This window comes from Armatimonadota bacterium, assembly GCA_018268395.1.
In the GTDB taxonomy this organism is placed as follows: domain Bacteria; phylum Armatimonadota; class Fimbriimonadia; order Fimbriimonadales; family Fimbriimonadaceae; genus JAEURO01.
Genome location: JAFDWQ010000003.1, coordinates 93,558 through 151,228, shown reverse-complemented (window position 1 = coordinate 151,228; position 57,671 = coordinate 93,558). Strand labels below are relative to the sequence as shown.

The window sequence follows — 57,671 nt, the reverse complement described above, 5'->3', positions numbered from 1 at the left end:
TGATGATCAGGCCGAGGAGGATGCCGTTCATCCCTTTGGGCACACCGAGCAAGTCGACGGACGACGTCCCGGCGCTGATGACGGCGAACAGGAACGAGGCCGGGACCAGCCCCCAAGGCGAACCTCCGGCCAAGAGAGCGACGCCAAGGCCGTCGAACCCGTATCCAGGCGAAAAGTCCGCGTAGAACCTGTGCTCGAAACCGAGAGAGAGGAACGCGCCCGCGAGTCCCGCCAGGCCGCCGCTGACCGCCATAGCCCAGACCGTGACGCGCCGGACGTCGACTCCGGCGGCTTTGGCCGCGGTCGGGTTCGCACCCGTGGCCGCGACCTCGAACCCCGATACCGTCTTCTTGAGGAAAACGGCGAGCAAGGCTACGACGATCAGCCCCATGATCAAAGCGAGGTTCATGCGGAACGGAGGCTGGTCGACGACCGAAGGGATGAACGACCCTTTGTCGATCAACTTCGTCGTCGGACTTTGTTGCGACGGGTCCTTCATCGGGCCGGTCACGAGCCAGACCGTCAAGAACCCGGCGATGTTGTTGAGCATGATCGTCGAGATGACTTCGTGCCCGCCTTTATAAGCCTTGATCCAGGCGGCGGGCGACGCCCAGACCGCTCCGGCCACGACGGCCGCGGCGCAACCCGCCACGATCCCGGCCAGACCTGGGACGCGCATCGCGACGGCCGTCGCGGTACAAGCCCCGACGACCAGTTGGCCGTCGGCACCAATATTGAAAAGGCCCGCACGAAGGGCCAGGAACACGGCCGTGCCTGTGACGAGGAGGGGCGTCATTTCCCGCAGCGTCTGACGCCATGCGGCCGGCCCGCCGACGCTGCCTTCCACGAAGCTCTTCAAGGCCAGGCCCGGAGCGACGCCCGTCGATTGGACAGCGATCCAGACGAGGACGAACGCACCGACCGTGAGCAGGCCGTGTTTCCATGTCAAGCCCTTCACCCGGCCTCCACCATCATGCGGCCGATTTCGGCACGGTCGAACGCGACGTCGGACGAAGGTTCGGACAAGCGCCCTTGCGATATGACAAGGACCCGGTCGCAATGCTCGATCAGCTCGTCGAGGTCGAAGCTGACGATCAAGGCACAAGCGCCTTCGCGGCACAGGTCGCGGATGGCGCTATAGACCTTGGCCGTCCCGTCGATGTCGAGCCCGCGCGTCGGTTGGAAGGCCAGGACGAGCCGTGCACCGTCGCTGAGGGCCCTACCGGCCACGAACCGTTGTTGGTTGCCACCCGACAGGCTCGACATCGGTCGGTCCAAGCCGTCGTGTTTCGTACGGAACCGGGCTGCCGCCTGTTCTGCGAACGCTCGGCGCCCTGCGGCATCGATCCACGGCCCTTTCGCAAACGGCCTTGCCCATTGACGTCCGAGCGAGGCGTTCTCGTCCAACGACCACTCATCGATTACGCCCTCGGCATGACGGTCTTCTGGGATCAGTCGCAGGCCGTCCGCGAGCCGTTGTCGGGTCGCCCGCCCGTTCCAGGGCCGACCGTCGAACTCTAAAGTCCCTTCGGCCGGGACATGACCGGTCACGGCTTGGAACAACTCCCGCTGCCCGTTACCGTCGACGCCCGCAAGTCCGACGACCTCGCCAGAACGGACCATAAACGTGGCCCCCTTGACGGCGTCGTCGCCGCGATAGCCTTTCACTGTCAGTCCCTTTGCGGCGAAGAGCGGCCCCTTGACCTGGGGTTCGGACTTCACGGTGGCGGCGACGCTGTGGCCGACGATCGACTCCGCCAATCGGGACGCGTCCGTGTCCGCCACCTTTGTACTGCCGACGAGACGGCCTCCACGCAGGACGGTCGCAGTCTCACAGTGGCGCATCACTTCGGGCAGGCGGTGAGTGACGACGATCACGCAAGCTCCCTTCTCGGCGAACGCGTGCAGACTCGCGAACAGGGCCTCCGAATCGTCGGGCGAGAGCATCGCGGTCGGTTCGTCGAGGATCATCACCTTCGACTCCCGCCACACGAGCTTCAGGATTTCCAGCTTTTGCTTTCCGGCCGGACTCAAGGTGTCGGCCCTCGCGTGCCAATCGAAGGCGTAACCCATCTTCGCCGCGAGCGACTCCGCCCTCGCCGTGCCGTCGGTCTTCGACAGCGCCCAGGACGGTTCGGCTCCGAGCATCAGGTTCTGAAGGCACGTGAGCTCTGGAATGACGCTGTAGTGTTGCGACACCATTCCGATTCCGGCCTCGATGGCCTCGGAGGAACGGGCGAACGTCCGGGTCGCTCCGTCGACTTCGATCGTTCCGGCGTCGGGCGCGAGGGCGCCGTAGAGGATCCGCATGAGCGTGGTCTTTCCGGCACCGTTCTCCCCGACGATCGCGTGGATCGCCCCCGCCCTTGCTTCGAACCCGACGTCGTCGAGCGCTTTCATGGCTCCGAACGACTTCGTGACGCCCGTCAGCTTTACGTCCACGACGCGGACTCCAGGCCGAGGATCACCTCGTAGAGCGCGGCGGTGGTCCGATCGTCAAGACCCTGTTCCGTAAGCTTGGACAACAGGAAATCGACAAGGACCGTGCCTGGGAGCGCCGCACCCATTTCCTTGGCCGCGTCGAAAGCGTAGGCAAAGTCCTTGCGCTGGTTTTTGACGCTGAAACCCGGAGTCCAATCGCCGTTCAGGATTTTCGGGCCGTAATGTTCGAAGGCCCAAGATCCTGCCGCGCCACCGGCCAACAGCTCGCGGGTCGTCGCAAGGTCGAGTCCGGCCTTACTGGCGAAAGCCAAGCTTTCGCAAAGGCCCAACAGCGCCCCTCCGACCGCGATCTGGTTCGCGACTTTCATCGTTTGTCCGGCGCCGCCCGGCCCGACGAGCCGAGTCCGCTTCGCGTAGGCTTCCATGACAGGGCGAGCCCGTTCATAGTCTTCGTCACGTCCTCCACAGAAGACCGTCAGCGTGCCGGCTTGGGCTCCCATCGACCCTCCGGTGACGGGCGCGTCCATAAACCGCAAGCCTCGCTCGGCGAGATCGGCCTGGAGGTCACGGGCCGTTTCCGGTGACGTCGTCGAGTGGTCGACGAACAACGTGTCCTCGGCGGCGTGGGGCATCATTGCGGCGACGACGCCGAAGACGTCTTCGTTCCGGCTGACGCACGTGAAGACGATGTCAGAAGCGACCGGAACCTCGCCGATCTCGTCAGCAACGCGTGCGCCGGCCTCTCCGAGCGGTGCACATTTGGCCGCGGTCCGGTTCCAAACGGTGACGTCGTGGCCGGCCCTGACCAAGTGCCCCGCCATGGGCGCGCCCATCACTCCGAGACCGACGAATCCGACCCTTGCCACGGGCCGACTTTTTACCCCGAGAGGGGCGGCTTCCGGCAGATCGGGCCGCACCGGTCCGCGTACAGTCGGCCAAAGAGTTTTTCACGGAAGTGGCGTGCCCGGGCAAACCGCCTCTATAATGCGGCTTGAGGCGCCCCAGAACCGGGTGCGGCAATCATCGTGAATAAACGGGCCTTTACCTTGATCGAACTTCTGGTCGTGATCGCCATCATCGCGATCTTGGCCGCGATCCTCTTCCCGGTCTTCGCCCAAGCGAAGACCGCCGCCAAGGGCACCATGTGGCTGTCGAACTGCCGACAGACGATGGTCGCCACCTTGATGTACACGACCGACAACGAGGACGGTATGCCCTTTGTGAACCAGGGCAACAACCCGATCGGATGGGGGTTCGGCCGGCCCGACTACATCTGGTTCGAGTTGGTCCAACCCTATGCCAAGAACTGGGACATCAGCGTGTGCCCCGTCGACCCGCTTCCCCTTAACCGCAGGCACTGTGACGCCAACGACAACGAGTGCACCGGTACTCCGCTCAAGGAGACGGACCCGAACTACTGGTACTCGGTCGCCTCGAGGGCGAACATGGGACTGAACTTCGAATTCGTCAGTCCGTGGGTCGTCCGAGGCCGTTACGTCGGGTCCGAGCCTCAGAACATGGGCCGCTTCGCCGCCCATGCCGACACGATCATGCAAGTCGATTCCGTGTGGTACCGGAACGCCCAAGGCACGCCCGTCGGCGGAGGGAACTGGGTCGTCGAGCCGCCCTGCGTCTATGACGACGCCGGACAACTGATGGAGCCCATGAAATCCCTGTCGGCCAAAGGCGAATGGCGCTACTACGGACCGGGAGGCTGGACGCTGGACACCAACTCCAAGAGCTGGCTCGTCTATGGCGGTTCATGGCCGTGGGTCAACGGTCGCTTCCGCGTCACGTTTATGGACGGACACTTGAAGACGATGGCGATCGGACAGCTCGCGCAGGGTTGCGACCTTCGGCCGCTCTGGCGCGGAAGGGTCTTCGATAAGACGCGCTATCTGTGGGACATGGAATGAAGAGGCTCGGAATCCTCGCCCTTGCCGTCTTTGCGGCCTCGTGCTCCTCGTCCGGCCCGGACGGGGCGTCGAGCGCGGCAGGGGACCAGGTCCTCAAAGACGCCCCGAAATCCAAAGGCAGCTATGAGGACATGCCCCAGCCTCCGGGCGGTATCGAAAAGGGTAAGTCGCCGAACGGAGGCTGACGCTATAGTGGCCGACAAAGGGCCGGTGCGCCAAGCCCGGTCTCCCTTTGTCGGCCGTTAGCGGTCTCCGATGGCGGACTGCAGTCGCTTGACGATCCGCTCTGGCCCCAGGACGGCCATGAGTTCGAAGAGACCAGGGCCGACGGTCGAACCCGTCAACGCGACGCGGACGGGATGGACGACGGGGCCTAGTTTTTCGATCCCCATCTCGGTCTGACACGCCTTCAACGCGACTTCGTAGTCCGTATGACCGTGAGCCGTCATGCCCGTCACCTTGTCCGATAACCGTCGGAACAGGTCGGGCACGTGCGGTTCGTGGAACCACTTTTCGACCGCTTTCGGATCGAAGTCGACGGTCTCGACGAACAAGAACCGGCAGGCCGGACCGAAGTCGGCCAAGTTCGTGACGCGCTCCTGGAGAAGTGCGACGGCGGCCTCGGCCGAACGAGGGTCTGCAGAGGCAAGCCTGCGGAGGCCGTCCAACCGCACGTGGGGATCGACTTCGTCCGAAGACGGGACACGGGCGGACCAATACCGCTCCGTTTCCTGGCGGCCGGCATAGTCCCGGACTTCATCGGCCAGCCGTTGCGGACCGGAGTTCCGTACGTGAACGCCGCTCATCCATTGCAGCTTGTCCGCGTCGAACACGCCGCTCGACGGCTGCACCCCCTTGAGGTCGAACGCCTCCGCCATTTCGTCCATCGACATGACCTCTCGGTCGCCTCCCGGCGACCAGCCGATCAAGGCGATGAAATTCGCCAAGGCACGGCCTAGGAACCCGGCCCGTCTGAAGTCCAGGCAAGCCGTATCGCCGTGCCGCTTGCTCAGTTTCGATCCGTCCTTGCCCTTGATCACGGGTAAGTGCACCATGACGGGTGGCGTCCATCCGAGCGCTCCGAACAGGACGACGTGCTTGGGCGCACTGCTGATCCATTCTTCGCCACGAAAGATGTGGGTGACCTCCATCAGGTGGTCGTCGACCATTGCGGCGAAGTGATAGGTCGGCATACCGTCGGCCTTGATGAGCACGGGGTCGTCGACCAGGTCGCTGTCGTGCTCGATCCGTCCCCGGACGGCGTCCTCCACGACGATCTTCAGCCCGCGGGGCACCTTAAGCCGGACCACCCCCGGCTTGCCCGCTGCCTGTGCCGCTTCGACTTTGGCCGTCGGTGCATCCCGCCACTCGCCGCCGAAATAGCCCGTGGACAACTTCTGGGCTTCGCGTTCCTTACGCATCGCCTCGAGCTCCTCCGAAGTGTCGAACGCCCAATACGCGTCTCCTTGCTCGATCAGCCGTCGCCAATGCGGCCCGTAGATTCCCGCGGCGTTCCGCTCGCTCTGCCGGTACGGCCCGAACGGCCCTTCAGACGGTTCTGGCCCGTCCGAGCCCACGCCTTCCTGCCACTCCACTCCGACGTAGCGAAGGCTCTCCAAAATCTCCGCTTCGCACCCTTCGACCGTCCGGGCCCGGTCCGTGTCCTCGATCCGGACGATGTTCACCCCGCCGTGGCGTTTGGCGAACAAGTGGTTGTAGAGCGCTGTGCGGATGTTCCCGACGTGCGGGCTTCCGGTCGGGCTCGGAGCATAGCGGACTCTGACGGTCATGTGGCCTGATTATGATGAGGCTCGTGCCGGGCCACGGTGCGGGCCTATCGTCGGGATCGCCGACGATAGGCCCGCCTTGCTCCACCGTGCCCTTACGGGTACAGCACCGCCAATCGGAGGTGGTCGGTCTTAGCCCTCCATCCGCGGGCGGCCAACACCCCGGATTTGGTCCACGACATTCGAAGCTTCACGGTCCGGGTTCCCGAATCCAGATATCGGGAAGCTCCGGTCATGACCGCGACCTCGTACGGTACGTCCGATTTCACGGAAGGCCGGTCGTCGAGAAGGTCCCACCGGCCGGTTTGGACGTTCCACGCGTACAGCTTCTGACGGACGTTGCCCGATGGGTTCGCCGTGACCGACGACTCGAACCGGACGACGAAGCCCTCGGCGGTCGACTGATCGACCACGAACCCCGCTTCGAACTGTGCGGCCGGTCCGTTGAGCGAGGCCGTGGCACCCTCCCTGATCTCGTATCCGACGTCGTTACTCGTCGCCAAGCTTGACGCGTCTCCGGACTGATAAAGACCGACCGTGGTCGAGACGTCGACAGGCGTCTCCAGGCTCGAGGGCCCGACCACGACGTGGAGGCGGTTCGTCGTTGTCGCCTGGTCGCTGTCCCATACGGTCAAGTCGACGGGCCAGATGCCGCGTTGGCCGAACGTGTGGTAGCCCGTCGCTCCCCAATAGTCGCTGTGGTCGTCGCCGAACGTCCAGCGGATGTTCCCGACCAGTCCGTCCGGGTCGTACGAACCTGTAGCGGTGAACACGGCGTCCAAGGACGGGTGTCCGTTTGCCGGCGTCGCGACTCCGACGGCGACAGGCGGCAGGTTCTTTTGTTTGGGCCAAACGAGGATCGCTTGCCTCGTCTTCAACCCACCGTTGTCGGTCACCGTCAGTTCGACCGTTCTCGGTACTCCTTCGACGTACGTGTGGGACGGATCGGGAAGCGTCGAGGTCGATCCGTCGCCGAAGTCCCAGAAGTAGGACACGATCGTGCCGTCTGGGTCGAGCGATCCGGCCGCGCTGAATGACACGGGCAATGGCACCGTCCCACTAGACGGAGTCGCCGTCGCGACGGCCACCGGGGCGACGTTGTCCTGTGAACCGAGTACGTCGTAGCCGATCCGGTAGTTCGTGAGACCCTGAGCGTTTTGCATCAGGGAACCGAAGTAGATCGTCCGGCCGGCGTTCGACACCACGGTCGGGTCGCTTTCGCCGATCGGGCTCCGATTGAACACGAACCCTTGCGGGTCGACGACGGTACCCTCAGGCGTGACGCGCATGCCGAACAGGTCGCCCCTGGCGTCGATCTGGTCAAGGGTCCAGTACGTCGTGCGGTTCTTCTGCTCTTGATAGGCGATCACGAAGTGCCGCCCGTCCCAATCCACGCGGGGTCGGTACTGGTTCCCCGACCAGGGAGTCAGGTTTTTGGCCGCAGAGACCGTCCCTGTCGAATCGATGAAACGGCACAGCATGTCGGTTTCGACCCCAGACGTCAGCTCTTGCGACTGGACCATGATGGCCCGCGATCCGTTTGACGCCAGTCCGATTTCAAAGATGCCGTTGCCACCGGCCGTCGAGTACGTCGTATGCACCGCGAAGGACGCACCCGGAGCACCGCTCGTCGGAACGAAAATCCCGGCGGTGTCGGCGATCGAATTATCGTGCGACCAATTGCTCATGAAGACGACGAGGAACCGGCCGCCGAGTGCGACGACCGAAGGCGGACGCGAGACGTACCCGCCGCCCAAGACAACGGGCGTCGCATCGAGCACGGCCATGTCCGTGGACCGGATCCTCGTCCCGTAAGCGGTGATCACTTGGCCGCCCTGGAACGACTTTCGACCGAGGACGAGGGCCGTATCGCCGATCGCACAGACGTCGGAGGGTCCGAAGATTCCGCTCATCACGGCCACAGGCCCCGGGTCGACCAACGAGCCGTCAGGACGGATCCTTTGGACGAAGATCGTGGCGCCGTTGCCCCATGCCACGATGTAGCCGGACGGCGTCCAGCAAACCTGTGGCGTGGTCGGACCATTGATCGCCGGGCCTGTCGTCAAGGTCACAGGTTCGGCTAGTAGAGGGTTTCCGAGCGCATCGAGCGGCACGGCCATGACCCTGGCGACCGCCGAATCCGTGCTTCGGTAGACCACCATGAATCCGGACCCGTTCGTCGCCGCGTCAGGCCGGACCTGTTGGGGTGCAGCGTTGGAAACGCCGTGTTCTCCCAGAGTCGTCCCTCCCGCCAGGATCCGTGTACCGAAAATGTTGTTCGAACTATTGTCATAGTCGGACCAAACGGTCTGGGCTCCGCCGTCTGGCAGGGCCGCGATCGGGCCGTATTGCGCACCTTGGACAGCCAGTCCGCCTGCGGCGACGACCGTCCCATCGGCTCGAACGGTCGCCATCCGGACGCCACCGAACACGGGCCATGTCACACGCCAATCCGAGCCGCTCCAGGACGCGAGAGGCCCGCTCTGCCCATAGGGTTGGAAGCTGCCTGAGACGTCACGACCGTCGCCGTCCAGCTTTTGGCCTTGTGCGTTCACCCGGTTCACCCAAATGTGGTTCGTGAAATCGGACAATTGCCGTTCCGAGGCGAGGAGGAAATTGGTGCCGTCCGAAGACAACGACTGGGTCCGCCAGCCTTGGACGATGACCGGAAGGGGGTCGAGGACCTTCAGGTTCGAATCGAACCGGACGTACTCTGTATCGTTGTTGACGTTGTCCATGACGAGCATGAAGACCCCGTCGGCATAGGCGAGACGAAGGTTGAAGCGTAAGAAGTACGCCTCGGGCACGACGAGCTTATCGGACGGGTCCAACACTTGGCCGTTCGGGCCGACGCGCACCGCGACCGTCCCGTTGCTCGTCGAGGTTCCTTGACAAGCGACCACCCAGTTCGACCCGTCGGTCGCCAGGTCCCATTGCACACCAGAGTTCGATCCGAGACCATAGAGCGTGATCGGACGCTGGTCGACGATTTGCCCGTCAGGAGCGACGCGTACGGCGGCGAGGGTCTTTTCGTAGTAAGAGCCCGTGCCCGAGAGACCCGTCGTTTCGAACACGACGAGCCAATGGTTGCCGTTCCAGCAGACTTTCGGGTTCTCCTGCGCCGCTGGAACCGTTGCGATCGGGAACGGGGTGGCCCCGATCGGAGCGCCGTCAGGTCCGAACCGAAGACCATAGATGTCCCTTCCGGTTTCATAGTCGAAGCTCCCGTAGGGGTTCGAGCGGTAATCCGACCAGACAGCGAGCGACCCGTTAGAGGACCTCGCGATCGCCGGTGCCGACTGGTCGGCGGCAGAGGGCGCGATCGTGAAGTCGCCGGGAAGGAACTTCATCTGCGCCGAGGACGCGAGGGAAAGGGTAAGCAGCGAAAGTACGGTCGTAAGCCGTAACCCTAGCGAAGCGGTCATAGGTTATCAATCTCCCATGGCTAGTCCGAAGCAGCCACGATAAGTAGAGCCTAAAGTTCGGCCCCGTGAGACAAGGCCGGGACCCGACCGGTGTCGGCCTTTTGGAGGACGGCACGGCCAGGACGATGCCCGTACCAGGGCGGTCTCATGGACCGGACAGGTAGAACCGCCCCCTTTCAAGGGGATCCGTCGCTTTCCTCGAAACAAGAACGTTCTGCGTTTCACGGTTCGGCCGAGGCTAAACTCAAGCCGTGCCGTTCGCACCTGTCCTCTTCACCATGGCCTTGCAACAGCGCGGGCTGACCTTTGAAACTTCTTTGAAGAGCGTCGCCGTGTTCCGCGACGGGTATGGCTACTACGTCCGAGAAGGGCAAGTCAAGCTCGAGAACGGCTGGGCGACGACGAACTTCGTCCCCAGCGCGATCCGTGGAACCGTCTACGTCTACGCGCTCGACAAGGGCGACCGGATCGACGAAGTCATTACGACCCGCGACAACCGCATCGAGTTCGGCAATCCGGCCGAGTTGAAGTCCAAGCTCGCCGACAAGACGGGGTTACGGCTGGTCGTCACCGCCAATAACGGACAACGGTTCGAGGGCGAACTCGCACGCCTTCTCGACGACATGTTGCTCCTCCAAGTCGGTGCGGGCTACAGCGCCGTGCCCTACAACCAGATCCAGGGAGTCAGCCTGCCGGGCTATCCGATCAGGGTCAAGGTCGACACCAAAGACCCGAACAAGACGACCAAGCTCGGGATCGCGTACCTCCAAGAAGGCATCCGATGGGAGCCGAGCTACGTGCTCGCGATCGACGGCGGCAAAGCCAACCTCCAGCTTCGGGCCTCGATGCAGAACACGACCGAGACCTTGAACAAGAGCGACGTCCTCTTCGTGGTCGGATCCCCGTTCGTCGCCAACCGGGGCGTCCAAGACATGGTCGGCGTGATCGCGCCGCAAGTCGCCACCGGTGCTCCGGCTCCTGAAAGCGACGCCAAGCGGTTGCCCGAAGCCCAGCCCGAAGAAGCGGCCCGCCTGAACGGCGGTAAAGCGACGATCGCGGCCGAGGAGTCAGGAGAGCTCTACTTCTATCGGAAGGCGGGACTGTCCCTTGCGACGAACGACATTGCGATGGTCTCGATCTTCCAGCAAGACGTCCCGGTCTCTCCCTCGTTCGAGTGGAACGCCGACGGTGAAGACGTGCTCTACATCTTGAACCTCGAGAACGTCACGAAGCAGCCTCTCACCACGGGCCCGGTCTTCGTGGTCGAAGACGGTCGTGCGGTCGGACAAGAGACGGTCAAATACACGCCGGCAGGCGGGACGGCCGAGATCCGTCTCTCGCGGGGCATCGGCATGCGGGTCGAAAAGACCGAATCGGAAGTCAAACGAGGGGCGCCCGTTCATATCGGAAAGTCCGACTTCATTCCGGTGACGCTCAGAGGCGAACTGAAGCTCTCGAACCTGCGAGGTTCCGACGCGACGGTCAAGATCAAGAAGACGGTGCGCGGCCGCATCGTCTCTCAAAGCGACGGTGGATCGGTCCGGCAGACGCAAGTCCTGACCGGGGAAGTCAACGCGATCAACGACCTGGAGTGGAAAGTGACCGCCAAGGCAGGTCAGACGTCGACCGTCTCCTACACGTTCGAAGCCATGGTCTTCGCCGACCGTTCCGGGACACCGCCCGTACCGGAGCGACCCGACGGACGGCCTTGAGCCGGCTCCTGCATCTTAGGGCGTGGCTCGGGATCGCGGTGGCGGCCGCGGCAGGAACGTCCGTCGCCCAGGACGACGACCGGTCCCGTGGAACGTTCGATTGGAAGCGTTTCTCGGAGCAACAGGCCGCGCTCGCCCCTCCTCCGTCGCCTGAGGCCTACCTCAGCGCGTTCGTCAAAGCCGAGCGGTTCCCTCTCTACCGCGACCGCCAAGGCGCCATCGGGCGATGGGAAGAGATCGGTCCTTCCGTCTTGATCGGGGGATGGGGCGGGATGGAGAACTGCGGCCGCACGACCGCACTGGTGGTCGATCACACGGACTCTCAGACCCTTTACGCCGGAGCGGCTTCGGGAGGGTTGTGGAAGAGCGTGGACGGTGGCGGCGACTGGAAGCCGCTCGCCGACCGCCAAGCGTCGCTCGCCTTCGGCGCCCTTGCGATCGACCCGATGGACCGCAACGTCGTCTACGCAGGGACGGGCGAACCGCACTACGCGTTCGACAGCTTCGCCGGAGTCGGCATGCTGAAGAGCCGCGACGGAGGGGCCCATTGGGAGCTTCTCGGTCCGGACGTCTTCGCCGGGCACTCGTTCACCAGGATCGTCTTAAACCCTGAACGATCCGGATTCCTCTACGCTTCGACGACAGGAGGCGTGTACCGCAGCACCGACGGAGGTTCGAGTTGGGTCCGCCTCCTCGGCGGTCCGGCCAGCGACCTCATGATCGATCCCCGGGACCCTGACACGTTGATCGCGGCCGTCGGCGCGCCTTGGGGAAACCCGTTCAACGGCCTCTACCGCACCCGCGACGCCGGCCAACACTGGGAACGTCTCGTCCAAGACCTGCCGTTCAACGGATGGGCGATCGGAAGGATCCAAATGGGAAGGTGCGACGCCTTTCCGAACGTCGTCTACGCCTCGTTCTACGGCTCGAACAACGCCCTTTACGGTGTGTACAAGAGCACAGATTCCGGTGACCGGTGGCTCCGGCTCCCCAACGTTCCGGACTATGGCGGCGGGCAAGGCTGGTACGACAACTACTTGACGGTCAGTCCGGCCAACCCGAACGTGGTCTTCGTGGGGGGGACGTCGACCTACCGGACGGTCGACGGCGGACAGAACTGGTCGGACAACACCCGCTCGTATGCCGGCGGCCCCGTCCATCCCGACCACCACTTTTTCACCTTTGACCCGAACCGGCCGGACACCGTCTACCTTTGTGGCGACGGAGGCGTGTTCCGGTCCGACGATCTGGGCGGCACATGGAGGTCCGCCTGCAACGGCATGGGCACCGTCCAGTTCCAGTCTGTCGACGTCCACCCGACGGACCCCGGGATCGCCTACGGCGGGACTCAAGACAACGGCACGAACAAGCGGGCGGGCAGTCAGGCCTGGCGTCACGTCTTCAGCGGTGACGGTGGCGTCACCCGTGTCGACTGGAGGAACCCGGACACGGTGTACACGGAATACGTGAACCTGATCATGTACAAGTCGACGGACGCCGGCAACAGTTGGACGGAAGCGTTCCACGGGATCGACCTCGGCGAAGGCGCCCTTTTCTACGCGCCGTTCAACTTGGACCCCAGCAATCCTGAAATCCTCGTGGCCGGGACACAGAGCGTTTGGCGTTCGACCGACGGCGCGGTCAGTTGGCGACGCATCAGCCCCCCGCTCGGTTGGCTCCTGTCAGCGGTTTCGATAGCGCCCAACAACGGATCGGTGATCTACGCGGGCAGTTCCGGTGGCGGGATCTGGGTCACGGCCGACACCGGGAAGTCTTGGTTCGACGTCACGAAAGGCCCGCCGCGAGCCTATGTCAGCGACCTGTGCATCGATCCTGCCAATGCCCGGCACGTCTATCTCGCACAGGCCGCGTGGGGCGGTAACCGCGTTTGGGAAAGCACGGACGCCGGGGCGTCTTGGACCGCGATCGGTGACGGGCTGCCCCAAGTTCCTGCACGATGCTTGACGCTCGACCCTCACGACCGCTCCACGCTGTACCTCGGCACGGAGGTCGGCGTGTTCGTGCTCAAGCCTGGAGGTCGATGGGAACGCTTGGGCCAGGGGCTGCCCAACTCTCCGGTCATGTCCATCGTCGCGAACCCGAGGACCGGCTTTCTAACGGTCGGTACGCACGGTCGCGGTGCTTGGCGCATCGCGCTGCCTTAGACACCGCGGGGCCATCGGCAACGGCGACGGAATGCTAACCTCCTAGCATGAAGACCGACGCCACCACCCTCTCCTTGATCGGTTCCAAGTATGGCGGCTACCTCGAAGGCGACGCGGTCGACGGCTTTCTGCGCGACTTCGGGATCAGGTTCGCCGCAGGCCATTGGTGCGCGGGAGAGTTCTTCGACCGCTTTGCCCCGGGCGGCTACAACGCCGACGACCCCACTTTCGACGGCAGCGAGGAAGCCCAGATCGCGCGGGTCGCAAAGGCGGGGATCAAGGGGATCGAGTGGCACGAGACGGTATTCCTCAACAAGGACGGCAGCCGCAACCAGTCCAGGATCGACGCCCTGACCGCCGCCATGGCGTCGCACGGTCTTGTGCCGACGAACATGAATTTCAACCTGTGGAGCGACCCGGTCTATAAGCGCGGCTCGGTCACGAACCCTGACCCTGGCATACGGGATCGGGCCAAAGCGCAGGTGCTCCTCGGGATCGCGATCGCGAAGGAACTCGGGTTCGAGAGTTGCGGGCTCTGGCCGGGCAGCGACGGTTGGGACTACCACTTCGAAGTCGACTATGGGCAGAGGCTGAGGTGGTTCATCGACGCCTGCACCGAGTTCGCCGAGACGTGCGACCAGCTCGGGCTCAAGTTCGGTACGGAGCCGAAGCAAAAGGAGCCCCGGGAGGGCAACATGATCACGAACACGGTCGCGAAGGCGGCGTGCGTGTGCGTCGAGGTCAACCGTAGCCTCGGCAAGACCGTCATGGGCGTTGCGATCGACTATGGCCACGAGCAGATGGTCGGCAACACCCCCGCCGACTCGCTCTACCTGCTCAAGACGATCGGCGTGCCCATCGCGAACTTCCACATCAACGGTGCCAAGTACAACTCGAACGACGAAGACCGGATCGCGGGGACCGACGACATTTGGCGGCTCGTGGAGTTCTGCTATGCGGCGGTTGACACGGGTTACGACGGCTGGTTCGGGGAAGACCAGTTCACGTACCGCACCGAGCAGACTGCAAGCATGCGGCTTTCCATGGAGTTCTTCGCGAACTGCATGAAGCGGGCTCTCACGATCTATGCCCAAAGGGACCAGTTGGTCGCGGCCCAATCGACGGGCGACGCGCTCCATACGATCCAGGTCGTCAAGCGGGCGATCTATGGGGGTTAGTCGCCGGAGTTCTTATTGATGAACACGAAAACGAGGCTCCAACATGCCGTCGCCAAGGCTGAGAGCGGATACTGCAAGACGGTCGGTAGGGCATAGACCGCGAACAGCACCGGGATCCAGTAGCAGACGTTGGGGATGTACGTCGGCAAGACGTTCGCCCGGTAGTTCCGCCACCCGAAAACGCTCGCCAACCCGCTCGGACGGTAGGCTGCATCGCGCCAACGGAACATCGCGACCGAATACGGCACGAACAAGAGTGGAGCGAAGACGACCATGTCCATCGCCGTTTTCTTGGCGACGGTCATCGGATCCGCCACGCCTCCGAACCATTGCTCTTGAAACCCGTAGAAGACGTCGACCATCAGCGCAAGTCCCGACCAAACCAGCCCCGTGAAGAGCGTGTCTCGGAGCCATGCGCCGTCGAACTTGCGGTTCAGACCGGTCAAGGCCTTGGCGATTTCCGGCAACACCCCTCCCGCAAGGAACCCCGCGACAGGAGCGAACAGCAGTCCCAATCCGGCCCTCCAAGCTGCGAACGTGTCCAGCGAGCTTCGGAACGACGGAGCGGCATAGTAGGCGACGACGAACGTCACCGCCACCGCTTGGATCAAGACCATGGCCGGCCAATTGCGTTTGACGCCCTCCCAACCGGGACGGATCAACTGCCCGAGCGGAGCTTCGGCGTCGGTCAGCGGCCCGCCTTCAGCTTCCAGAGCAGCTCCTGTCGATAGTGTTCGTCGGGCCGGCTGCGGATGCGCTCGACCTGTTCAGGTTCCAAAGGCACGAGCCGCTCGCGGCTCATAGCGATGATCCGGCACACCTTGTCGTTCATGACCAGGGCGCTCTCGACCTCGGACGTCGAGCCGCCCAGCGCAATGACGCCATGGTTCTGCAGCCACACGACTTTAGGAACGTCTCCCTGTCCGTCGATGAACGCCGTCACCGAGTCTCGGACGGCTTCCGCCAGCTTGAGCCCGGGATCGACATAGGGCACCCAAGCCGTCCGTGCGCCGCAGCAGACCACCTCGTCCGGAAAGAAGCGAAGCGCCGCATAGGAGGAAGCGGATTCCGTGCAAAGCACCGCCAAGGCAGCGGTCGGATGGACGTGCGCGACGAACTCGACGCCGTGCAGCCCAAGCAACCAGGCGTGCATGAACGCCTCGACCGAGGGCTTCGGCCCAGGTCGGGTCTGGCTCGCGAGCAAGACGTTCTTGACCTGTTCGTCCGAATGGGGACGGTCGAAGGCATCGATCAATTGCGACCGTCCGCAATGGACGAACCCTTCCGGCCCTATGCCGTCGAGTCCGAACCCGCTCGCCTTGACCCAGAAGCCCCCTTCGTCTTGGCACGACGTGTTCCCTTCCGCCAAGACGGCAAGGTCACGCTCCGGCCTCCCGAGGCGGCGCGTCAAGTCCACCAGTTCGTCAAGGCGGTCGGCCATGGCCGAAGTGTGCCACGAGTGATGCTGACGACAGGTTCCAGTCCCGCACGATCCGTGCAGACCGGCCCGGGCGCACGCAAATGAACCGGGTCTTGCGGGTGAACCCATATTATTAGAGAAAGAATAGTCATACTTCTCTCGTGGGTTCGAGGACGGTTTCCAAAGGTCCGCGTACCAGGATCGCGGAACTTTGTGCGGCGGTATGGATCGTCGTCGCCTGCCCGGCCCAGCAGTCTTTTCCCTCGGGAACCCCGCCCGCCCTGACCGAAGCCGGATTCCGGACATGGTGCGCACGTTACGTGGAAGACGGCGTCGCACGGTCTCCATTGACCCGATCGACGACCGTTTACGTCAGTCCGGACGGCAACGACGTGACGGGGTCAGGATCGATCGATCAGCCCTTTGCGACCGTAAACAAGGCGAACGCCCTGATCGCATCGACCGAAGGCCCGCTCCGGGTCCGGTTCCGACGCGGAGGTGTCTTCAGGTCCACGATCGGTCTTAAGGTCGGCGTCCCTCACGTCACGGTCGACTCGTATCTCGCTCCTGGCGACCAGACGGGCGCCCCAAGGCCCGTTTTGACGCGGTTCGAGCCTCCCGTACAGCCCGGGCAGTGGGCGGCCGACGGCGCCCCAGGGACCTACGTGACGAACGTCCCCGCCGACGTCGCTTGGATGAGGCTTGCGGGAGACGACACGTCGGTGTTCCGAAAAGCAACGGACGTGACCGGGTGCCGACGGTCGCCGGGCACGTGGTTCTGTTCGTCCGGGAAGCTGTACGTGCACATGAAGGACGACCTCGATCTGAGGGATACGGACTTAAGGGTCGATTACGTCTTAAAAAACCAAGAGACGGGCGCATGGGTCGGGGACGTCGACGACGTCAGGCTTCACGACCTGCGGATCGACGGGTTCGGTGCAGGGACGCCTGGAGACCACAGCTACACCGGCTACGGGATCCAAGCCGACCCGTCCGGAGCGAACCGGGTCGTTGTCACGGAATGTGAAACGTATTACAACGGCCGCCATTCGATCACCAAACTCAGTACCCAAGCGGGGGGCTCTCTGTTCGTCGTCGGGTGCCGGATGGGGCACTTGGTCAACGACGGCATCAACACGGTGGGCTATTCCTCGCTCGGTGGCCAGGAACTGGTCTCCGCCTACAACGAGTTCGTCGGTTCCGACCTTCCGGTCGGGGACGCGCCGTATCCATATGCCGGCTCGTCCGCGCCGCTCTACGCGCACACGTCCGACGACGCGGTCTACAAGCACGCTTTGTTCCTGTCTTACGCCGACCGGATCGTACCGGGGCAGTATCAGAACGCCGACTTGCCTGCCGCAGCGTCGGCGCCGGAGTTCACCGATCCTGCCGAATGTCGCACCTTCGTCGTCGGCCTTCAGGCCGAGTGCCGGAACGCCACGGCGTTGGATGCGACCTGCCCGTCCTCGAACGGCGGAAACGGCCTCGTGTACAAGAACCTCGGTAGCCAAGGCACGGCCTACGTCGACTGCCGCGTCGCGTGCGCCGTCTTGTGGACTCAGTCGAACGGGGACGTTTCGGCGTGCACGTCGTCTGCCGGCCTATGGGTCAATTCGGACGTCTCGTTCGATTTTTCGGCCTGCCGGTCGTCCCGATGGAACCGTGTCGTCGCGGTCACGCCGACGAACGCCGATATGACGGCGTACCGAAGCTCGTTCTACGGGTGCAGGATCACGTTCGTCGCGCCCGTCGGAGGGTACGTCATGGGCTTTTCCGGACCGATGGTCCATAAGTCGGGAGCACGGTACAACTCCCTCGACGCCAAGTGGGGCGGGCGGCTGGTCGGGTCGGTCGTCGACGTGAGGGGCGGCGGGCCCGGAGTCTTCTATCTCGCGTTCGGGAACGAGCCTGGACGGCTGGAAGCCAACGGGTACTTCTGCTTGTCGAGCGAAGGCGGCGCTTTCGGTTGCGACACGGACACGTTCCGGTGCCCTGGAACCAACGTTGCGGCACCGCCCCGGACGAGCACCCGTGCCCTCGAAATCGGGCCCGTTTCGATCGGCGGACGGACGCTCGAGGTCGACGCATGGGGACGGAGCCGTAGTCCGGTGAACCGGGCCGGCCCCCTTGTCGCCGAACCTTACACTTCGGTCAAGTTGGAGAAGCCCGGCCGATTCTGAAGTCACGGAGACCGTCCCGGGGTGGGCTACAATCTGTTTGGGACGAGTCCAGCCCATGCCGATTGCCCCCGAACGTGTCATCCCTACCGACTTGATGGACGTCTTCCGCAAGGTCGACGGCGGCGAACGGCTCAGCGTCGACGATGGCGTGCGGCTCTTCGAACACCCGAACCTGACGGCCGTCGGCGCGATGGCGAACCTTGTCCGCGAACGCCGGCACGGGGCGCGGACGTATTTCGTACGCAACCAGCACATCAACTACACGAACATCTGTAACAAGTTCTGTAAGTTCTGCTCGTTCTATGCCAAGAAGGGCGGGCCCGATCCCTACGAGTTTTCGATCGAAGAGGTCCGCAGGCGTCTGGAATGGCACAAAGACGTCGAGATCACCGAGGTCCACATGGTCGGCGGGATCAACCCCCGCCTTCCCTATCAGTACTATCTCGACCTCGTCCGGACGGTGAAAGAGGTCTTGCCCGGCGTCCACGTCAAGGCGTTCACCGCGATCGAGATCGAGCAGATCGCTCACAAGGGCGGCGTCAGCCACGAACAGGCGTTGCGGGACTTGATCGAAGCCGGCCTCGATTCCCTGCCAGGCGGCGGGATCGAGGTGCTGTCCGACCGCGTCCACCGCGAACTCTTCGGACGGAAAATGGACGGAGAAGGCTGGAAGTCCGTCGCACGGGCCGCGGCGAAGCTCGGCCTCAAGCAGTACGCGACGCTCCTGTACGGACACATCGAGACGGACTTCGAGCGGGCCGACCACCTTCGTCAACTCCGGGAGCTACAGGACGAGACGGGCCACTTCGTGTGCTACACGCCGCTCTCTTTCCACCCCGAAGCGACCGAACTGGAAGACATCAAGCCTTTGACAGGCTTCACCGACCTGCGCAACATAGCCGTCGCCCGCCTGATGCTGGACAACTTCGACCACGTCAAGTCCTTCTGGATCATGAACACTCCAGAAGTCACGCAGGCCGCCTTGTGGTACGGCGCCGACGATACCGACGGTCTCGTGCACGAGTACGAGATCACCTACAAGGAAGGCGAGTTCGGGAACAAGAAGCAGGCGCTGACCTTTGAGAACATGTCCTACATGATCCGCGAGGCGGGCCGAGAGCCGGTCGAACGGGACTCGCTGTATCGCCCGATCGCCCGGGAGCCGGTGCCGGACAAGTCGGGTCGCACTTTGACGCCGCTTTCGGTCAAGTGAGCGGCCGCCCGACCTGCGCCTAGGCCCTCGAGCTAAGGCTTCCGCCGCCCATTTCCGATAAGGTATCGTAGACCTTCGGTCGCGGGCCTATAGCTCAGTTGGTTAGAGCGCACCCCTGATAAGGGTGAGGTCACTAGTTCGAATCTAGTTAGGCCCACCAAACGGCTTCCCAGGTGGATCCGGAATTGCCGTCCTTCACGTTCGACCCGGACCAACACCCGCACAGACGGTTCGACCCGCTGTCGGGAGACTGGGTCTTGGTCTCCCCTCACCGGACGTCCCGGCCCTGGCTCGGCCAAACGGAACCGCGCGTCCACGACGACCTTCAGGCTTACGATCCCGTTTGCTACTTGTGCCCCGGAAACGTCCGGGCCAACGGCGATAGGAACCCGGACTATACGGGCCCCTACGTCTTCGCCAACGATTTCCCGGCCTTGGTGGCAGGCACGCCTCACTCGGCGCCCGAGCCAGGTCTTTTCCGGTCGGTCCCCGTTCGCGGAGAATGCCGTGTCGTCTGCTTTTCCCCTCGGCACGATTTGACGTTGGCGCAGATGCCTGTCGACGACGTCGTCGCGGTCGTGGCGACGCTGGCCGAACTGACGCGCGAGCTTGAGAGCCTCTATGCCTGGGTCCAGGTCTTCGAGAACAAGGGGGAATCGATGGGCTGTTCGAACCCCCATCCCCATGGCCAGGTCTGGGCCGGAGACGCGGTGCCGACGTTAGCCGAGAGGGAATGCGTCATGCAGCGGGCGTACTGGGACGCGAACGGCCGGCCCTTGCTCCTCGACGTCGCGTCCGCAGAGTCGGGCCGAGGGGAGCGGACGGTCTGCGAGAACTCGGAGTGGATCCTCGTCGTGCCCTTCTGGGCCGTCTGGCCGTTCGAAACCCTGTTGCTCCCCAAGCGCCCTGTCGGATCCCTGCCGGACCTTGACGGGCCGCAACGGCGCCGTCTCGCTGAAATCCTGGTCGATGGCCTTTCCCGGTACGACGCCCTGTTCGACGTCAGCTTTCCTTATTCCATGGGTTGGCACCAGGCGCCGTCCGACGGTCGACCGACGGGCCACTGGCAGCTCCACGCCCATTTCTATCCCCCGTTGCTCCGCTCCGCGAGCGTTCGCAAATTCATGGTCGGATACGAAATGCTGGCCGAGGCCCAAAGGGACCTGACCCCCGAGCAAGCGGCCGCGCGCCTACGGTCCGTGACGCCTCTCGGCCGTCAGATGTAGATCTCCCAAAGACCGCCGCGGAACAGGAAACTGACGAACAGCCGGTTCGTCACCCACCGCATGCCACTGAACGAATCGATGTCGGCCGCTTCTGAGCCAGGTTTGAGCTCGAGCCGGCCGAGTTCGCGGTGGCCCGTACCGTCGTTCTTCGTGATCCAGATCCGGATGTACTGAGGGTCCGTCGGCTTGTCGTTCGCGTTTTCTGGCGAACGTATCCAAGCGGTCGGTCCGGTGGGGCAGGTCGTCGTGGCCCACATGATGAAAAGTCCGTCTTCGGCGGGTTTCCAATCGTGCACGTACTGGTCGTCGAACGAAACGTCGAAGACTTTTTGCTTCGGGACGACCGATGCTTCCCACTGGACGATCTTGACGTTCGGCGACGCTTCGTTCGGCACGTCCGGCACGATCATGAAGAACTTGTTCCCACCTCGCGAGTACGGCACCGTCCCCACTTTGGGCAAGGCGTCGATCTCGACCGTCGGCAACGCCTCGGCCGTTTCATAGTCCTTGGCCTTGTAGATCCAAGTCTGGATCTTCGTCTTGCCCTTTTGGCCCGGACCGACGACGGTCTCCATCACGTGGCTCTCGGGCGTCCACGAGATACTGGCGTACGGAGCCTTTGTGCGGTCGGTCGGGCCGTGGAACTCCCATTGGCGGTATTCGTTCCCCTTGTCGTCGGCGATGTAGTACTTCGGCGGGGAACCGGGCCGCTCGCCCATGAACAAAAGCCGGTTCGTCGAGGGCGCCATCCGGCCTGGACCGAAGTTGCCTTCTGCCGAATAGACCTTTGTCAAAGGCTCGAGCACTTTCGATTTCGTCGTCTTCGTGTCCAACTCGATCAAGGAGTACGACTTCTTCGCATCGTCGGCCGCAAAGTGACAGACGGCGTCCCAAGACACCCATTCGTAATACGGCTTCCCGTCCGCACCTTTGAGCCACGAAGCGGTATCGGCGAGGCGAAAACCGATCTGGGTCAACTCTTCGTCGCCGGACTCGCCTTTAGTCAGATCGGCCAGTCGTTTCGGCTGAGGACGCAGGTTCCTCGGAAGAAGGGACGTGTCCGCGTCCTTCTTCTTGTCTTCCGTGCACCCCGGTAAGACTCCAGACACGACGACGAGCAAGGCGACAGCGATCCGACGGGACGCCTTGTCTGGGCTCCAGACCATGGGGCCTATTATCTCACTTGGCGACGCCCGGTGCGGCGGGCGCGCTCAAGACCGAGGAAAGTGCAAAGGCGACCGCGCTCAAGAACAGCCATTGGTAAAGGCCGAGCAATACGGGCTTCCATCCGGCTTTCTTCAGTTCTCGAAAGCCGGTTTTGAGGCCGACGCCCGCCATCCCGATGCTCAGGAGAACCACGTCGGCACGGACCAAAGCGTCGATCACGTTCTTCGGGATGCCGAGGTTTACCGCGAACGAATTGACCGTCGCGAAGACGAGAAAAGCGACCAAGAACCACGGCACCGGGGCGACTTGGGCTTCACCGGAAGCCCCGCGGTTCCGCTTGAACCACGCAGCGAGATAGAGGACGATGGGGGCTAAGAGGCAGATCCGGGCCAGCTTCACGACCGTCGCGACCTCGGCCGACCCGTCGCTGTACCCTTGCGCCGCCGCCACGACCTGGGCCATTTCTTGGAGGGAGGCTCCTGCGAAAACGCCGTACCGGAACTCGTGGAGGTGGAGCGTCGAAGCGATCAGGGGGAGCACGAAGATCCCGACCGTTCCCCAAAGGGTGATGACGCCAAGGCTGACCGCCGCGTCCTCACCCTCGGCCTGAACGACCGTGTCCGCAGCGACGACGGCCGACGCCCCGCAGACCGACGTACCGACCCCGAGCAAGATCGCCAGCTTCTCGTTCAAACCCATCCTGACGCCGATCCACCATCCCGCAGCAAGGGCTGCGACGGTGGAGACGAGGACGACGAACAGTGCGGGGCCGCCGATCCTGAGGATCTCCATAAGCGAGAGCTTGAAGCCGAGCCCCGCGACCGCCCAACGGAGGACAGGCTTTTGCGCGACCTTGATCCCGTCGTCCAAAGCCGCCGGAAGCCGCGTTAAGGACGCGATGACGATGCCGAGCAGGATGACGATCAGGAGTGGGCTGAACCGGAGGTTCTGTTTCGCCCAGGGCGATTCGGAAACGGCGACCGACGCCAGGGCCAGGAGCGTGCAAAGGCCCAATCCTGGCAACGACTTCGCGACAGACCGGAACACGAAGGCAGAGGATAGCCGATGCGGTCCGTGACCGGAAGCCTCGACGAACTTTCGGCCGGGAATCTTATCGACTTCTGATGCTCAGTCCGTATAGCAGAGGTCTTTCCGCACGCGCCGATACCCGCCCTCGACCGGCTCAAAGATATGGCACCACGTGAGTTCGTGACCATAGACGTGAATGGTCACCGACGGCTCGTCTGTCAGGGCGTTCGCGATCGTGTGGTACTCGAAGGGAGGGATCAAGGCCCCTGCTTCGCCCGTACCCGCATAGACCGTCTTCTCTCTCTTAAACTGCACAAGGGGCTCTTCCGGCGAGCCTTGAATGTCGTACGACGTCACTTCGATCCGACCTCGGTAGACGCATTCGACGCACCACTCTCCGGCATGGTCGTGAAGCGCCGTCCCCTGACCGACCCCCCAGACCATGGCGACCACAGAATAGCGGCCTGCCGGATCCCGGTGGATCAACCGTCGTGCGTAACGGTCGGCGGCCGGAGCCAAGCACCTGGCAGGCAAGAAGTCGTCTCCCGATCGGAACACGTCTTCGAGGACCTCTTTGACCTTCGAACATCGTCCTTGGACGCAGTCGAGTTCGACGGCTCCATCGAGCCTCTCGATCAGTTCGGCCCCCCGAGCGGAACGGCAATCGGCGATCATTCTTCCCGACATTGTACAGCAGGCCCGTCGCGGGCCCGTGCTAGAGGATCTCGTCCAGGACCGAACAGAGCCGACCGATCTCGTCCATCGTGTTCGTGTGGACGGCGCTGATCCGGACAAAGCCCGTTTCGGGATCGACTCCCAACGCCTCGGTAAGTCTGTGGGAATACATGTGACCGTGGCGGATCCCGATGTCCCGAGCATTGACGTGGGCCGAAACGGCGGGTGCTGGGACGCGGTCCGAAACGAACGAGACCGTCGGAACCCTGTCGCCTTCTGTCGGCCCGACGATGCGGACCCCGCTCTTCGAACCCAGATAGGCGAGCAAGGCCGATGTCAGAACGGACTCCCAACCCTGGAACAAGTCGAACGATCGGACGGCCGCTTCCCGGGAGAACGACGGTGTGTCGGCCAACCGGCTCAGATAGTCTCCGATAGCCGAGAGACCGGCACACCCCTCGAACGGAAGACATCCGAGTTCGAACTTCCTGGGAACTTCGCCTTGAGGGACGAAGAAGTGGTTCGGACCCTCCAGACCTGCCCAGCCGTCATGGGTCCCATAGAGGGCGGCCATGTGCGGCCCGTACACCTTGTACGCGGAGAAGGCGTAGAAATCGACGCCCCAGGCCGCCGTCTCCATCAGCCTGTGCGGGGCGTACGCGACCCCGTCGACGACGACGATGGCTCCGACCGCGTGTGCGGCCCTCGTGATCTCGGTCACGTCGGCCACGTTCCCGAGAAGGTTCGACGTGTGGGGGAACGCGACAATCTTGGACTTGGGAGTCAGGAGCCGTTGCAGGTCCGTGACGCGCGATTCGCCCGTCACAGCGTCGACGCCCCACGGTGTCAATCGGACGCCGTCCGTCGCGATGCGCGACCAGGGCCCGTAGTTCGCTTCATGGTTGGCTACGGAGACCACGATCTCGTCACCCGGCTCCAGGCGCCGTTTCAGACACGTCGCGAGCATGGACAGAAGCTGGGACGTCGACGGCCCGAGAACGACCTTGCCCTTGTCCTCGGCGCCCATGAGCGTCTCGCAAAACGTGTGGGCGTCGTCCACGCACCGGGTCACTCTGTCGCTTGCCGGATATCCGGCCGTCGTCTGGACGTTCGACTCCCGCAAAAAACGGCCCATCGCGTCGATCACGCAGCCGGGGACTTGCGACCCGCCCGCGTTCTCCAAAAACGCGAAGGACGTCTGCAAGGCAGGGAACTGGCTACGGGCAAAGGTCGGATCGACCACCGTCCTGGACATCGGACGAGATTGGCACACGGATTCCGCGGGCCATGCGAACGGAGGTCCGTCGCCGCAGACAACCTGATAACGAAAGTCGGCCGGCCACATCGGGCCGGCCCATACCGATCGGTCGAACCGTAAGGACTACTTCGCCTGGAACGTGCCCGACTGGGCGACGGCTCCCGACGCGTCCGTGAGGACGGCGGAGGTGCCGGCTCCGATGTTCGGCCGGTTCGAGCCCTTAAAGAGGCGCGTATGGCGGTAAACGCCGAACCCGTCCGTCGTCACGTCCACAATGTACTGGCCGTCGCCGACGTTGAGGCGGTACCCCGAGTTCGGTCGCAACCGTTCGCCTTCGGCCTGGAACTCTGCTTGGAACTGATTGGGCAGGTTGTCCCGGGTCTTCCACTTGACCTTGCCCTTTCCGGTGCCGGTCATCGTGGCGAGGAACTCCGTGCGGACTTGCTGGGCGACGGCGACAGCGGTCACGGTCGTTGCGAGGATGAGAATCGTTTGCAGTTTCATGTCAGATCCTTGAATCGGGCTTGTCGGCCCACGGACGTTCAGAGGGCGGCCGTCACAGGCCTGATACAATCGGTCCAGAAACGTGATGCGGCGACCGGACGAAAGCGAAATCGCACGATGGCTCTCCCGGTGCCGCGCCGGCGACGAAAGGGCCTGGCACGCGCTCGTCGACCGGTTCAAGAGCCTTGTCTATTCCGTCGCAAGGCGGACCGGACTCTCTGCGGACGACGCCGAAGACGTCTTTATGACGACCTTTGCCTCCTTCTACAAGCATTTGGACAGGATCGAGGAGGCCCACGCCGTCGCGAAGTGGCTGGCCGTCACAGCGACCCGGGAGAGCTATCGCCTGTCGCGCTCTGCGACGAAGCACGGTCACTCGTCCTATGACGACATGTCCCTCGACGAACTTTTGGCGGACGAGGACGCCGCTGCCGACCGTGCGTCACTGGAGGCGGCCGAAGCCGACCATGTCCGTCAGAACGTCCTCGCCATGGACGCCAAGTGTCGGGACTTGCTCCAGGCCCTCTATCTCGCTGAAGAAACGGACTATGGACAGGTCAGCGCGACGTTGGGGATGCCGGTCGGTTCGATCGGTCCGACGCGGGCCCGTTGCCTCGAAAAACTACGGGCGGCCCTACAAAAGGACGGCTTTTTCGACGCCCCCGAGTATCAAGCGACCAGGACAGGGACTCCGGATAGAGGGACAGCATGACCGACGGACCTCAGGACAAGTTGACACAGGCGATCGACGCCGCGTTCGCGGGAGAAAGAGCGCCTGCAGACTGGCGCGACGAGTCGAGGTTCGACTCGTACAAACGGATCGCGTCCCGACTGCGGCTCGGGTTCTCCACGCCGCCTGACGACGTCACGGTCCGGGCTAAGGGCCTGTTCCAGCCGTCACGGCGTTCAAGGCCCGTGCTGTTGTCCCTTGCGGGTCGGCTGACGGCCGGAGGAGCCCGGCTTGCCGCCGGACAGTCGGCCCATGCCCTGTTCGAGGCGGACGGGGTGAAGATCCGCTTGATGTACACACAGACTTCTGCCGGCGTCGAGACCATGGGCGAGATCCAGGCCGACGGATGGACCGTCGTCTGCGGAGATGACGTGGTGGTGTGCGGGGCCGACGGACGCTTCACGTTTTCCGCCAGACCGGAAGGCGAAACCGGGCTCATCGCCTTCTCTGCCCACGGCTCGATCGACGTCCCACCGTTGACGGAACTCGATGGCACGGAACGACTGGATTGACGCCCTGTCCGGTTCAGGACCGGACGCCGAAGTCCGACGGCTCCTTCCACGACCGATGACCTCGGCACACGCCGAGGAGGCCTTCTTGCTGACGGCAAGGGCCCTTGGCGAAAGCCAAGTCCGGGCCCGTAGGCTCGCCGGGCGGTGGAAGCTCTTCTCTCGCCAGCCGGAATGCCGTCCCTGGTCGCTCAGGCTCAGGGCCCTTTCCGAGCGCTTGGACGGTCAATGGGCCAAGAGCGCGACGTCCTTCCGACTGGCGGGCCAAGCGTGCTCAGATCCCGTCAGCGCGCTAAAGTTCCAGGTCGGCGCCGTCGACAGTCTCGGACGAGCGGGCAAAGTCCGGCAGGCCGTCGTCCTCGCCGGCGAACTCGAGCAGGGACTTTCAGCGGCCGGTGAGACGTCCGTTGCCGCTCTCGTTTGCCTCAATCTTGGCAACGCGCTACTCTGGCACGACCGATATTCCGAAGCGCGCAGCGCTTTCGCGAAGGCGCTCGGAGGGATCGGACCGGAAGGGGAGATGCTGCCCGCCGCGCTCCTTGGCGCCGCCACGAGCGAACTGTACGGCGGAGACCCTCGGACGGCCCGTAGCCTGGCTTCAGAAGCCGTCGCGAAATTTCAGGACGTCGGTGCGGACTCGCACGCCGCACAAGCCTTGGTGACCTGGGGGCGCGCCAACCTGATGTTAGGCCATCCGGACGAAGCTCTTGAGCGGTTCCGGGCGGCCCAACGCCTGTTCGATCCGTCTTCGGCCGATGCCGCCCGGGCCGAAGAGTTCATCGGAGACGCGTACTTCCGCATGAACCTGTGGTCCGAATCCGCTCACGCGTACGGGCAGGCGTTGTCCCATCCGACGGCCTATCGGCCGTCGCTCAACCGCGGCAACGCGCGACTGGGGATGGCTACGGCCCTCGAAATGTCCGGGCGAACCGTCGAAGCGGAAAGATGGGCACGTCTGGCTGCTGCGGACTTCAAGTCGTTCGGGAACGATGTCTGGTACGGATACGCCGCAGTCGTACGGGCACGCCTCTTTCGAAAGTCGGGGCGAGCGGACCGCGGGCTCTTCGTCGTTTCCTCTGCGCTGAAGTCCCTTCAGGAACGACGGGTCAAAGGCCTGATCGCCGAAGCGGCCCTCGAACAGGCCGAGGCCCTGATCGCGAACGGTCGGGACCCTCGGTCTGCACTTTCGACCGCTTCTCGGTCGCTCGCCGCCAGGCCCGACCCGGATCCCATGTGGAGGCTCCACGCGCTTCGGGCGAGGACGGCTTCTCCCAAGGCGTCACTCGTGCACTACCGGAAGGCGGTAAAGGCGGTCTTCGACGCCAGGGCCCTCGCTCAGAGTTCACTGGCGAGGTCGAACTTCCTGAACGACAAGAACGACGTCGTCCGAGAGTTCCTTGGCCGCCTCTTGACGTCCGGTCGTCCGGAGCACGCCGAGGAGGCTTATGAGGTCGTCCGGGAGTCGCGCTCGTCCGTCTTGCTCGATGAGATCTTGTCTTCGCAAGACTGGAAGGACGCGCCATGGCGGGCAGAACTCGAGACGTTGCGCGAGGCTTTCGGGACGGTAGGATTCGACAATGGGGAAAGTCGGACACGTCGCGCCCTGCCCCAAGACTGGAGCGACCTGAACCGGAGGTGGACCGACGTCATGCTCGCGACGACCTCTCGAGTACGGCGCATCCGGTCCAAGGGACGAGACCCGGACTGGACGTTCGTCGATACGTCCGAGGGCCCGTTCCTCCTGACCGCAAGGAGCCAAACCCGCCTACCAGACGTTTCGACTTTAGAACGTCAGGTTTCTTGGGCGAGGTTCGAACTCTTGGCACCCCTCGTCGACCGTTGCGCGCCAGAGGGCCCTGCGTTGGAAGCCCTCGAAGGACTCGCCCGGTCATTGGGCGTTCCCAAGGGCGGTCACGGTACGGTCGTCTGTCCGGACGGGCCTTATTGGAGCGTGCCATGGTCGGCACTGCCTGTCTGGAACGGCCAGGAGCCCGTCATCGCCTTGGGACCCTGGGTTTCCAAGGAAGACGTCACGCTCCCGTCTGACGGAAAGGTCGCGTTGTGGTTCCATGCGCCGACGGGCCTTCCGTATGTCCGCGCTGAAGTCGAATCGTTCCTCGGTCTTTTCCCTGATGCCGAGGTCTGCACGACCGCACAGGAAGCCCGACGCTGCCTAGACGGCCCCTCGATCGGCTTGCTTCATATCGCAGGGCACGCTTCCTCGCACCCCGAGCACCCGATGTTCTCGTCCGTCCACTTCGCTGACGGTGCGGTTTCGGCAGCCGAGATCTCCCGCTCGAACCTGAGGCCGGAAATCGTCGTGATGTCAGCGTGCGAGACCGGAACCCTTTCGACCCAGAGGCCCGCAGAACCTGAAGGGTTAGCGAGATCGTTCCTATCACGAGGTTCCCGAGCGGTCGTTACGAGTTTTTGGCCCCTCGACGATCACGCCGCTTCGATTTTCATGTACCCTTTCTGTCGTCGTCTCTTGGACGGCGGCACAGTACTGGACGCCGTTCGTTCCGGACGGCAGACCGTCCGCGACCGTTATCCGCACCCCTATTTCTGGGGGCCTTTTACTCTCTACGGAGGCTATTGACTTGAGACTGCGCTTCATCTCGCTCTTCGCCTTGGGCGCCGTTTGCGCCGCCGGCGCGGCCGCACAAGGCCGGATCATCACCCAGCTTCAGCCCGGGCACAGCCGGGAAGAGCTGCCGCTCCTGTTCCCCGTCTCGGTCCAAGACTGGACGCCTGAGGCTCCGTTCGTCCTTCTTGAGGCGCTGCCCGGAAACGACGTCCATGCCGTCCAGCAGGCGATGCGGGACAGACCGGACGTCGTGGTCTTCGCCGAAGACGACCAAGACTTGACCGCTCCCGAGAACGTCGGGGCGGGCAAGGGAGGGACGGTCGCCGCCGTCTTCGATCCCGGCGGCGCGTACGAAGAGAACAAGGGACTGTTCGCGCAAATCCGGTGGAAGCCGAACCTGGCACCGCTCACCGGCCGTCCGGTCAAAGTCGCGGTGCTCGACACCGGAGTCTCGAAAGCCTCCAAGTACCTTCGGATCCGGACCGTCGCCGCCGCGAACTTTGCTCCGGACCGGAACGATCCGTTCGATCTGCCTTCCGGCTCGGACTCCAACGGGAACGGAACGCCTGACGACGCGGTCGGACACGGTTCGATGGTCACCGGGTTGATCGCATTGATGGCACCGTACGCCCAGATCGTCGTGGCGCGGGTCGCAGACAGCGACGGCGACTCTTCGGCGTGGGCCCTTGTCCGGGGCCTCGCCTACTCCTGCGCCCAAGGGGCCGAAGTCGTCAACATCAGCTTGGGCAAGGACGGGGGCGTCCCTGCACTCAGCAACGTCATCGAAGGCTGGGTGGAACCGAACGGAGTGCTCGTCGTCGCGGCCGCAGGGAACGATGCCGTCGACAAGGCCAATTCGCCGGCGCGTCTTTCCAAGTCCATTTCGGTCGCAGGCCTGGACGCGGACGACGTGAAAGCGCCCTTTAGCAACTGGGACGGCAACATGTCGTTGTGTGCGCCGTGCGTCGGCGTCCGGAGCGTCTGGTGGGACGGGTCGATGGGGCTGTGGTCCGGGACGTCCTTCGCAAGTCCGCTCGTGGCGGGATCGCTCGCCAACGCTCTCAGGCAACGTCCGGTGAGGCTGGCGCCGATCCAGTTAGAGCTTTTCAGGGACGTCCTTTCGCAAGTCGGGACGGACGTCGATCGGAAGAACCGGGACTACCGCGGCAGGCTCGGCCTCAAGCTCGACCACTTCGCGCTTCAAAACGCCGTGCGGCGCTTTTAAGCGCGTTCCAAAGGGCCGTCCGACATGTCTTCCGGGAATCCGGACCAACCCTCCGGTTCGGTCGGCCCATAGACCGCGGCCTCGGCGCCGGTCCGGTAAGCCCAACCTTGGTCGCCGTACGACCAATGCCACCACTCACTGGGGTAGTTCGTGAGGCCCGCTCCGGACAGGGCCGACGAAAGGACCCGACGGACCTCTCGCGCCGCCTCGTCCAGTCCGGGCGCGTCCGTCGGGAAGGCTCGAGGATCGAACAGTTCGAAGGGTGACGTGTGGGCGAACTCGTATCCGTCGGCATCGGCCAAGACGACGTCGAGCGCCCCTCCTGTCGAGTGTGGAGGCGGAACCTTCCCGTGGATCGGGGCGGTGAAACGGTTCACGACGCGCCGCAGTTGGACGTCCGACCAGTCCGGATGTCGTTCTTTCCAGCGGTTCCACGCTCCGGCGTACATACGACGTTGGATGTAGGGCGGCCGCCACCCTTCGATCACAGCCAGACACGCGCCGTCCGGTAGCGATTCGGCTGCCGAAGCCAGCCTTTCGGCGACGGTCCGACGCAAGTACGAGACTCGGCGGTACGCCCACCTGGCCCTTCCCACCCGCAGCCTAGGGCTGAGAGCAAGATAATCGACCAGAGGTTCGCCGTTGTCCCGGATCGGGACGTGACGGACATCGGTCACCGGTTCGGCTGGGCTGTACTTCTTCGTCCGGGACATAGCGGCCTTGTCATTCTGAGGTCTGTCCGACCGGGGCCTTGTGACTCCGCGACGGGACTTCCCCAGGGCGGCACCGTGGGTCCGTGAGACGGCCGCCAAGGTCACAATAGCGGTCAGCGATGCGAAGGAAGACCGGTAGCTTCTGGGAGTGGCTCCGCGAGGATCTCAAGATCTCCGGGTTCATCGCGCTCGGGATCATGACCGGCACGCTCGGCATGTACCCGCTGCCCTGGATCCTCAGGATCTCGTTGGCGTTGTTCGCGGCGGCCCTGAGCGCCCTCGTCTTCTCTTCCGTCCTTGCTTTGGCCCAGGCCTTCGTCTTTCCCCGGCTGAAGTTCCCTTCGTTCCTTCTGTCCGTCTTCGCGACGGCCGCGACCTACCTCGTGATCATCCTGATCGCGGTCCCCTCGTGCATCGTGATCTCGGTCTGCGTCGCGACCGGGATCCCTCCGTGGCATTCTGGCCCGTGGAAAGTGGCGGTCGGTTTTCTTGACCCCGCCCCCGTCGCCGTCGCCTTCCTCATGATGGTCGTGATCACGTTCGTGCTCATGGTCTCGAACAAGCTGGGGCCTGGCGTCCTGATGAATTGGATGCTGGGCCGCTATTACAGGCCGCGGGAAGAAGACCGCGTGTTCCTGTTCATCGACCTGAGAGATTCGACGCCGCTCGGCGAACAACTGGGCGATCTTAGGTTCAGCCGGCTGATCCAAATGTTCTTCGAAGACATCAGCGGGCCGATCCGTGAGACGAAGGGCGAGGTCTCCCATTACATCGGCGACGAGGCGGTCGTCTGTTGGCCCCTGGCCCGGGGGCTCAAGGGCGCCAACTGTATCCGGTGTTTCTTCCTGGCCCAAGAAGCGGTCGAACGGAACCGTGCCGTCTACCTCCGCGAGTTCGGAGTCGTGCCAGGGTTCAAAGCGGGCGCCCATTGCGGAAGCGTCGTGGCGACGCAGGTGGGCGAGATCAAGAGCGAGATCGTCTTCCACGGAGACGTTTTGAACACGACCGCGCGGATCCAAGGGACGTGCAACGAAGCCGGAGCGGACTTCCTGGTGTCCGAGACCCTGTGGCGCGCGGTAGGCCCCTGCCCGGGATACGCGTTCCTGGACACGGGCGTATGGGAGCTCAAGGGCAAGGGGCATGGCGCGAACTTGTACGCCGTATCCAAGACGCCCGGCCTGGCCGACGGCCGTGACCCATAATCGGGCCGATGCTCCGTCCGCCCTTGAACTCGCCCGGGAAAGTCCTCCGAGACATGATGTCCACAGGGACGGTCGTCCTTCCCGGAGTTTACGACGCCTTGACCGCGGTCGCCGCCCATAAGTGCGGGGCCCGAGCGGCGTACTTGAGCGGGGCGGCGGTGACGAACAGCCAGATCGGCGTCCCCGACATCGGGCTCCTTACTTTGGACGAAATGACGTCGCAGGCCGCAAGGGTCTGCCAGGTCGCCCCGATCCCGGTCGTCGCTGACGCCGACACGGGCTTTGGCGAGGCGTGGAACGTGTCGCGGTGCGTCATCGAGTCGGAACGGTCGGGACTTGCGGGGATCCACTTGGAGGACCAGGTGTTGCCGAAGAAGTGCGGGCACCTCGACGGAAAGGAACTCGTGACGTCGGAAACGATGTGCTCCAAGATCCGGGCCGCCGTTTCGGCCAAGAGGGACCCCTCGTTCCTGGTGATCGCTCGGACCGACGCGCGAGGCGTCGAAGGACTCGACGCGGCGACGGACCGTGCCCGGGCGTACGTGGACGCGGGCGCGGACGCGGTCTTCCCCGAGGGGCTCGAGTCCGAGGCCGAATTCGAGACGTTCCGACGGCGTCTGGACGTTCCGCTGCTCGCGAACATGACAGAGTTCGGGAAGACGCCTTTGATCCCGGTCGAGCGCTTTACGGGGCTCGGTTACGAGATGGTGATCTTCCCGGTCTCAGCGATGCGCGTGGCCCTTAAGGCGGTGACCGCCTTCTACGAAGGATTGCTGACCTCCGGGACTCAAGAGGCGTTCCTCGGATCGATGGCGCACCGGAAGGACCTTTATGCCCTGATCGACTATCCGGATTACGAGGCCGCCGACCTCTCTTGGCGTTCGGCCCGACCTTAAGACGGCACCAATGTCCCCGGCATTTTTTCCGAATTTGACGACCCTCGTCCCCTGGGGCCTGTTGTTTGCGCTAGAATGTGTGCGTATTGAGGCTACTTGGCCGTCCTGCGGCTTTGTGGCTCTGTTTCAATCAACTCGGAAAGGTACCTATCATGCAAAGGACACTGTGTTTGGTCGGACTGCTTGCTCTGGCTGTCGCAAGCCGCGCCACGTTTACCGTCGCGACCTTCAGCGACCCAGCCCTCGACGCCACTACCCCGCTGTTCACGTGGGACACCACCAACAACACGCTTGAGGGTGCTTGGAGCGGCAACGGCATGACCGTCGACACCCCCGGTTTCACGGGTGGCGGTTCGGTGGCCAACGCCCACTTCGACATGAAGCCTGTCCAGTTGACGACGATCGTCGCCGGAACGCTCTACCAGATGAGCGCGGGCCAGATCCTGTTCTACACGAACGACATCAACAACCCGTTCTTCACCGTCGACTTCGACGGCGGCCTCTTCCTGAACCCGCTGAGCTCGAGCGCAGCGACCCAGGCCGGCAACGTGGTCGATTTCTCGGGCCCGAACGTCCCGGCGAACCTGATCCAGGAAGCGTTCGCGTACAGCTTCGCCAACCCGACGCAAGTCGGTGACAAGTGGACGTACACCGCGTCCTTCACCTCCTCGGCCGACGTCGTGCCGGAGCCGGCCAGCATGGTCGCCCTCGGCGCCGGCATCGTGGCCCTGGCCCGCCGCCGCCGCAAAGCCTGAAGTCGACGTCCGAACGCACAACCGAATCCCGATGGGCCGTCCGCCCATCGGGGTTTTTTCGTTTTCCGGCCCTTGTCCGCAAGCTCCAAAAGGTGGGCATCATGGCGAAGCTCAAAGGAGGGCCCTCTAGGTACACTGACTGACCTATCCGAGGCGACGAAGGGGTCCGACGGAAGGCCAGACATCTGGAACCGCTCGATCCGGACAAGTCGCTCGAAAACGGTTTTTTGAGAAGGAGACCATGAGCGCCACCGCCTATCCGAACTACAGCCCCGGTCTGCAGGGGATCGTCGCCGGCATCACGACCGTCAGCGAGATCGACGTCGAAACGTCGAGCCTGACGTACCGGGGGATCAACGTCCACGAGCTGGCCGAGCACGCGGTCTTCGAGGAGACCGCCTACCTGCTCCTCATGGGGCGGCTCCCGAACAAGTCCGAGCTGTCCGAGTTCAAAGCCCGCATCTCCAACGAGAGCGTCTTGCCAAAGGAAGTGCTGGAAGCCTTGCGCCAGTGCCCGAAGAACATGCATCCGATGGACCGGCTCAAGACCGTCTATTCGATGCTCGGTGCGTTCGATCCGGACTATAAGTCCGAGCCCACCGACCATGAGGCCAACGTCCGCAAGGCCGTCCGCATCGTGGCCAAAGCCGGAAACGCCGTGGCCGCAGCCCACCGGATCAGCGAGGGCCTGGACCCTATCGATCCGAGTCCGGACCTTGGCATCGCCGGCAACTTCATGTACCAACTGAAGGGCGAAAAGCCGGACGAGTTCGTGACCAAGGTCATGGACGCGAGCCTTACGCTCTACGCCGAACACGGGTTCAATGCTTCGACTTTTGCCTCCCGAGTCTGCGTCGCCACCCTGAGCGACCTCTATAGCGGCATCGTCACGGGCATCGGCACCCTCAAAGGCCCTCTTCACGGCGGCGCCAACGAAGAGGCCATGTACATGCTGATGGAGATCGACAAGATGGGCGACGCGGCGAAGTGGACGCGCGATGCCTTGGCCGAAAAGAAGAAGATCATGGGCTTCGGCCACCGCGAGTACCGCATCGGAGACTCCCGCGCGGCATACATGAGCCGGCTCGGCAAAGAGATCGGACAGCGCGCCGGGGACACGCACTGGGGCGACATCGCGGAAACGATGGAGAAGATCATGTGGGACGAGAAGAAGCTCTTCCCCAACGTCGACTTCCCCAGCGCCTACGCCTACTACCTGCTCGGCATCCCGATCCCGCTCTACACGCCCATCTTCGTCATCGCCCGCACCACCGGCTGGTGCGCCCACATGATCGAACAGCTCGACAACAACCGCCTCATCCGGCCGACGTGCATCTACGAGGGCCCCAAAGTGACGGAGTTCGTCCCGCTCGACCAGCGCTGAAGTCGGATCCTCCGCGACGAAAGCCCCGAAAGGTCACTTTCGGGGCTTTCGTCGTCCAAAGGAATGAGCCTTTAGAGCGCGAGCCTTCAGCGTCCGGTTTACGACCCGATCGTGTAGTACTCGAATCCGGCCCGCTCGGCGTTTTCTTTCTTGTAGCACCGCCGGCCGTCGAAGAGCACCCGCTGCTTCATGCAAGCCCCGAGCCGGGCGAGGTCGAGCGACTTGAACTCGTTCCACTCGGTCACCAGCACGAGCGCGTCCGCGCCGTCCGAGACGTCGTAGATGTGCTCGACGTACTCGACTTGAGGCCAAAGGGCTCGAACGTTGTCGGTCGCGACGGGGTCGAACGCCTGGACCTTGGCGCCTGCGGCCAAGAGCGTTTCGATCATTTCAAGGGACTTGGCGTCCCGGATGTCGTCGGTGTTCGGCTTAAAGGCCAAGCCGAGAAGGGCGACCGTCTTTCCTTGGAAGCCTCCGAGCCGCTTCTTCATACGGCGCAAGAAGTGCTGCGTCTGATCCTTGTTGATATCGTCCGCCGCCTTGAGGAGCGCGAAGTCATAATCACAACCCTCGGCGATCTTGATGAGGCCCGCGACGTCTTTCGGGAGGCACGAACCGCCCCATCCGAGGCCGGCCTGGAGGAACTTCGGCCCGATGCGGCTGTCCGCTCCGACGCCTTTGGCGACGTCCTGCACGTTGGCGCCCTTCGCCTCGCAGACGCGACTGATCGCGTTGATGAAGCTGATCTTTATGGCAAGGAAACTGTTGCTGGCGTACTTGATGAGCTCGGCTGAATAAGGATCGGTCACGAGCGTCGGCTTTTCGAGAGGAGCATAGAGCTCTTGAAGTTTGGCCGCCGCTTCGGGCTTTCGCGTCCCGATGACGACGCGGTCGGGGTTCTTCGTGTCCCAGACGGCGGTCCCTTCGCGCAAGAACTCCGGATTGCTGACGACGTCGAACATTTCGGCCGGGCAACCCTGGTCGAGGATGATCTGGGTCACCAGGTCGACCGTCCCGACGGGCACCGTCGACTTGTTCACGACGACCGTGTAATGGTCGATGTTGCGGCCGATCTCCTTCGCGACGGCCTTGACGGCCGTAGTATCGGGCGTCCCGTCCGGGCCGGGAGGGGTCCCGACCGCGATGAAGACCACGTCGGCGTGCTTCGTGCCCTCGGCGATGCTGTCACTGACCCGGAAAAAGCCGTCGGCGATGGTGGAACGGAGCAGTTCGTCGACGCCCAGCTCGAAGATCGGCGAGACGCCGTTGCGGAGCTTTTCGAGCTTCTCCGGGTCGTTATCGATGCAGAGCACATCGTTGCCCATATCGGCAAGGACGACGCCCGTCACCAACCCTACATAACCTGTTCCGACGACGGCGACCTTCATTCTAAAACCATTTTGGCCGACGTGTCCGCCGAGCCTAAGGTAATGGTCGGTCGCCGGGGGCCGCGGGTCCAGTGTCACGGTCCCCGCAGGACGTACGACTAGGCCCCGGCCCCGGCGGATTTTGAACCCGAAGGCCGAAGCGCTACAATAGCCCGCATATGTGCGGAATCGCCGGCTACGTCGGGCCCCGGAACGCTGTGGAGGTCGTCTACGACCAGCTCAAGAGGCTCGAGTACCGTGGCTACGATTCGGCCGGGATCGCCTTTCTGAACGGTGGCGGCGGGATCAAGATCGTCAAGAAGGCCGGCAAGCTGACCGAGCTCGGCAAGGCAATCGGCGACGACGTTCCGGAGGCCCATATCGCCATCGCCCATAGCAGGTGGGCGACCCATGGCGGCCCGACCGACGAGAACGCCCATCCCCACTTCGACGCCTTCGAGGACGTGGCCCTGATCCACAACGGCATCATCGAGAACTATCTGGAACTGAAGGGCGAGCTCGTGCGCGAGGGCCACGTGTTCCATTCCGAGACCGACACGGAAGTAGCCGCCCATGTGATCGGCCGCGAGTTCGCCAAAGGCGTTCCGCTCGAAGAGGCCGTCCGAAGGGGAGTCCGGCTCATGCGCGGGGCGTTCGCGTTCGTCGTCTTTTCCAAGAAGGAGCCGCGCAAGTTCGTGGCGGCGCGGAACTTCAGCCCGCTGATCGTCGGACTCGGAAACGGGGAGAACATGGTCGCGAGCGACGTACCCGCGCTGCTTCCGTATACGCGCGACGTGATCTATCTCGAAGACGACCGTGTCGCGACGATCACGACCGAAGGCGTGACCGTCAGCGACCTCGACGGCAAAGTGCTCGACGTCCAGACCCACCACGTGGACTGGGACTTGGACGCGGCCGAAAAGGGCGGCTATGAGCACTTCATGCTCAAAGAGATCCATGAGCAGCCCGAGGTCGTCCGTGGCTGCCTCGCCGGGCGGATCGACGAAAGCGGTCGGGTCCGTTTGGAGCAGGTCTTCAGCGACCAGGTCTGGCACGGCATCGACCGGATCAACATCATCGCCTGCGGTACCGCGTACCATGCCGGCCTCATGGGCAAGTACCTCTTCGAGAAGATGCTCCGCCTGCCCACCGACGTCTTCCACTCGTCCGAGTTCCGCTATAGCGACCCCCTCCTGTCGCCGAACTCCCTCGCCGTCTTCATCAGTCAATCGGGCGAGACGATCGATTCCCTGGCCGCGTTGAGGCTCTGCAAGGGGCGAAGGATCCGGACCTTGGGCATCGTCAACGTCGTCGGATCGGCCATCGCACGCGAATGCGACCGGACCATTTTCACCCAGGCAGGACCCGAGATCAGCGTCGCCAGCACGAAGGCTTATACGGCCCAGTGCCTCGTCCTGGAGCTCTTGGCGCTCTACATCGCACAAGTCCGAGAGATGCCGGGAGTCCGGGTCGACGAACTCGTCAACGAACTTCGCGGATTCGCCGACCGGATGGAAACGGTGTTGGCCGTCGAGTCTCAGGTCGCCGAGCTTGCGGAACGGTTCAAGGAGGCCCGACTCGCGTTCTTCCTTGGTCGCAACGCCGACGCCCACACGACCCGCGAAGGCGCCCTCAAGTTCAAGGAGATCGCTTATATCCCGACGCAGGAGTGTCCGGCGGGCGAGATGAAACACGGACCCCTCGCGCTGATCGAAAGGGGAACGCTCGCCGTCTTCGGGGCGACCGACGCGGACGTCCGGGAGAAGCTGGTCTCGAACATGAGGGAAGTCCAAGCCCGAGGCGGGTTCGCATGGGCTTTGACGACCGACGACGACGCGTCTCTCGACAACGTGGCCGACACCGTGACCAAGGTCCCCACGACAAAAGACCCCTACCTCAACGCGCTCCTCTCCGTGATCCCGTTGCAGATGTTCGCCTACTACGTCGCCAAGATCCAGGGCCTTGAGATCGACCAGCCCCGCAACCTGGCGAAAAGCGTCACCGTCGAGTGAGGCTCAGACCAGCTTGAGAAGCTGTCGGACGGCGCCTAAATGGTACGCCAGGTGCGGCAGGATCGCGAGACCGCCGATGGCACTGTCTTCGACCGACCAATCCGTCGTCCCTTCGTAGAACGGTCGGAACGTCTCGTATTCACGGTGGAGAGTCTGGACCATCTCCTTCCATCGTGCCTCGTCCACCGATTGGACCTTCCAAGTGTCCTCCCAAGTCCCTTCCGGTTCCTTGCCTCCGGCATAGACGTTGACGCCTTGAAGGGTGTAGATCATATGGTTGACATGCGCCGCGATGGTCGCGAGTCCGGGGCCCGGGCTGGCCGAAGCCCGTTCGGCGGTCAACGAGTCGACCGCGTCGAACACGCCTTCCTGGCCCTGGACGAACCACGTTCCTTGCGCACCAGGCTTGATCCCTTCGAAACACTCGCGCAACAGCTCGACCGCGGCTTCCTGGACCGGATGGGTGGAGGGCATGCGGACAGTATAGCTTTGTCTAGTTGCCTGCGGGCGAACGTCGGCTCAGAGCCGTGGATCCACGGGCGTGGACTCCGTCGCGAGCACGGCAAAGACGCACTGATGAACGCGGCGCAAGGGCTCGCGGTCGACGAACCGCTGGAGACCTTCGATCCCGAGGACGAACTCGCGTTGGGACAAGGACTGCTTCCGCGAGATTCCACGCTTTCGAAGCCGGTCCAGGTTTTGCGGCGCTAAGTACTCCGGGCCGTAGATGATCCGCAGATACTCCGGGCCACGGCACTTGACCGCCGGCTGCACGATCCCGCGCGCCCCACGGACGAGGAAATCGGACGGCTTGACGACCATGCCTTCGCCGCCTCGGGCCACCAGGTCTTCCCACCACTGGCAGGTGTCCTTGACGTCCTGTTCGGACCCCAGGTCGACGGTCCGATAGCGCGTCGCGACGAACAAGGGGTCGTGAGCGCAAAAAGCCGCAGAGGTCTCCATGTGCCACACGTGCGGTTTGTCCGTATGGACGACCCCCTCCGACGCCAAGATATGGAACGGGGCGAGACGGTAGTCGTCGATCGACGACACGGGCCAGCAGTACCTCCGGTAGGCATCGATAAACTTTTCGGCGGCTTGTGCCCGCCCTTCCCATGCCTGTTGGTCGGCGTCCAAACCGGAGACACCACGTCCACTTGCCGCTTGCAGGACGTCCCTAGCAGCCCTAGAAGCAGCCAAGGCGGCCGCGCCCGTCGGAGCGTATTGACGCACCAACAAGTCCTTTGCCTTTGCCGACCAGGGCATCAGTTCGCAGTCAAGGACAGCCCAGTCCGAGCCCAAAACGTCCCAGGTTCCGGCGACCTCCAACGCATTGCGGAGCCGATCGATCACCCGACCGTTCAATTCGGGACTATCGAAGAACGCCCGGCCCGTCCGCGTGGTCACGATGCCGCAGCCGCTCGCCTCGATCCCGAAACGCCGCATCGCGACGGTTTCGTCGCGGCACACGACGACCACGGCCCGCGACCCCATGTGCTTTTCTTCGCAGACGACCGATCCGACGCCTTGTGACCGGAAGTACGAAAAGGCCTCGAGCGGATACTCGAGGAATCCGGGGCGGTCGGACGTCGCACACGGCGACATCGTCGGCGGCAGGTACACGAGCCACTTCGGATTGACCGCGAACCGGCTCATGACTTCGAGCGCTGCCGCCGATTGCTCCGGCCAGACGGTCAGGTTTCCGGCCAGACCGGTCGAGACGATCCACTTACCGGTCACGTCGCCGACGTCCAGGACGTCGTCCAGTTCGTGTTGCGCCGAGAGCCCTCCCGTCGCCACGATCGGACGAGACGGCTCGCTGTACGTCTCCCTGGCCGCCACGGACACGGTATCGCCCTCGGGATAGCGTAGGGCGGTCAACCGTCCTCCGAAGACGCATCCCGTGTCGACGTTGATCGTGCGGTTCAGCCATTCAGGCTCGACCACGGGCGTGTGGCCGTACACGACCTTGGCCTTCCCGCGGTATTCGCTCGCCCAGTCGAAACGCACGGGAAGGCCGAAGTCGTCGGTCTCGCCCGTCGTCTCGCCGTAGAGCGCGAAAGACCGGACGGCCGAGGAGGCCCTTCCCTGCATGTCCTCGCGCATCCCCGCGTGGGCGACCACGATCCGCCCCTCGTCCAGCACCAAATGGCTGACCATGCCGTCGAGGAACGTGCGGAGTTCCGCGAGGGCGTCGTCCGACGCACCGTCCAATTGCTCCAACGTCTGTTCCAGGCCGTGACGCACCTGCACGTCTTTGCCGGCCAGCTTCTTCGACAGCTTCTCGTCATGGTTCCCGGGAACGCAAAGCGCCGTCCCGGAGGCCACCATGTCCATCGCCAGCCGCAAGACGGAAGGCGAGTCCGGGCCGCGGTCGACCAGGTCGCCGAGGAACACGGCGCGCCGTCCCTCGGGCGGGACCACGGTGTAGAACCGGCCGGACGTCATCGGCCGAGGGACAGGCGCCGGAGGGTCGACGGTGTAGCCGAGCTTTGTCAAGAGGGCCAGGAGTTCGTCGAAACACCCGTGGACGTCTCCGACGACGTCGAACGGCCCCCGTTCCTCGCGCCGGTCGGTCCAGAGCGGGATCCTGACGACTTCGACCCTGTCCAAGTCGTCCGGTTTCAGGACGGTCGTGTACCTGAACCGCTCCCTCCTCAAAGATCCGAGCGAACGTTTGAGCTGACGGACGTGGTTGCGGACGACGTGCGGGCCGAACTGCCTGTCGGGCCGTTCCGCGTTCCGGGCGTGGCAGACTTGCTCGGGCGTGTCGATGACGATCGCGACGGGCACGGCATGGAACCGGCGGGCGAGTTCGATGAGGGGTGCCCGGGCATCGGGCTGCACGTTGGTCGCATCGACGACGGTGAGCTTGCCGCGTTTCAGGCGCTTCGCGACGATGAAGTGGACCAGTTCGAAGGCGTCGTTCGTCGCTTCGAGACTGTTCTCGTCGTCGTCGACGACGCCCCGGCACGCGTCCGAGGACACGATCTCGGTCCCTTTAAAGTGCTTTCTCGCGAACGTCGACTTGCCGGAACCGGACGCCCCGACGAGTACGATCAAAGAAAGTGCGGGGACTTCGATCCTCACCGTCGGAACACCGCCAACTGGCTTGAAGCCCCGTATTGGGGGTCGACCTCACCGACGGGAGCCGTTTCCACGGAATATCCGAACCGCGCTCCGATCGAAGCGCACCAATCGGAGAACTCCGCCCGGCTCCATTCGAAACGGTGGTCCGGATGGCGGAAAGCCCCTGGCGTCATCCCCTCGTACAGCACGTTGTAGTCCCGGTTCGGCGTCGTGAGGATCACGGCCCTCGGCCGCGCGAACTCGAACAGACACCGTTCGAACGCGGCAAGGCGGGCCGAGTCGAGGTGCTCGACGACCTCGACGACCACGGCCGCGTCGAAGCCAGAAAGCCGCGCGTCACGATACGTCAACGATCCGTGAAGGAGGTCGATCCGCTCCCGGGCCTTAGGCGTCATCGACTCCAGACGAAGCCGCCGGGCGGCGATCTCCAAGGCGCGGTAGGAGACGTCCATGCCGACGATCCGGTCCAGGCCCTTGACCTTAAGGAGCTTCTGCAAGAGCCGCCCTTCGCCACAACCCAAGTCCAGGACCGTCCGAGCGTCGCACCGGGACAAGGCTTCCAAGACGGCATCGTGCCGCTGTCCGTGCAGCGACACGGGCTTGGCCGGTGCTGTTTCCGGCTCATCGTCGTCGACGGGCCGTCCGTCGTCCAGCCCGAGCCGGTCCAGCGCCATCCGGACGAGAGAACGGTCGCGATGGAGATACCGCTCCGCGATCTCTAAGCGGTGAGGATGGTCCTTCAACCAGCCGTCGCCTTTGCGCAGGAGTTTTTCGACTTCGGCCTTGTCGACGTAGTAGTGCTTTTTGGCGTCCAAGGCCGGGACGAGGACGCACAGATGGGCCAAGAGGTCCTTGGTGCGGACGGTCCCGCGAAGAGTCACGTCGAAATACCGGCTCGCACCCCACTCGGGAAAGGTCTCGTCGAGAGGGACACTCTGGCATTCGACCTCGTATCCCAAGGGGGCGAACAGCCGTCGGACGGATTCGTCCGACCCTGCGGGAAGGACGGGCAAGCGGGCCACGAGCGGGATCGCCGTCTCGGCGAGTCCCGGCCGGTCTTTGCAGTTTCCGGCCATCGCCGTTCCATAGACGCGGCCCAGGGCGACGCTGAGGAACGAGTTGGCGACGTACGGACGGTCGTTGACGTACGGTTCGAGAACGGCCGACCGGGAGTCGCCCGGCTTTCTTGAAAGGGCGACCGGGTCGATCTCGAGAAGGAGGGCGGCCGTGCAGGCCTCTTCGGTGGCTTCCGGGAACACGACGAGCGCCGTGCCGAACGTCAGTTCGACACGGTGGGAATTGGCCGGATTCTTGTGGAGTAAGTATCCAAGGTCTGTCGCCGGCCGGTGCGTCGTGGAGACCAGGAGCATAGCGTCGGGCTTCGGGTTTTACCTGAGTGCCAGGTTCGCCGAAGCACGGTAGAGGAGGGCGGCTGAACCACCGATATGCTAAAATAGAGTCACGGGAATTGTCCCGGGAGGGTTCGCCCTGTGGCTTGGTTAGAACGGAGATCAGGAGCTGTCATGTCGTTACGCACGTCAGAACCCGTAGCGATCGCTAACGAGCGGTTGCACAATCTGACGCCGCGCGTGATCACTTACCGGAAGAGGAAGCGGATCCTCGACATCGTCGGGTCGACCGCGCTCCTCGTACTGTTCTTTCCGTTGATGCTGGCGATCTCGCTGGCGATCAAGTTCACGAGCAAAGGGCCCGTGTTCTATAAGGCCCCCCGGGTCGGACTCTGCGGCCGGATCTTCCCGTTCTACAAGTTCCGCTCGATGAGGGTGGACGCGGACAAGCAATTGGCCGAGTTACAGGATCAGAACGACCGCGAAGGCCCGATCTTCAAGAAGCGGGACGACCCGCGGATCACACCCGTCGGCAAGTTCATCCGGAAGTACAGCCTGGACGAACTGCCCCAGCTCTTGAACGTCTTCCTCGGCCACATGAGCCTGGTCGGGCCCCGGCCTCCGTTGCCCCACGAGGTCGAGAAGTACGACGATTACATGGCCGAACGTTTGAGCGTCCGGCCCGGACTGACGTGCTATTGGCAGATCATGGGCCGCAGCGACCTGACGTTCGAGCAGTGGATGGAGCTCGACCACCGTTACTTGAACGAAATGAGCCTTTGGGTCGACCTCAAGATCCTCTTCATGACCCCTCGGGCCGTGCTCAAAGGGGACGGGGCCTATTGAAGCCCGGAATGGTACAGTTCCTGCGTCACTCGGGCAGTCTGGCCTGCGAGAAGCCCTGTGCCGGCAGACGTCCGGGAACCGAAGATTAGCTCAGGCCGTTTGAGACAGGAGACCGCATGTCAATCAGCGACACCAGCCAGCCACTCCCCGGGATCACCCCTGCCGATACGGTCGGCGAACCCGTCGAGCGCAGGAAGTTCGACGCGGTCGGGCTCCTGAAAGACAGCACGTTCCAGATGGTCATGCTCGTCCTAGCGGCGACCGTGTTCTGTTTCTGGCCCCTCTTGTACCAAGAGGTCTGGAAGAAATGGATGGACATGGAGGGCTACTACGCCCATGGCCTGTTGATCCCGGTCTGTTCCGCCTATCTCGTCTGGGACAAGTGGGACAAGCTGAAACAGATCGTCGTCAAACCTCAGTTTTGGGCGGCCGTCCTGCTGATCCCCATCCTGTACTCGACGTATGCGGCGTCCCGCTCGATCATGCCGTCGCTGCTTTCAGGCCTCCTGATCACGACGTTATTGGTCGGGACTTTGATCGTCGCAGGCTGGAAGTGGCTGATGGCCCTCTTCGCCCCGGTCTTGTTCCTCTTCCTCGGAATGCCCGTCTGGGACAAGCTGATCGACACGAACACGATGCACCTTCAGTTGTGGTCGTACAAGATCGCGTTGAAGATCCTTCAGATCACCGGGTTCGAACCGTACAGCAGCCAGGACAACGTCATCTTCGTCCCGCACTTCTCGCAACCGCTTCAGATCGCGGTCGCCTGTAGCGGACTTCGGACGACCATCGCGATTTCGGCCGCCGTCGTCTTTTTCGTCCTCATGACGAACCTCGACCACTGGTACTCGGCGATCCTGGAGTATCAAGACGGCGCGAAGCAGGCCAAGAGCAAGGCCGCACTCGTCGGCGACATCGCTAAGCGGCTCATCAAAAAGATGCGGTGGATCGCGATCATCGCGTTGCTCGCGGCCGCGCTGCCGCTCAGCATCCTCATCAACGGGATCCGAATCGCCATGATCGGCATGGTCGCGAACAGTGCGCCCGAATGGTCGGGCGAGAACTTCAAGATGATGCACGACATCAGCGGCTATGTCGCGCTCGGCATCTGTTTCGTCGCCCTTGGCTGGATCAGCAAGAAGCTGGGATACAAATGAACAAGACCCCTTTCATCGCTTTGGCCGCACTCTTGGCCGCCGGCGGAGTCGTCAACAACGTGTCCAGCATCACGGCAGGCAATAAGAAGCCCGAGTCGTGGTTGGAAGACCACATGCCGACGGCGGTCGGGGACTACACGCTCGAAGCCACCGGCGGATCCAAAGTGTCGTACCGCATGGACAAGAGCACCTACGAGGAGCTCGATCCGATCGGGATCGCGGCCCAGCGGTTCAAAGGCCCGGCCGGTGCCGGGTTCGACGCGGTCACCATCGCCGGCGACGGGATGAAGTCGTTCCACGACCAGCGCTGGTGCTTCAACGCCCAGGGCTGGACGATCGTCGAATCGAAGGAGACGGTCGCGCCGACCAAGGCGTTCGGGAACGTCCCTGTCACGCTCGTCAAAATCGAGCGCGCTTCGACAGGGGCCCAATACGCGGTCTTCACCCTTCGGGGTCCCTCGGGCTTCCATAGCGACATCCCGAGCGCGTCCAAAGACTGGTTCTGGTACGAATTCCTCAAAATGAAGAAATACACGGGGTTCTTCTATCGGGTGATGCCGACCACCGGCGGTATGACCGCCGATCAGGTCCTCACGTTCACCGGCAGCTATATCGACGCGGCCAACGACGCGATCAAGGACGCCCTCTAAGGGGGCCGCCCACAGGGACGTGGAGAAGTACGGATACAAGGGTGGCGTCCCGTTGCGCCTGGCCCTTCCGATCCTGCTCCTCCTGATCGCGCTCGCCAGCGTCCCTGTCTGGAACGTCGAATATCCCCCGATCGTCGACTACCCCTTGCACATGGCAAGGGCGTACCTACTGTCGCTGCCCCAGGACGGTCAGGGGATCACCGAGTTCTATCGAGCCCATTGGATCCCGATCCCGAATCTGGGGATGGACATTTTGGTCTCGCTGATGATGAAGGTCATGACGCCGATGGTGGCGGGCAAGGTCTTCCTGACCCTGGTCATCGGCCTCCTCTTAAGCGGAGGGTTCGCTTTAGCGACGGCCTTGCACAAGAAGGTGACCGTCGCCGCTTTCCTACCCGTCGTGGCCCTGTACGACCAATGGTTCCTGATGGGGTTCGCGAACTACCTCCTGGGGCTTGGGCTCGGGCTGTGGGCCATGGCCCTTTGGGTGGCCTCCGAACGATGGCCGGCGCGAAAGCGGCTCTTGGCGTTCGGTGCGGCCTGCTGCGTCATCTTCGTGTGCCATTTGATGGCGCTACTGGTCACCCTCGGTGCGGTCTGGGCGTTCGAAAGCGTCCGCACAAAGGGCATGCGCTCCGCAATGCTCGGGGCAGGGGTCGGTTCGACCGTGACGTGCCTTCTCGCCTTCATCGGTCTCACTGCGACCCACCGGACGCCGATCCAGTTCACGGGCCGGGCCGCTTCGATCGTCCAGGGGGTCAGCCCGGCTTTCGACGGCTGGCTTTGGCTGACTTTGGTGCCTCTGCTCCTGTTCGTCCCGATCATGCCGGGTAGCCGTCTGAACATCGACCGCAGGGCCCAGGTCGCGGCGATCGGTCTCGGCGTCGTCTGTCTTCTGGGGCCGTCGTTCATGGGCGGCACTGCGTTCGCCTGCGACCGCCTGACGCTACCGACGTTCATCATCGCCTTGGTCTCGCTCGGGGAGACGGCCAGCGGGGCCTGGGCCGACAACGCGCCCGTCCGAAGGTCGAGGATCGCGATCGCCATTGTCGCCGTGACCCTCAAGGCCATCGCCCTCTGGCCGTATTGGACCTCGGCCGCAGGCCGTTCGCACGACCTGGTCACCGCTTTGACCGCGTTGCCGGAACGCAGTACGTTGGTCTCGTTCCAGCTCGGGCCGTCGGCAAGCCCCACGTGGCGCGACCTCCGCCACGCCCCCGACTGGACCTTGATCCACAGACCGGTCTTCGTCGCCCAGAACTTTACGAAAGTGAGGCAGCAGCCGATGAAGTTCACCGAGCCGTTCGAGCCGTTCCACGTCTATCAGGTGAACAACCCCAAGGAAGTCGCGGACGTCGCAGCCCTGGAAACTGAACTCAGAACGGTCGGCACCCTCCAAAGCGGGCTCGAATCAGCGTTGAGCGGCCAAAACCGGACTTCGGCCGGGCTCTATGCGCTGGTCTTGTTCGTCGGAGAGGCGCCGGAATCCCTGCAAAGGATCGGCGAGACCGTCGCCCGCGGCCCCGGTTTCGTCGTGAGCCGCCTCAAGTAAGAGGTGGAGGAGAGGGTGGGATTCGAACCCACGGAGCCTTGCGGCTCACCGCATTTCGAGTGCGGCGCACTAGACCACTATGCGACCTCTCCGGGGAAGTCGATTATGGCAAGGAATCGCGTCCTGACGCTAGGGCGCGCCTAAAGCCGCACCGACCTCTTCTGGCGCGAACGGCCCCGTCACGGTTCCTTGTCGGACCACGTACACGCCAGGAGCCTTTCCTTGGAAGTCCGTCCGCACCGTACCGAGAGCGGGGACGCAGGGAGTCTCAGGGGCTTCCTTGGCCGACTTGAACGCGAGGACGGCCGCGTCCGGGCCGGTGGTCACCACGCTCGTGTCAGCCAGCACCACCGACATCGCATGGGCGAGGCACCCGATCCGGAAACCCACGTTTCGCGTCAAGTGTCCGTAGGCCGAGACCAAAGTTAAGGCTTGTGACCGGAACGCCTTCCCGGCCGGACGGTCGCGATAGACGCACGCATACGTTTGAAGGAGTCGGACCGCCGTACCGGTCGCCGATGCCGCCGCGCCGTCCGTCACGCTGGGCCATGTCGCCCAGCCCGCTTCCTCTGGAATGCGCTCGGGCACCGACGAAAGGAGGACAGGTTCGCCCGGTCGGCCGAACAAGCGGAGGGAGCGCTTCAAGACGGCAGTCCCGCTCTCCAGGGTGCGAGCGTCCCCAGTCGCCTGGTAGACCTGGACGGCGGCGTCGGCATAGGCCAGATAATCGTAAAGGCACGGACTCCCGATGATCGCGTTGTCCTTCGTCTTCAGGAGGTCGTCCGGTCCAGTGCGGAACTCATCGGCCAGAGCGAACAGCTCCAGGGCTTGCCCGAGTCTCGTCCTATCGTTCAAGAGGCGTGCGGTTTCGACGAGGCGCGCAGCCAGTGTCGCGGTCTCTCCGACGAGGCCCGAAGTCCCTTGCCGGAGCCCGGCGCTAGAGCGCAGGTTCCTGAGCCGGGCGAAGTAGCCGTCGTACACCGCCGTCCGTTCCACGAAATTGATCGGGTCCTTGACGACCGGGACCATCGCAGCGTTCGAGTCGACGTCGAGACCCAGCTCCGCTTTGAGGAACACGTTCTCTTCGGCCGAGAACGACCGGGCCAAGACTTGGGGTTTGAACGAATACCGCTTGGCACGGCCCATCGTTTCGGCTTCCACGAAGACCGCCGACGACACCGATCGGGCATGGACGAAGGCCCTCAAGCAACCGTCAAAGCCACGTTCCGCCAATTTGCGGACGAAAGGATCCTTGGTCTGGGCGGCAAGGGCAGCGAGCGTCGCGGTCGTGTCGGCGTTCAAGGTCGCCACTTTTTCGAACCGGACGACCGGGGCTTCGTTCGTCTCGATCGACCGGAAAAAACCTCCGTCGAGCCAGTCGACAAAGCCGGAGACCATGAGGGCCCGGACTCCCTTGGCCTCTTCCGAAGTCAGCCCGTCGGCGCCGAGGAACCTCCACTCCCAAGGATTCAGCGATTCGACGCCGCTCGGGGCACCCCTGGCCCTGAGCCGGGAGAGACTCGATTCTGCGTATTGCGACAGGTCGCCGGTCTCGCTCGTCGGTTGACCGAACAGGACGGACCTGTCCAGAGCCATCGCGCGCTCGGACGCGCTCGCCTCGTCAAGGCCCGCCAAGCGTTGTGCCGTCGAGAGGACGCTGAGGAAGACCTGGGCGTCCAGTTTTTGGCGCGACGCGTTCCGGGCGAAATGTCCGACGGGCCGACCGTCGGGACGAAGGACGAGGACGTACCAACCGGGTTCGATGCCGGACGCGGCCCATGCCAACGGCATCGGCCCGAGCCGCCACTCCGGGGAGACGGTCGCATCGATACGTACGGGGACGAACTCCCGGTTGAGCCGCTCGGCGACTTCGGTATCGCTCAAGACGGCGTTGTCGAACTGCCGTCCCGCTCCGTTCCAGTCGCACCCGACCACGAACAGCAAGGGCCGGTCCGTCCGCTTGGCCTCTGCGAAAGGCTCGTCGGACAAGGTCCGCCAGCGGACGCGTTCCTTGGCGGCCTGTGCCATGAACCCTCCGGGAAGAGAAGCGACCGGGTTCGGCTCGGGTGGAGGGATCAGCGGGCGCAACAGGGCGAACGTCGTGAAAATGCCCACGAGGACGACCATGGTCCCGACCACGGCAGGGTAGGTCTGCTTTGCGCCCCAGCCCGGCATGAACCCCGATTATGCGCTGGCTATAATGGGAGTCCATGTCGATTTCCCTGGACGAAGTCCGACACGTCGCCAGGCTCGCCCGCCTGGAGCTCGACGACGTCGAGCTCGCCGCGTTCCACGGCGAGCTCAACGCGTTGCTCGGACACTTCCAGGACGTCCAGAACGTCGACCTCAGCGCGTTCGGCGCGAAGCCACACGCCGTCTCCCTCCAAAACGTCTGGTCGGAGGACGAAGCCGTCACAGGATTGAGCCGCGACGAAGCCATGCGCAACGCCAGCGTCTCGCGCGCGGGCCTCTTCATTGTCCCGACGATCATCGAGGACTGACCTTTGCTCACTCAGGCGAGCGCCGCCGAACTGGCCGCCCGACTCAAGGCCCGCGAAGTTTCGGCCGTCGAGGTGCTCGAAGCCCATCTCGAACGCATCGACCGGCACGACCCAGACCTCGGCGCGTTCCTTTACGTCGACCGTGAGGCGGCCTATCGGGACGCACGACGCTGCCAAGAAGCGTTGGACCGCCGCGAGGGCGGCCCGTTGACCGGAGTTCCCGTCGCCCATAAGGACAATCTGTCCACGGCCGGCAGTCCGACGACTTGCGCGAGCCGTATCCTCGAGGGTTTTGTCCCCCCTTACGACGCGACCGTCGTCGAGCGGGCCCGCTCCCATGGGTTGGTCTCGGTCGGTAAGACGAACCTGGACGAGTTCGCAATGGGGACCTCGTGCGAGAACTCCGCGTTCCAGGTCACTCGGAACCCGTGGGATCCGGACTGCAGTCCTGGAGGAAGTTCGGGAGGATCGGCCGTCGCTGTCGCCGCCGAAATGTGCCCGGTCGCCCTCGGTTCGGACACCGGCGGTTCCGTCCGGATGCCGGCCGCCCTATGCGGGATCGTCGGGTACAAGCCGAGCTATGGCCGAGTGTCGCGCTACGGCCTGATCGCGTTCGCCTCCAGCTTGGACCAAGTCGGAACGTTCGGCCGCACCGTCGAGGACGCGGCCTTGGCCGCCGAGGCCGTTTCCGGACACGATCCGAGGGACAGCACGTCGGCGATCTTGCCTCCCGTGTCCAGCCAAGGCGTCAAAAGCGGCACTTTGAAGGGCACCAGATTCGGACTGCCGGAAGAGATGTTTTCGGAGGCGGTCGAGCCAGACGTCCGCGAATGCCTAGAACGCGCGGTCGAATCCCTGGTCAAAGAAGGCGCGGAGGTCAAGCGGTTGTCCCTGCCGAGCACGTCGCTCGGCGTCAGTACGTATTATCTGATCGCACCGGCCGAAGCCAGCAGTAACCTGGCCCGGTTCGACGGCGTCCGTTTCGGCCCGACGGTCGGTGGAGACGGCCATGCCGGGAACTCGGCCAGGACCCGCGGGACGCTCTTCGGCCATGAAGTGAAACTCCGGATCATGGTCGGAACGTACGCTTTGTCCGCAGGGTACTACGACGCGTACTACCTCAAAGCTCAGCAGGCAAGGGCGCTTATGGTAGCCGAATTCGATCAAGCGTTCCAAGACGTCGACGTCCTGGTCTCTCCGACTTCGCCGACGGTCGCGTTCCGCCTGGGGGCCCTGCGCGACGATCCGTTGGCCCTGAAGCTGCTCGACCGCTGCACGGTCCCCGCCAATCTGGGCGGCTACCCGTCGCTGTCGCTCCCGTGCGGCTTCGCCAGGAACCTCCCCGTGGGGCTCTGCCTGACAGGCCCCGTCAACCGGGACGAAGACCTCTTGAGAACGGCCCACGCCGTCGAACGGGCCCTTCCTTGGGGCTACCGCCGTCCTCCGATGCCCTGAAGACCATGGAAGAGATCCGCCGACGCGACAGGGCCGTGTTCTTGAAGGAGCTGTTCTCTTTCGGGAAGCTCGTCCAGATCCTGGTCGGACTCCTGGTTTCTGCGGGCCTCGTCTCCCTGTTCCACCTTGGCGGAACGTGGTTGACCCTTGTGGCGCTCGGCATGACGTCGGCGCTCGTCTGGTCGGCGTGGGACGCCAGCAAGACGAAGCGGTTCGTCAACTCCAAGTTCCAGCTCATTTGGACGGCGTGCCAAGAACGGCAACGGCGGTTCCACCATGCGCTAGGACAACTTAGCAAGCGCGGGATCGCCGACCTTCAAGAGCTCCCACGGACGATCGAAGGCGTGTCACAAGAGCTGTACGTCGCCCTGCGTAGGGCCGACATCGTCGCGCACGAGGTCGCGAACAGCGAGGGATGGCTCGTGGCCAACCCGCGGATCGGCCAGCCGATGTCGCCGGACCGCCAGGCACAGGAGCTCTATCGGATCGCCGACAAGAACATCGCCGAATACCGTCAGCACTATTTGAACGTCATGGGCGGGGTGGAACGGACGGAAGCCCAAGCCGCAGTCTTCACGACCACCCTCGACACTCTTCGCATGAAGATGCTGGGTTACCGGCTGGTCGGACGAGACCTGGAGGCTCCGACCCACGAGTTCTTGGCCGCTTTGACCGAGGCAAGGATGCAGCTCGACTCGATCGATAAGGCTCTGGACGAACTGGAACTGACGCCTTTCCCGACGACGGTCACCCTTGTTCCTGACGGCCCGCCTCCCGTTCCCTCCCATCTTAAGAGCATCGCCGATCCTGCCGAGGACCGGTTGGAGGAACGCTTTTGAACGCCTTGCTCGTGACGTGTCCGGCTAAGGTCAACACGTTCCTCAGCGTCGGTCCTCCCGACGTCACCGGTTACCACCCCCTGCGGACCGTGTTCCAGGCGATCAGCCTCTGCGACGATCTTCTGATGGAAGCTTCTGAAACGGACGGCTTCCAGTGCGACTGGCCGGGAATGCCTTTGGAGAACACCGTGACAAGGGCCTGGCGCCTGGCCAAAGAGTACGTCAGCCTCCCGAACGTCATGGTGAGCCTCACCAAGAGGATCCCGGCAGAAAGCGGGCTTGGTGGGGGAAGTTCGGACGCGGCCGGGCTTCTCCGCGGGTTCGTCCGCTTGACCAAGGGCCGGTTCACCTTGGAAAACGCCGCGGAAGTCGCAGCCGCCGTCGGATCGGACGTTCCCTTTTTCCTCGTCGGGGGAAGGGCTCAGGGGCGTGGCTATGGCGCAGACTTGACGCCGCTGCCGGACGTCGCTCCCAAGCACATGGTCGTGACCAGGCCCGAGCAAGGCGTCTCGACTCCCGCGGCCTACCGCGCCCTCGACGAAAAGCCTCGCCCCTGGCGGGACTTCGACGCGTCGCCGGACGCCTTGTACAACGACTTCGAATCCGTCGCCCCGGTGGCGTGTCGGGATTCGGCCTGCGCGTTGAGGGCGCTCGGCGCGACCGGGACACTGCTTTGCGGATCCGGCTCGGCGGTCTTCGGCCTGTTCCCGTCGGCCGAAGCGGCGGACGAGGCGGAAAAGGGCCTGGAACGGGACGGGCTGTCAGCCTGGACGTGCCGTACGTTGACGCGAGAGGAGAGCTTATGGACATCGTGATCTTGGCGGGAGGTCTGTGCGACCCGGAAACGGCGGAAGCGACCGGGTGCCGGTTCCGTGCAGAACTGCCCTACAACGGTCGGACGATGCTCGAGACCGTCATCTCTGCCGTTTCGCCCCTGGGAGGCGCGATCGTGGTCGGTGAAGCCCCGGAAGGCCCTTACCGACAGGTCGCTCCCGGTGCGTCGTTCATCGAAAGCCTTCAGAACGGACTGGACGCGGTCTCGACCGGAAGTTTCTTGCTCGTCACCGCCGACCTTCCGTGCCTGACGACGGCCGCGCTCGAGGACTTCGTCCGACGGGCCGACGTCCAGGCGGCGCTGAACTACCCCGTCATTCCTGTCCGTTTGTGCGACGAGGCCTTTCCTGGAATGAAGCGCACCACGCTCAGATTGAAGGACGGCGAGTTCACGGGAGGCAACATCGCGTTGATGAGCACCGACTTGATGCAGCGGGCGCTTCCCGTCTTGCAACGGGCGTACGCGGCCCGTAAGAGCCCGGGCCGTCTTGCGGCGATCGTCGGATTCGGCACTTTGGCCCGCGTCTTGCTCGCTAAGGTCTTTCCGAAATCACTGAGCCTCGCTGCTTTGGAGCGGATCATCGGACGGTTCCTCGGAGTCCCCGTACGGGCGATCGAGACGCCGTTCGCAGAGATCGGCGCCGACGTTGACAATTTGTCCCAGTACAACTCCCTGATCGCTCTAAAGAAAGGGGAGTCGGTTGCCGTTAACTAGAATGTGAAGCTCTATCTCGTTGACGGTGGGACCGACGACGTCCAAGCGACCGAGAACTTCCTGATGCGCCTGTGCGGCGTGCTGGATGCTTCTGTCTGGTCCCGCGACGGACGGATCGTGGCTTCCGTGACCCTCTCGAACGACGCGACTTATGGCGCGGACGAACTTCATTCGGCGTGCCAGGCCGGCCTCGGCCGTGCCCCCCACCTCTTCATGCTGCAGCGGGCGTTCCGTCCTGCAGCCGCCGCCTGATACGGCTTCTTAGCGTCCGACGGGAACGACCTTTCCGGAAACCGTGACACCCTTTCCTCCGGTCGCCGCGTCCTTATCCGGATCACCGTGGGCGTTCCACGACGCGTCCCTCGACTCGAAAACGAGCACGGTTTCGGCTTCGGCTTTGACGTCCAACGGCTTGCCCGCAAGCTTGTCGTTGACGGCATAGCCGTAGTCCAAACCGCCGCGCCCCGGAACTCTGAGCTTGTCCTTGGCCTCCGCTTCTGTCAGGTCGCTCGTCTTCAGCCGGATCAGGGCTTGGTCCATCCATTGACCGGCGTCTGGCAACTTTCCTTCACTCTCCGCCGAGAGGAGCAACGACGCCTGAATGGCCTTCAGGTTGTTCTCCCGACCGACCTGGTACTTTTCAGTCGCGACGTCGTCGAGCAGGCCGGCCTTCTTGGCGTCCATCGCCGCCTGGGCGACCTGGAAGAGCCACGTTCCGACGAGGACGACGATCAGCGCCCCCACTCCGATCGCGACTTTCCGACCGTTCGACATTCCGCGATTGTGCCATAGCCCGCGCGGTCGGCCCCCGTCTCGTCCAGAGCTCTGAACGACGTCGCCGGTCTTCCCGATACCTCGACAAGGCTATACTAGTCTGCATGGACGCGGCGTGGGCGCTCGGGGGATTGGTCTTAGGGGCCGCGGTCGTGTGGTGGGTGATGCGACAGGCTCAAAAGTCGGTCGAAGCCCGGGCCGACGACACCGCCGACAGGCTCAAGACCGTCGAATCCGAAGCGAAATCGACGGCCGAAAGACTCGAACAGGCCCAAGCCGGCCTAGCGGAGAGCCAAGCCGAGTGCCGCGCCCTCAGGACGACGATCGACGAACGGGAGCGCTCCCACGCCGAGCGGCTCGAGACGTACCAGAGGGCCGAAGAACAGCTGAAGGACACGTTTAAGGCTTTGAGCGGCGACGCCCTGAAGCAGTCCACGGAGCAACTCGTCGTCCAGGCCGAGGAGGTCCTCAAGCGCTACAAAGAAGCTGCCGACGGGGACGACGACGCGCGGAGGAAGGAGATCGACGCGATGCTGGCTCCGATGAAGGACCGTCTGAAATCGCTCGACGAACAGAACCAGCAGATGGAGCGGCACCGGGCGGGCGCGTATAAGGAGCTCACGGAGCAGGTCCGAGCCCTCAACGAGCAGCAGGCCACGCTTAAGACCGAAACGAGCAGGCTTGTCCGCGCACTTCAAGACCCGGGCAGTGCGGGTTCCTGGGGCGAGATGGTGCTCGAGAGGGTCGTCGAAATGGCCGGTCTGGAAGGATATTGGAGCTACCTGACCCAGGAGTCGGTCACGACCGAGGACGGACGTCAGCGGCCGGACATGCTGATCCAGCTCCCAGGCGGACGGTCGATCGTGATCGACTCTAAAGCTCCGATGCGGTCGTACGTGACGGCGCTCGAGACCGAGGACGGCCCGGCCAAAGAGGCCCTCATCGTGGACCACGCGGCCAAACTGTTGGGCCACGCCAGAGAGCTGAAACGTCGCGACTATTCGAAGACCATCGCTTCGGCACCCGACTTCGTCGTCCTGTTCGTCCCCAGCGAGTCTGCTTACCGGGTCGCGGTCGAGAAACGGCCGGCCCTCTTCGAAGAAGCCCACGAGAACAACGTCGTAATGGCGACTCCGACGACCCTCTTGGCCCTTCTCAAGGCCGTCGCTTACGGTTGGCGACAAGAAAAGCTCGCCGATTCTGCCCGACAACTCCAAGCCGACGCGGCCACGTTGTACGACCGGGTCTGCAAGATCGCGGGCGACTATGCGAAGCTCGGAAAGGCGATCGGCGCGGCCGGTCGGGTCTACAACGAACTGGCAGGCTCCTTAGAGTCCCGCGTTCTCCCTGCAGCCCGAAAGTTCAAGGACCACGGCGTACAGTCCCACACGGACATGGCCGTCATCGACCAGGTCGAGTTCGTTCCCCGGCAGCTCACGAGTCCCGATTTCGTGACGGACGAGAGGCCGGTCCTTCCAGGAACGGAATGAACGCCTGAGAGACCGACAACGTCTGAGGAAAGCACGTGCCGAGAGACGAATGGTCCGGAGAACGCCCCCGAAAGGCGTGGTCCCTCACTCCATGGCTCGTCTTCGCCTGCATGATCGTGTTCGGAGGCGGTATCGCAGGAATGGCCTTCCGGTACGTCCGGATGCCGACCGAAATGGCCGTCGCCGACGGCTTCCGCATTCCACCGGGGTGCAAGGTCGTCGCGTACTCCCATGACCCAGCTCTGGGTCGGCACACCGTCGTCCTTCAAGTCGAAGACCAAGCCGACTATGACCGGCTCGAACGGAACACGCCGGACTTCTTCGGACCTTTAGGCGAAGGCGAGACCGTTCAGACACGTTTCTCAGACAAAGGCCGCCGACTGACCGTGGTCCGGTCGGTCCAACCTTAGGCTTCCGGATCTTTCAAAGCCGCTCGATCAACGCCCGGGTCTCCTCGACGGCGACCTGCCACAGGGCCGACATGTCGTCGTCGCTCCGGACGTACTTCCCGCCAAAACTACCGTCACCTAAAGCCTCTCGGGCCTTGTCCGGTGCCGTCGTGACGACCGCACCGTAATCGACGGGGGCTTTAGCGTCCGACGGGACGGTGACGCCTTCGAGCCGAGTCCAGGGAAAGTTCTCCATCCAGGAAGCGTGAGACGCCTCAGGATCGGTCGCCATCACCTTCGCCCACGTCTTTGGCGCGTTCCACCAGTCGTGCCAGACGACGTGGACGCCCGAACGGGCCACCCACTCGGCGACGACCGTCCTCGCCGGGACATTGCCCCCATGGCCATTGACGATCAAGATCCTCTTGAACCCGGTCGAACCGAGCGACGTCAAGACGTCTTCGAGGATTCTTCCGTAGGTCTCCAGTCGCAACGACACCGTTCCGGGATAGGCCAAGAACGCCGGAGTGACGCCGTATGCCAGGACCGGAAAGACGGGCACCCCCATCGGAGCGGCCGCCTCGATCGCCATTCGTTCCGCGAGGATGCTGTCCGTGGCCAGGCTCAGATACGCGTGCTGTTCGGTGCATCCCAAGGGTAGGACGCAACGGTCGTCGACCGCGAGCCGGGCCTCGATCTGCATCCAGTTCGATTCCGCGATCCTCAAGCCTTACTGACCGCCGTCTTCTCCGTCCCGGTCGCCGCCTCGGCCCTTGGGCGAGGACTCGGCCGCGTCGTTCTCGGTCCGTCCGTCGGTCGTCGTCCGCGGAGGCAGCCCGGTCGGAACGACCTCCTTCAGGCCAAGTTTCTTGGCTTTTTCGTTGAACGCGGCCAGATCGGTCGCGAAGACCTTGGCGAGGGCGTCCAGTTGGACCTGAAGTTGTGCCGACAGCGCTTCGAACACCTGGACCGCCTGCCGGGTCGGACGGAATTCTCCGCCGTTGACCGTCCCGAACACGCCCGAGAGCTTGTCGTTCAGGCGGATCGGATAGTTCAGGGGGTCTTGACCGGACTGGCTCTTCGTCTGATAGACGGCCTCTTCGATCGGAGTCATCTTGCGGTCTAACGCCGTTCCCAAGCTGCCGAGTTCGGGCTTGGCCTGGACGGCCTCTTGGACGGCCTTCCGGACGGAGCGGACCTTCATGACAAGATCGTTGGCTTCTGTGATACGGCCAGCGATCTTCTTGGCCAGCTTGAACTGCTCGACCGTATCGGCCTCCGTCGTCTGACCGGCCGGGTTAGGGACCATCCGTAGCGGTTGCTCTGTCACGGAACCATCGACGTCGAGGACGA

The 57,671-nt window shown here is 63.7% G+C and carries 50 protein-coding genes and 2 tRNA genes (2 of these 52 cut by a window edge); 30 read left to right on the top strand and 22 right to left on the bottom strand.

The features are described 5' to 3' along the window. The 3 genes in view from JST30_06160 to JST30_06150 are tightly spaced (each overlapping or abutting the next) and all read right to left on the bottom strand, a layout consistent with a single transcriptional unit that may run on beyond the window. Positions 1-958, bottom strand: partial view of an ABC transporter permease gene (locus JST30_06160; protein ID MBS1713903.1) — the 5' portion only. Its footprint begins 50 nt before the window's first position; only the first 958 of its 1,008 coding nucleotides appear in the window; its start codon is at positions 956-958; the stop codon falls past the left edge of the window. Then, a complete protein-coding gene (locus tag JST30_06155; protein ID MBS1713902.1) occupies positions 955-2,442 on the bottom strand; it encodes an ATP-binding cassette domain-containing protein in 1,488 nt (495 codons plus the stop codon). Before JST30_06155 ends, JST30_06160 begins: the two co-directional genes overlap by 4 nt. Then, a complete protein-coding gene (locus JST30_06150) occupies positions 2,433-3,308 on the bottom strand; it encodes an NAD(P)-dependent oxidoreductase (GenBank protein ID MBS1713901.1) in 876 nt (291 codons plus the stop codon). The genes JST30_06155 and JST30_06150 overlap by 10 nt, the downstream gene beginning before the upstream one ends. Positions 3,309-3,464: 156 nt before the next feature. Between JST30_06150 and JST30_06145 the strand changes: the two genes are divergently transcribed. Both JST30_06145 and JST30_06140 read left to right on the top strand, forming a co-directional pair. Then, complete coding sequence (locus JST30_06145) at positions 3,465-4,358, top strand: prepilin-type N-terminal cleavage/methylation domain-containing protein (GenBank protein ID MBS1713900.1); 894 nt, start codon at positions 3,465-3,467, stop codon at positions 4,356-4,358. After that, on the top strand, positions 4,355-4,543 hold the full coding sequence (locus tag JST30_06140; GenBank protein ID MBS1713899.1) for a hypothetical protein: 189 nt from the start codon (positions 4,355-4,357) through the stop codon (positions 4,541-4,543). The genes JST30_06145 and JST30_06140 overlap by 4 nt, the downstream gene beginning before the upstream one ends. Positions 4,544-4,600: 57 nt before the next feature. Here JST30_06140 and JST30_06135 read toward each other — a convergent pair whose 3' ends face one another. Both JST30_06135 and JST30_06130 read right to left on the bottom strand, forming a co-directional pair. Next, positions 4,601-6,148: a glutamate--tRNA ligase gene (locus JST30_06135; GenBank protein MBS1713898.1), complete on the bottom strand. Its 1,548-nt coding sequence runs from the start codon at positions 6,146-6,148 to the stop codon at positions 4,601-4,603. Between the two features lie 92 nt (positions 6,149-6,240). After that, entirely contained in the window at positions 6,241-9,495 is a 3,255-nt protein-coding gene (locus JST30_06130) for a PKD domain-containing protein (protein ID MBS1713897.1), read from the bottom strand. A gap of 326 nt (positions 9,496-9,821) precedes the next feature. On the opposite strand from JST30_06130, the gene JST30_06125 reads away from it, so the two are divergent. Genes JST30_06125 through JST30_06115 form a run of 3 tightly spaced genes read left to right on the top strand, consistent with a single transcriptional unit; the run spans position 9,822 to position 14,625 of the window. Next, the gene (locus JST30_06125; GenBank protein MBS1713896.1) at positions 9,822-11,282 is read left to right on the top strand and encodes a hypothetical protein; all 1,461 of its coding nucleotides are present in this window, start codon (positions 9,822-9,824) and stop codon (positions 11,280-11,282) included. Beyond that, on the top strand, positions 11,279-13,447 hold the full coding sequence (locus JST30_06120) for a hypothetical protein (protein MBS1713895.1): 2,169 nt from the start codon (positions 11,279-11,281) through the stop codon (positions 13,445-13,447). The genes JST30_06125 and JST30_06120 overlap by 4 nt, the downstream gene beginning before the upstream one ends. 47 nt (positions 13,448-13,494) lie before the next feature. Next, positions 13,495-14,625, top strand: a complete 1,131-nt coding sequence (locus tag JST30_06115) for a TIM barrel protein (protein MBS1713894.1) — start codon at positions 13,495-13,497, stop codon at positions 14,623-14,625. On the opposite strand, the gene JST30_06110 is transcribed toward JST30_06115, so the two are convergent. After that, positions 14,622-15,242, bottom strand: a complete 621-nt coding sequence (locus JST30_06110; protein ID MBS1713893.1) for a hypothetical protein — start codon at positions 15,240-15,242, stop codon at positions 14,622-14,624. The genes JST30_06115 and JST30_06110 overlap by 4 nt on opposite strands. 71 nt (positions 15,243-15,313) lie before the next feature. Next, complete coding sequence (locus tag JST30_06105) at positions 15,314-16,066, bottom strand: class II aldolase (GenBank protein MBS1713892.1); 753 nt, start codon at positions 16,064-16,066, stop codon at positions 15,314-15,316. A 140-nt stretch (positions 16,067-16,206) separates the two neighbouring features. On the opposite strand from JST30_06105, the gene JST30_06100 reads away from it, so the two are divergent. From JST30_06100 to JST30_06085, 4 genes are all read left to right on the top strand, one after another. Continuing rightward, positions 16,207-18,225, top strand: coding sequence for a hypothetical protein (locus JST30_06100; GenBank protein MBS1713891.1), 2,019 nt, complete (start codon positions 16,207-16,209; stop codon positions 18,223-18,225). Positions 18,226-18,280: 55 nt separating this feature from the next. Next, the gene (locus tag JST30_06095) at positions 18,281-19,438 is read left to right on the top strand and encodes a CofH family radical SAM protein (protein MBS1713890.1); all 1,158 of its coding nucleotides are present in this window, start codon (positions 18,281-18,283) and stop codon (positions 19,436-19,438) included. Between the two features lie 83 nt (positions 19,439-19,521). Continuing rightward, a tRNA-Ile gene (locus JST30_06090) sits at positions 19,522-19,598 on the top strand. Positions 19,599-19,623: 25 nt separating this feature from the next. Further along, complete coding sequence (locus JST30_06085; protein ID MBS1713889.1) at positions 19,624-20,664, top strand: UDP-glucose--hexose-1-phosphate uridylyltransferase; 1,041 nt, start codon at positions 19,624-19,626, stop codon at positions 20,662-20,664. On the opposite strand, the gene JST30_06080 is transcribed toward JST30_06085, so the two are convergent. The 5 genes from JST30_06080 to JST30_06060 form a co-directional block, all read right to left on the bottom strand. Next, on the bottom strand, positions 20,655-21,830 hold the full coding sequence (locus JST30_06080) for a hypothetical protein (protein ID MBS1713888.1): 1,176 nt from the start codon (positions 21,828-21,830) through the stop codon (positions 20,655-20,657). The two genes, JST30_06085 and JST30_06080, sit on opposite strands and share 10 nt — an antisense overlap. A gap of 13 nt (positions 21,831-21,843) precedes the next feature. Then, a complete protein-coding gene (locus tag JST30_06075; GenBank protein ID MBS1713887.1) occupies positions 21,844-22,878 on the bottom strand; it encodes a putative sulfate exporter family transporter in 1,035 nt (344 codons plus the stop codon). A gap of 81 nt (positions 22,879-22,959) precedes the next feature. After that, positions 22,960-23,535, bottom strand: a complete 576-nt coding sequence (locus JST30_06070; GenBank protein MBS1713886.1) for a cysteine dioxygenase family protein — start codon at positions 23,533-23,535, stop codon at positions 22,960-22,962. 40 nt (positions 23,536-23,575) lie between these two features. Continuing rightward, positions 23,576-24,790, bottom strand: coding sequence for an aminotransferase class V-fold PLP-dependent enzyme (locus JST30_06065; GenBank protein ID MBS1713885.1), 1,215 nt, complete (start codon positions 24,788-24,790; stop codon positions 23,576-23,578). A 126-nt stretch (positions 24,791-24,916) separates the two neighbouring features. Then, positions 24,917-25,297, bottom strand: a complete 381-nt coding sequence (locus JST30_06060) for a hypothetical protein (protein ID MBS1713884.1) — start codon at positions 25,295-25,297, stop codon at positions 24,917-24,919. An 82-nt stretch (positions 25,298-25,379) separates the two neighbouring features. Between JST30_06060 and JST30_06055 the strand changes: the two genes are divergently transcribed. The 4 genes from JST30_06055 to JST30_06040 are packed head-to-tail and all read left to right on the top strand — an operon-like array spanning position 25,380 to position 30,348. After that, complete coding sequence (locus JST30_06055; protein MBS1713883.1) at positions 25,380-26,009, top strand: sigma-70 family RNA polymerase sigma factor; 630 nt, start codon at positions 25,380-25,382, stop codon at positions 26,007-26,009. Further along, positions 26,006-26,539 (top strand): hypothetical protein, encoded by a 534-nt coding sequence (locus JST30_06050; GenBank protein MBS1713882.1) that lies wholly within the window; start codon positions 26,006-26,008, stop codon positions 26,537-26,539. Before JST30_06055 ends, JST30_06050 begins: the two co-directional genes overlap by 4 nt. Continuing rightward, entirely contained in the window at positions 26,517-29,135 is a 2,619-nt protein-coding gene (locus JST30_06045) for a CHAT domain-containing protein (GenBank protein MBS1713881.1), read from the top strand. Before JST30_06050 ends, JST30_06045 begins: the two co-directional genes overlap by 23 nt. Before the next feature lies 1 nt (position 29,136). Beyond that, positions 29,137-30,348, top strand: coding sequence for a S8 family serine peptidase (locus JST30_06040; protein ID MBS1713880.1), 1,212 nt, complete (start codon positions 29,137-29,139; stop codon positions 30,346-30,348). On the opposite strand, the gene JST30_06035 is transcribed toward JST30_06040, so the two are convergent. Next, positions 30,345-31,061, bottom strand: coding sequence for a dipeptidase (locus tag JST30_06035; protein ID MBS1713879.1), 717 nt, complete (start codon positions 31,059-31,061; stop codon positions 30,345-30,347). The genes JST30_06040 and JST30_06035 overlap by 4 nt on opposite strands. A 119-nt stretch (positions 31,062-31,180) precedes the next feature. On the opposite strand from JST30_06035, the gene JST30_06030 reads away from it, so the two are divergent. From JST30_06030 to JST30_06015, 4 genes are all read left to right on the top strand, one after another. Continuing rightward, positions 31,181-32,263, top strand: a complete 1,083-nt coding sequence (locus JST30_06030) for an adenylate/guanylate cyclase domain-containing protein (GenBank protein MBS1713878.1) — start codon at positions 31,181-31,183, stop codon at positions 32,261-32,263. Positions 32,264-32,271: 8 nt separating this feature from the next. After that, complete coding sequence (prpB, locus tag JST30_06025) at positions 32,272-33,159, top strand: methylisocitrate lyase (GenBank protein MBS1713877.1); 888 nt, start codon at positions 32,272-32,274, stop codon at positions 33,157-33,159. Between the two features lie 152 nt (positions 33,160-33,311). Continuing rightward, positions 33,312-33,914, top strand: coding sequence for a PEP-CTERM sorting domain-containing protein (locus JST30_06020; GenBank protein MBS1713876.1), 603 nt, complete (start codon positions 33,312-33,314; stop codon positions 33,912-33,914). A 241-nt stretch (positions 33,915-34,155) separates the two neighbouring features. Further along, positions 34,156-35,298, top strand: coding sequence for a citrate synthase (locus JST30_06015; protein MBS1713875.1), 1,143 nt, complete (start codon positions 34,156-34,158; stop codon positions 35,296-35,298). 98 nt (positions 35,299-35,396) lie between these two features. Here the strand turns inward: JST30_06015 and JST30_06010 are convergent, their stop codons facing one another. Next, positions 35,397-36,686 (bottom strand): UDP-glucose/GDP-mannose dehydrogenase family protein, encoded by a 1,290-nt coding sequence (locus JST30_06010; protein ID MBS1713874.1) that lies wholly within the window; start codon positions 36,684-36,686, stop codon positions 35,397-35,399. Between the two features lie 158 nt (positions 36,687-36,844). On the opposite strand from JST30_06010, the gene glmS reads away from it, so the two are divergent. Beyond that, the gene (gene glmS, locus JST30_06005; protein MBS1713873.1) at positions 36,845-38,677 is read left to right on the top strand and encodes a glutamine--fructose-6-phosphate transaminase (isomerizing); all 1,833 of its coding nucleotides are present in this window, start codon (positions 36,845-36,847) and stop codon (positions 38,675-38,677) included. 3 nt (positions 38,678-38,680) lie between these two features. On the opposite strand, the gene JST30_06000 is transcribed toward glmS, so the two are convergent. The 3 genes from JST30_06000 to JST30_05990 are packed head-to-tail and all read right to left on the bottom strand — an operon-like array spanning position 38,681 to position 43,137. Beyond that, entirely contained in the window at positions 38,681-39,151 is a 471-nt protein-coding gene (locus JST30_06000; GenBank protein ID MBS1713872.1) for a hypothetical protein, read from the bottom strand. A 45-nt stretch (positions 39,152-39,196) separates the two neighbouring features. Further along, positions 39,197-41,767, bottom strand: a complete 2,571-nt coding sequence (locus JST30_05995; GenBank protein ID MBS1713871.1) for a polynucleotide kinase-phosphatase — start codon at positions 41,765-41,767, stop codon at positions 39,197-39,199. Beyond that, a complete protein-coding gene (locus tag JST30_05990) occupies positions 41,764-43,137 on the bottom strand; it encodes a 3' terminal RNA ribose 2'-O-methyltransferase Hen1 (GenBank protein MBS1713870.1) in 1,374 nt (457 codons plus the stop codon). Before JST30_05990 ends, JST30_05995 begins: the two co-directional genes overlap by 4 nt. A gap of 153 nt (positions 43,138-43,290) precedes the next feature. On the opposite strand from JST30_05990, the gene JST30_05985 reads away from it, so the two are divergent. The 4 genes from JST30_05985 to JST30_05970 all read left to right on the top strand — a co-directional run bounded on the left by JST30_05985 (position 43,291) and on the right by JST30_05970 (position 47,321). Continuing rightward, on the top strand, positions 43,291-43,962 hold the full coding sequence (locus tag JST30_05985) for a sugar transferase (GenBank protein MBS1713869.1): 672 nt from the start codon (positions 43,291-43,293) through the stop codon (positions 43,960-43,962). A 116-nt stretch (positions 43,963-44,078) separates the two neighbouring features. Continuing rightward, on the top strand, positions 44,079-45,119 hold the full coding sequence (locus JST30_05980) for an exosortase/archaeosortase family protein (GenBank protein ID MBS1713868.1): 1,041 nt from the start codon (positions 44,079-44,081) through the stop codon (positions 45,117-45,119). Next, complete coding sequence (locus tag JST30_05975; GenBank protein ID MBS1713867.1) at positions 45,116-45,769, top strand: hypothetical protein; 654 nt, start codon at positions 45,116-45,118, stop codon at positions 45,767-45,769. The genes JST30_05980 and JST30_05975 overlap by 4 nt, the downstream gene beginning before the upstream one ends. Before the next feature lie 19 nt (positions 45,770-45,788). After that, on the top strand, positions 45,789-47,321 hold the full coding sequence (locus JST30_05970) for a hypothetical protein (GenBank protein MBS1713866.1): 1,533 nt from the start codon (positions 45,789-45,791) through the stop codon (positions 47,319-47,321). Positions 47,322-47,325: 4 nt separating this feature from the next. Here the strand turns inward: JST30_05970 and JST30_05965 are convergent. Together JST30_05965 and JST30_05960 are read right to left on the bottom strand one after the other, a co-directional pair. Further along, positions 47,326-47,413, bottom strand: a tRNA-Ser gene (locus JST30_05965). Between the two features lie 37 nt (positions 47,414-47,450). Further along, on the bottom strand, positions 47,451-49,496 hold the full coding sequence (locus JST30_05960) for a DUF255 domain-containing protein (protein MBS1713865.1): 2,046 nt from the start codon (positions 49,494-49,496) through the stop codon (positions 47,451-47,453). Between the two features lie 35 nt (positions 49,497-49,531). Between JST30_05960 and gatC the strand changes: the two genes are divergently transcribed. The 6 genes from gatC to JST30_05930 are packed head-to-tail and all read left to right on the top strand — an operon-like array spanning position 49,532 to position 53,917. After that, positions 49,532-49,822 carry an Asp-tRNA(Asn)/Glu-tRNA(Gln) amidotransferase subunit GatC gene (gene gatC, locus JST30_05955; protein ID MBS1713864.1) on the top strand — a complete coding sequence of 97 codons (291 nt, stop codon included), beginning with the start codon at positions 49,532-49,534 and terminating at the stop codon, positions 49,820-49,822. Positions 49,823-49,825: 3 nt separating this feature from the next. Next, complete coding sequence (gene gatA / locus JST30_05950; protein ID MBS1713863.1) at positions 49,826-51,277, top strand: Asp-tRNA(Asn)/Glu-tRNA(Gln) amidotransferase subunit GatA; 1,452 nt, start codon at positions 49,826-49,828, stop codon at positions 51,275-51,277. A 5-nt stretch (positions 51,278-51,282) separates the two neighbouring features. Next, on the top strand, positions 51,283-52,116 hold the full coding sequence (locus JST30_05945) for a hypothetical protein (protein ID MBS1713862.1): 834 nt from the start codon (positions 51,283-51,285) through the stop codon (positions 52,114-52,116). After that, the gene (gene ispE, locus JST30_05940) at positions 52,113-52,931 is read left to right on the top strand and encodes a 4-(cytidine 5'-diphospho)-2-C-methyl-D-erythritol kinase (GenBank protein MBS1713861.1); all 819 of its coding nucleotides are present in this window, start codon (positions 52,113-52,115) and stop codon (positions 52,929-52,931) included. The genes JST30_05945 and ispE overlap by 4 nt, the downstream gene beginning before the upstream one ends. Further along, a complete protein-coding gene (locus tag JST30_05935) occupies positions 52,919-53,665 on the top strand; it encodes a nucleotidyltransferase family protein (protein MBS1713860.1) in 747 nt (248 codons plus the stop codon). The genes ispE and JST30_05935 overlap by 13 nt, the downstream gene beginning before the upstream one ends. 3 nt (positions 53,666-53,668) lie before the next feature. Next, complete coding sequence (locus JST30_05930; GenBank protein MBS1713859.1) at positions 53,669-53,917, top strand: hypothetical protein; 249 nt, start codon at positions 53,669-53,671, stop codon at positions 53,915-53,917. Positions 53,918-53,926: 9 nt separating this feature from the next. Here JST30_05930 and JST30_05925 read toward each other — a convergent pair whose 3' ends face one another. Further along, positions 53,927-54,439 (bottom strand): hypothetical protein, encoded by a 513-nt coding sequence (locus JST30_05925; protein MBS1713858.1) that lies wholly within the window; start codon positions 54,437-54,439, stop codon positions 53,927-53,929. A 104-nt stretch (positions 54,440-54,543) separates the two neighbouring features. Here JST30_05925 and rmuC point away from each other — a divergent pair, with 104 nt between their 5' ends. Beyond that, positions 54,544-55,929: a DNA recombination protein RmuC gene (gene rmuC / locus JST30_05920; protein ID MBS1713857.1), complete on the top strand. Its 1,386-nt coding sequence runs from the start codon at positions 54,544-54,546 to the stop codon at positions 55,927-55,929. A 35-nt stretch (positions 55,930-55,964) separates the two neighbouring features. Next, entirely contained in the window at positions 55,965-56,339 is a 375-nt protein-coding gene (locus tag JST30_05915) for a hypothetical protein (protein MBS1713856.1), read from the top strand. A gap of 13 nt (positions 56,340-56,352) precedes the next feature. On the opposite strand, the gene JST30_05910 is transcribed toward JST30_05915, so the two are convergent. After that, a complete protein-coding gene (locus tag JST30_05910) occupies positions 56,353-57,045 on the bottom strand; it encodes a creatininase family protein (GenBank protein ID MBS1713855.1) in 693 nt (230 codons plus the stop codon). A 3-nt stretch (positions 57,046-57,048) separates the two neighbouring features. Continuing rightward, on the bottom strand, positions 57,049-57,671 hold the 3' portion of the coding sequence (locus tag JST30_05905) for a glycosyl hydrolase (protein ID MBS1713854.1). The gene runs 2,548 nt beyond the window's last position; only the last 623 of its 3,171 coding nucleotides appear in the window; its start codon lies beyond the right edge, outside the window; the stop codon is at positions 57,049-57,051.

Coding starts and splice junctions, on each gene's coding strand:
- JST30_06140 (MBS1713899.1), top strand. CDS start 4,355: ATGAAGAGGCTCGGAATCCTCGCCCTTGCCGTCTTTGCGGCCTCGTGC.
- JST30_06135 (MBS1713898.1), bottom strand. CDS start 6,148: ATGACCGTCAGAGTCCGCTATGCTCCGAGCCCGACCGGAAGCCCGCAC.
- JST30_06130 (MBS1713897.1), bottom strand. CDS start 9,495: ATGAAGTTCCTTCCCGGCGACTTCACGATCGCGCCCTCTGCCGCCGAC.
- JST30_06115 (MBS1713894.1), top strand. CDS start 13,495: ATGAAGACCGACGCCACCACCCTCTCCTTGATCGGTTCCAAGTATGGC.
- JST30_06110 (MBS1713893.1), bottom strand. CDS start 15,242: ATGGTCTTGATCCAAGCGGTGGCGGTGACGTTCGTCGTCGCCTACTAT.
- JST30_06105 (MBS1713892.1), bottom strand. CDS start 16,066: ATGGCCGACCGCCTTGACGAACTGGTGGACTTGACGCGCCGCCTCGGG.
- JST30_06095 (MBS1713890.1), top strand. CDS start 18,281: ATGCCGATTGCCCCCGAACGTGTCATCCCTACCGACTTGATGGACGTC.
- JST30_06080 (MBS1713888.1), bottom strand. CDS start 21,830: ATGGTCTGGAGCCCAGACAAGGCGTCCCGTCGGATCGCTGTCGCCTTG.
- JST30_06070 (MBS1713886.1), bottom strand. CDS start 23,535: ATGATCGCCGATTGCCGTTCCGCTCGGGGGGCCGAACTGATCGAGAGG.
- JST30_06065 (MBS1713885.1), bottom strand. CDS start 24,790: ATGTCCAGGACGGTGGTCGATCCGACCTTTGCCCGTAGCCAGTTCCCT.
- JST30_06060 (MBS1713884.1), bottom strand. CDS start 25,297: ATGAAACTGCAAACGATTCTCATCCTCGCAACGACCGTGACCGCTGTC.
- JST30_06050 (MBS1713882.1), top strand. CDS start 26,006: ATGACCGACGGACCTCAGGACAAGTTGACACAGGCGATCGACGCCGCG.
- JST30_06045 (MBS1713881.1), top strand. CDS start 26,517: ATGGCACGGAACGACTGGATTGACGCCCTGTCCGGTTCAGGACCGGAC.
- JST30_06035 (MBS1713879.1), bottom strand. CDS start 31,061: ATGTCCCGGACGAAGAAGTACAGCCCAGCCGAACCGGTGACCGATGTC.
- JST30_06030 (MBS1713878.1), top strand. CDS start 31,181: ATGCGAAGGAAGACCGGTAGCTTCTGGGAGTGGCTCCGCGAGGATCTC.
- prpB (MBS1713877.1), top strand. CDS start 32,272: ATGCTCCGTCCGCCCTTGAACTCGCCCGGGAAAGTCCTCCGAGACATG.
- JST30_06020 (MBS1713876.1), top strand. CDS start 33,312: ATGCAAAGGACACTGTGTTTGGTCGGACTGCTTGCTCTGGCTGTCGCA.
- JST30_06015 (MBS1713875.1), top strand. CDS start 34,156: ATGAGCGCCACCGCCTATCCGAACTACAGCCCCGGTCTGCAGGGGATC.
- JST30_06010 (MBS1713874.1), bottom strand. CDS start 36,686: ATGAAGGTCGCCGTCGTCGGAACAGGTTATGTAGGGTTGGTGACGGGC.
- glmS (MBS1713873.1), top strand. CDS start 36,845: ATGTGCGGAATCGCCGGCTACGTCGGGCCCCGGAACGCTGTGGAGGTC.
- JST30_06000 (MBS1713872.1), bottom strand. CDS start 39,151: ATGCCCTCCACCCATCCGGTCCAGGAAGCCGCGGTCGAGCTGTTGCGC.
- JST30_05990 (MBS1713870.1), bottom strand. CDS start 43,137: ATGCTCCTGGTCTCCACGACGCACCGGCCGGCGACAGACCTTGGATAC.
- JST30_05985 (MBS1713869.1), top strand. CDS start 43,291: ATGTCGTTACGCACGTCAGAACCCGTAGCGATCGCTAACGAGCGGTTG.
- JST30_05980 (MBS1713868.1), top strand. CDS start 44,079: ATGTCAATCAGCGACACCAGCCAGCCACTCCCCGGGATCACCCCTGCC.
- JST30_05975 (MBS1713867.1), top strand. CDS start 45,116: ATGAACAAGACCCCTTTCATCGCTTTGGCCGCACTCTTGGCCGCCGGC.
- JST30_05960 (MBS1713865.1), bottom strand. CDS start 49,496: ATGCCGGGCTGGGGCGCAAAGCAGACCTACCCTGCCGTGGTCGGGACC.
- gatC (MBS1713864.1), top strand. CDS start 49,532: ATGTCGATTTCCCTGGACGAAGTCCGACACGTCGCCAGGCTCGCCCGC.
- JST30_05945 (MBS1713862.1), top strand. CDS start 51,283: ATGGAAGAGATCCGCCGACGCGACAGGGCCGTGTTCTTGAAGGAGCTG.
- JST30_05935 (MBS1713860.1), top strand. CDS start 52,919: ATGGACATCGTGATCTTGGCGGGAGGTCTGTGCGACCCGGAAACGGCG.
- JST30_05925 (MBS1713858.1), bottom strand. CDS start 54,439: ATGTCGAACGGTCGGAAAGTCGCGATCGGAGTGGGGGCGCTGATCGTC.
- rmuC (MBS1713857.1), top strand. CDS start 54,544: ATGGACGCGGCGTGGGCGCTCGGGGGATTGGTCTTAGGGGCCGCGGTC.